The sequence below is a fragment of the Amycolatopsis acidicola genome, from assembly GCF_007713735.2.
Taxonomy (GTDB): domain Bacteria; phylum Actinomycetota; class Actinomycetes; order Mycobacteriales; family Pseudonocardiaceae; genus Amycolatopsis_E; species Amycolatopsis_E acidicola.
Map to the genome: position 1 here is coordinate 1 of NZ_VMNW02000010.1, position 57671 is coordinate 57671.

Annotated in this window: 50 protein-coding genes and 4 pseudogenes (1 of these 54 running past the window's edge); 28 read left to right on the forward strand and 26 right to left on the reverse strand. The window is 66.5% G+C overall.

From position 1 onward, the window contains the following. Window positions 1–279: 279 nt before the first annotated feature. Window positions 280–450 (forward strand): LysR family transcriptional regulator, encoded by a 171-nt coding sequence (locus FPZ12_RS09335; RefSeq protein ID WP_243769771.1) that lies wholly within the window; start codon window positions 280–282, stop codon window positions 448–450. A 310-nt stretch (window positions 451–760) separates the two neighbouring features. Continuing rightward, a complete protein-coding gene (locus FPZ12_RS09340; RefSeq protein WP_144761668.1) occupies window positions 761–2413 on the forward strand; it encodes a hypothetical protein in 1653 nt (550 codons plus the stop codon). Here FPZ12_RS09340 and FPZ12_RS09345 read toward each other — a convergent pair. Continuing rightward, entirely contained in the window at window positions 2355–4619 is a 2265-nt protein-coding gene (locus FPZ12_RS09345) for a hypothetical protein (protein ID WP_144761666.1), read from the reverse strand. The genes FPZ12_RS09340 and FPZ12_RS09345 overlap by 59 nt on opposite strands. Window positions 4620–4878: 259 nt before the next feature. Here FPZ12_RS09345 and FPZ12_RS09350 point away from each other — a divergent pair, with 259 nt between their 5' ends. The 7 genes and pseudogenes from FPZ12_RS09350 to FPZ12_RS09380 all read left to right on the forward strand — a co-directional run bounded on the left by FPZ12_RS09350 (window position 4879) and on the right by FPZ12_RS09380 (window position 11492). Beyond that, entirely contained in the window at window positions 4879–5682 is an 804-nt protein-coding gene (locus FPZ12_RS09350; RefSeq protein WP_144761664.1) for an SDR family oxidoreductase, read from the forward strand. A 64-nt stretch (window positions 5683–5746) separates the two neighbouring features. Then, the gene (locus tag FPZ12_RS09355; protein WP_144761662.1) at window positions 5747–6634 is read left to right on the forward strand and encodes a helix-turn-helix transcriptional regulator; all 888 of its coding nucleotides are present in this window, start codon (window positions 5747–5749) and stop codon (window positions 6632–6634) included. Window positions 6635–6997: 363 nt separating this feature from the next. Then, window positions 6998–7204 (forward strand): annotated as a pseudogene (locus tag FPZ12_RS47065) (DNA methyltransferase); the annotation flags it as partial. Between the two features lie 38 nt (window positions 7205–7242). After that, entirely contained in the window at window positions 7243–8382 is a 1140-nt protein-coding gene (locus FPZ12_RS09365; protein ID WP_150980247.1) for a DNA methyltransferase, read from the forward strand. A 93-nt stretch (window positions 8383–8475) separates the two neighbouring features. After that, a complete protein-coding gene (locus FPZ12_RS09370; RefSeq protein ID WP_144759258.1) occupies window positions 8476–8751 on the forward strand; it encodes a hypothetical protein in 276 nt (91 codons plus the stop codon). 19 nt (window positions 8752–8770) lie between these two features. Then, window positions 8771–10840 carry a recombinase family protein gene (locus FPZ12_RS09375; RefSeq protein ID WP_243769762.1) on the forward strand — a complete coding sequence of 690 codons (2070 nt, stop codon included), beginning with the start codon at window positions 8771–8773 and terminating at the stop codon, window positions 10838–10840. Further along, entirely contained in the window at window positions 10812–11492 is a 681-nt protein-coding gene (locus FPZ12_RS09380) for a hypothetical protein (RefSeq protein WP_144759255.1), read from the forward strand. Before FPZ12_RS09375 ends, FPZ12_RS09380 begins: the two co-directional genes overlap by 29 nt. A 559-nt stretch (window positions 11493–12051) precedes the next feature. On the opposite strand, the gene FPZ12_RS09385 is transcribed toward FPZ12_RS09380, so the two are convergent. The 5 genes from FPZ12_RS09385 to FPZ12_RS09400 form a co-directional block, all read right to left on the reverse strand. Next, entirely contained in the window at window positions 12052–12717 is a 666-nt protein-coding gene (locus FPZ12_RS09385; RefSeq protein WP_144759252.1) for a hypothetical protein, read from the reverse strand. A gap of 49 nt (window positions 12718–12766) precedes the next feature. Then, window positions 12767–13993, reverse strand: a complete 1227-nt coding sequence (locus FPZ12_RS09390; RefSeq protein ID WP_243769763.1) for a Shedu immune nuclease family protein — start codon at window positions 13991–13993, stop codon at window positions 12767–12769. Window positions 13994–14200: 207 nt separating this feature from the next. After that, window positions 14201–14344 carry a hypothetical protein gene (locus FPZ12_RS45510; protein WP_166462657.1) on the reverse strand — a complete coding sequence of 48 codons (144 nt, stop codon included), beginning with the start codon at window positions 14342–14344 and terminating at the stop codon, window positions 14201–14203. 120 nt (window positions 14345–14464) lie between these two features. Next, a complete protein-coding gene (locus FPZ12_RS09395) occupies window positions 14465–15979 on the reverse strand; it encodes a UvrD-helicase domain-containing protein (protein ID WP_144759245.1) in 1515 nt (504 codons plus the stop codon). Next, window positions 15976–17823, reverse strand: coding sequence for an AAA family ATPase (locus tag FPZ12_RS09400; RefSeq protein WP_166462658.1), 1848 nt, complete (start codon window positions 17821–17823; stop codon window positions 15976–15978). Before FPZ12_RS09400 ends, FPZ12_RS09395 begins: the two co-directional genes overlap by 4 nt. A gap of 287 nt (window positions 17824–18110) precedes the next feature. On the opposite strand from FPZ12_RS09400, the gene FPZ12_RS09405 reads away from it, so the two are divergent. Beyond that, the gene (locus tag FPZ12_RS09405) at window positions 18111–18488 is read left to right on the forward strand and encodes a hypothetical protein (RefSeq protein WP_144759197.1); all 378 of its coding nucleotides are present in this window, start codon (window positions 18111–18113) and stop codon (window positions 18486–18488) included. Between the two features lie 128 nt (window positions 18489–18616). Next, window positions 18617–22117: an SIR2 family protein gene (locus FPZ12_RS09410; protein WP_144759194.1), complete on the forward strand. Its 3501-nt coding sequence runs from the start codon at window positions 18617–18619 to the stop codon at window positions 22115–22117. A 224-nt stretch (window positions 22118–22341) separates the two neighbouring features. On the opposite strand, the gene FPZ12_RS09415 is transcribed toward FPZ12_RS09410, so the two are convergent. Both FPZ12_RS09415 and FPZ12_RS09420 read right to left on the reverse strand, forming a co-directional pair. Next, the gene (locus FPZ12_RS09415) at window positions 22342–23058 is read right to left on the reverse strand and encodes a GntR family transcriptional regulator (RefSeq protein WP_150980249.1); all 717 of its coding nucleotides are present in this window, start codon (window positions 23056–23058) and stop codon (window positions 22342–22344) included. 20 nt (window positions 23059–23078) lie between these two features. Next, window positions 23079–23609: a UTRA domain-containing protein gene (locus tag FPZ12_RS09420; protein ID WP_144757033.1), complete on the reverse strand. Its 531-nt coding sequence runs from the start codon at window positions 23607–23609 to the stop codon at window positions 23079–23081. 171 nt (window positions 23610–23780) lie between these two features. Here FPZ12_RS09420 and FPZ12_RS09425 point away from each other — a divergent pair, with 171 nt between their 5' ends. From FPZ12_RS09425 to fxlM, 5 genes and pseudogenes are all read left to right on the forward strand, one after another. Next, window positions 23781–23915, forward strand: coding sequence for an FxLD family lanthipeptide (locus FPZ12_RS09425; protein ID WP_166462659.1), 135 nt, complete (start codon window positions 23781–23783; stop codon window positions 23913–23915). Window positions 23916–24160: 245 nt separating this feature from the next. Further along, window positions 24161–25923 (forward strand): annotated as a pseudogene (locus tag FPZ12_RS46335) (lantibiotic dehydratase family protein); the annotation flags it as partial. Between the two features lie 204 nt (window positions 25924–26127). Beyond that, window positions 26128–26970, forward strand: a complete 843-nt coding sequence (locus FPZ12_RS46340) for a thiopeptide-type bacteriocin biosynthesis protein (protein WP_243769772.1) — start codon at window positions 26128–26130, stop codon at window positions 26968–26970. Further along, window positions 26967–28115, forward strand: coding sequence for a lanthionine synthetase C family protein (locus tag FPZ12_RS09435; protein WP_144757031.1), 1149 nt, complete (start codon window positions 26967–26969; stop codon window positions 28113–28115). The genes FPZ12_RS46340 and FPZ12_RS09435 overlap by 4 nt, the downstream gene beginning before the upstream one ends. Before the next feature lie 44 nt (window positions 28116–28159). Further along, window positions 28160–29362, forward strand: coding sequence for a methyltransferase, FxLD system (fxlM, locus tag FPZ12_RS09440; RefSeq protein WP_208025810.1), 1203 nt, complete (start codon window positions 28160–28162; stop codon window positions 29360–29362). Window positions 29363–29469: 107 nt separating this feature from the next. Here the strand turns inward: fxlM and FPZ12_RS09445 are convergent. The 4 genes and pseudogenes from FPZ12_RS09445 to FPZ12_RS09460 all read right to left on the reverse strand — a co-directional run. Continuing rightward, a pseudogene (locus FPZ12_RS09445) lies at window positions 29470–29898 on the reverse strand (integrase core domain-containing protein); the annotation flags it as partial. Between the two features lie 12 nt (window positions 29899–29910). Next, complete coding sequence (locus FPZ12_RS09450; protein WP_144757027.1) at window positions 29911–30354, reverse strand: IS3 family transposase; 444 nt, start codon at window positions 30352–30354, stop codon at window positions 29911–29913. Window positions 30355–30387: 33 nt separating this feature from the next. After that, window positions 30388–31548 (reverse strand): IS30 family transposase, encoded by a 1161-nt coding sequence (locus FPZ12_RS09455; RefSeq protein ID WP_424923585.1) that lies wholly within the window; start codon window positions 31546–31548, stop codon window positions 30388–30390. 31 nt (window positions 31549–31579) lie between these two features. Further along, window positions 31580–31873: a transposase gene (locus FPZ12_RS09460; protein ID WP_166462660.1), complete on the reverse strand. Its 294-nt coding sequence runs from the start codon at window positions 31871–31873 to the stop codon at window positions 31580–31582. Window positions 31874–32010: 137 nt separating this feature from the next. Here FPZ12_RS09460 and FPZ12_RS09465 point away from each other — a divergent pair, with 137 nt between their 5' ends. Together FPZ12_RS09465 and tcmP are read left to right on the forward strand one after the other, a co-directional pair. After that, window positions 32011–32541 (forward strand): hypothetical protein, encoded by a 531-nt coding sequence (locus FPZ12_RS09465; protein WP_144757021.1) that lies wholly within the window; start codon window positions 32011–32013, stop codon window positions 32539–32541. 83 nt (window positions 32542–32624) lie between these two features. Then, complete coding sequence (tcmP, locus tag FPZ12_RS09470) at window positions 32625–33713, forward strand: three-Cys-motif partner protein TcmP (protein WP_144757019.1); 1089 nt, start codon at window positions 32625–32627, stop codon at window positions 33711–33713. Window positions 33714–33716: 3 nt separating this feature from the next. On the opposite strand, the gene FPZ12_RS09475 is transcribed toward tcmP, so the two are convergent. Further along, on the reverse strand, window positions 33717–34481 hold the full coding sequence (locus tag FPZ12_RS09475) for a DUF5131 family protein (RefSeq protein WP_144757017.1): 765 nt from the start codon (window positions 34479–34481) through the stop codon (window positions 33717–33719). Window positions 34482–34796: 315 nt separating this feature from the next. Beyond that, window positions 34797–35100 (reverse strand): annotated as a pseudogene (locus tag FPZ12_RS47070) (YigZ family protein); the annotation flags it as partial. Between FPZ12_RS47070 and FPZ12_RS09480 the strand changes: the two are divergent. Then, window positions 35071–35655, forward strand: a complete 585-nt coding sequence (locus FPZ12_RS09480) for a LysR substrate-binding domain-containing protein (RefSeq protein ID WP_166462661.1) — start codon at window positions 35071–35073, stop codon at window positions 35653–35655. The pseudogene FPZ12_RS47070 and the gene FPZ12_RS09480 overlap by 30 nt on opposite strands. A 317-nt stretch (window positions 35656–35972) precedes the next feature. Here the strand turns inward: FPZ12_RS09480 and FPZ12_RS09485 are convergent, their stop codons facing one another. The 6 genes from FPZ12_RS09485 to FPZ12_RS09510 all read right to left on the reverse strand — a co-directional run bounded on the left by FPZ12_RS09485 (window position 35973) and on the right by FPZ12_RS09510 (window position 41828). Then, a complete protein-coding gene (locus tag FPZ12_RS09485) occupies window positions 35973–36866 on the reverse strand; it encodes a DUF6282 family protein (protein ID WP_144757013.1) in 894 nt (297 codons plus the stop codon). A gap of 39 nt (window positions 36867–36905) precedes the next feature. Then, a complete protein-coding gene (locus FPZ12_RS09490) occupies window positions 36906–38012 on the reverse strand; it encodes an NDMA-dependent alcohol dehydrogenase (RefSeq protein ID WP_144757011.1) in 1107 nt (368 codons plus the stop codon). Beyond that, on the reverse strand, window positions 38009–39157 hold the full coding sequence (locus FPZ12_RS09495; RefSeq protein ID WP_144757009.1) for a CaiB/BaiF CoA transferase family protein: 1149 nt from the start codon (window positions 39155–39157) through the stop codon (window positions 38009–38011). Before FPZ12_RS09495 ends, FPZ12_RS09490 begins: the two co-directional genes overlap by 4 nt. Window positions 39158–39184: 27 nt before the next feature. Further along, entirely contained in the window at window positions 39185–40072 is an 888-nt protein-coding gene (locus FPZ12_RS09500) for an HpcH/HpaI aldolase/citrate lyase family protein (protein WP_144757007.1), read from the reverse strand. An 83-nt stretch (window positions 40073–40155) separates the two neighbouring features. Then, window positions 40156–41316 (reverse strand): acyl-CoA dehydrogenase family protein, encoded by a 1161-nt coding sequence (locus FPZ12_RS09505; RefSeq protein ID WP_144757005.1) that lies wholly within the window; start codon window positions 41314–41316, stop codon window positions 40156–40158. Window positions 41317–41354: 38 nt separating this feature from the next. Then, window positions 41355–41828 (reverse strand): MaoC family dehydratase, encoded by a 474-nt coding sequence (locus tag FPZ12_RS09510; RefSeq protein WP_144757003.1) that lies wholly within the window; start codon window positions 41826–41828, stop codon window positions 41355–41357. A 594-nt stretch (window positions 41829–42422) separates the two neighbouring features. On the opposite strand from FPZ12_RS09510, the gene FPZ12_RS09515 reads away from it, so the two are divergent. Genes FPZ12_RS09515 through FPZ12_RS09525 form a run of 3 tightly spaced genes read left to right on the forward strand, consistent with a single transcriptional unit; the run spans window position 42423 to window position 45002 of the window. After that, window positions 42423–43352, forward strand: coding sequence for an NAD(P)-dependent oxidoreductase (locus FPZ12_RS09515; protein WP_341771211.1), 930 nt, complete (start codon window positions 42423–42425; stop codon window positions 43350–43352). Between the two features lie 22 nt (window positions 43353–43374). After that, window positions 43375–43776 (forward strand): cupin domain-containing protein, encoded by a 402-nt coding sequence (locus tag FPZ12_RS09520; protein WP_144756999.1) that lies wholly within the window; start codon window positions 43375–43377, stop codon window positions 43774–43776. A gap of 53 nt (window positions 43777–43829) precedes the next feature. Continuing rightward, entirely contained in the window at window positions 43830–45002 is a 1173-nt protein-coding gene (locus FPZ12_RS09525) for a CaiB/BaiF CoA transferase family protein (RefSeq protein ID WP_144756997.1), read from the forward strand. Window positions 45003–45056: 54 nt separating this feature from the next. On the opposite strand, the gene FPZ12_RS09530 is transcribed toward FPZ12_RS09525, so the two are convergent. Next, entirely contained in the window at window positions 45057–46475 is a 1419-nt protein-coding gene (locus FPZ12_RS09530; RefSeq protein ID WP_144756995.1) for an MmgE/PrpD family protein, read from the reverse strand. A gap of 457 nt (window positions 46476–46932) precedes the next feature. Beyond that, window positions 46933–48291: an MFS transporter gene (locus FPZ12_RS09535; RefSeq protein WP_150980251.1), complete on the reverse strand. Its 1359-nt coding sequence runs from the start codon at window positions 48289–48291 to the stop codon at window positions 46933–46935. Window positions 48292–48485: 194 nt separating this feature from the next. On the opposite strand from FPZ12_RS09535, the gene FPZ12_RS09540 reads away from it, so the two are divergent. Beyond that, window positions 48486–49340, forward strand: a complete 855-nt coding sequence (locus tag FPZ12_RS09540; RefSeq protein ID WP_144750825.1) for an SDR family oxidoreductase — start codon at window positions 48486–48488, stop codon at window positions 49338–49340. A gap of 4 nt (window positions 49341–49344) precedes the next feature. Here FPZ12_RS09540 and FPZ12_RS09545 read toward each other — a convergent pair whose 3' ends face one another. Beyond that, complete coding sequence (locus FPZ12_RS09545; protein WP_144750823.1) at window positions 49345–49674, reverse strand: hypothetical protein; 330 nt, start codon at window positions 49672–49674, stop codon at window positions 49345–49347. A gap of 118 nt (window positions 49675–49792) precedes the next feature. Here FPZ12_RS09545 and FPZ12_RS09550 point away from each other — a divergent pair, with 118 nt between their 5' ends. The 5 genes from FPZ12_RS09550 to FPZ12_RS09570 all read left to right on the forward strand — a co-directional run bounded on the left by FPZ12_RS09550 (window position 49793) and on the right by FPZ12_RS09570 (window position 54691). Next, window positions 49793–50968 (forward strand): acyl-CoA dehydrogenase family protein, encoded by a 1176-nt coding sequence (locus FPZ12_RS09550; protein ID WP_144750821.1) that lies wholly within the window; start codon window positions 49793–49795, stop codon window positions 50966–50968. Between the two features lie 26 nt (window positions 50969–50994). Further along, on the forward strand, window positions 50995–52209 hold the full coding sequence (locus FPZ12_RS09555) for an acetyl-CoA C-acetyltransferase (RefSeq protein WP_144750819.1): 1215 nt from the start codon (window positions 50995–50997) through the stop codon (window positions 52207–52209). Next, on the forward strand, window positions 52206–52661 hold the full coding sequence (locus FPZ12_RS09560; protein ID WP_144750817.1) for a MaoC family dehydratase: 456 nt from the start codon (window positions 52206–52208) through the stop codon (window positions 52659–52661). The genes FPZ12_RS09555 and FPZ12_RS09560 overlap by 4 nt, the downstream gene beginning before the upstream one ends. An 18-nt stretch (window positions 52662–52679) precedes the next feature. Continuing rightward, complete coding sequence (locus FPZ12_RS09565; RefSeq protein ID WP_144750815.1) at window positions 52680–53876, forward strand: acyl-CoA dehydrogenase family protein; 1197 nt, start codon at window positions 52680–52682, stop codon at window positions 53874–53876. A gap of 116 nt (window positions 53877–53992) precedes the next feature. Then, window positions 53993–54691, forward strand: a complete 699-nt coding sequence (locus tag FPZ12_RS09570; RefSeq protein WP_144750813.1) for a GntR family transcriptional regulator — start codon at window positions 53993–53995, stop codon at window positions 54689–54691. A gap of 60 nt (window positions 54692–54751) precedes the next feature. Here the strand turns inward: FPZ12_RS09570 and FPZ12_RS09575 are convergent, their stop codons facing one another. The 3 genes in view from FPZ12_RS09575 to FPZ12_RS09585 are tightly spaced (at most 9 nt apart) and all read right to left on the reverse strand, a layout consistent with a single transcriptional unit that may run on beyond the window. Then, on the reverse strand, window positions 54752–55684 hold the full coding sequence (locus FPZ12_RS09575) for a quinone oxidoreductase family protein (RefSeq protein WP_144750811.1): 933 nt from the start codon (window positions 55682–55684) through the stop codon (window positions 54752–54754). A gap of 9 nt (window positions 55685–55693) precedes the next feature. Next, window positions 55694–56455: an SDR family NAD(P)-dependent oxidoreductase gene (locus FPZ12_RS09580; protein ID WP_144750809.1), complete on the reverse strand. Its 762-nt coding sequence runs from the start codon at window positions 56453–56455 to the stop codon at window positions 55694–55696. Continuing rightward, window positions 56452–57671, reverse strand: partial view of an MFS transporter gene (locus tag FPZ12_RS09585; RefSeq protein ID WP_166462662.1) — the 3' portion only. It continues 118 nt past the right edge of the window; only the last 1220 of its 1338 coding nucleotides appear in the window; its start codon lies off the right edge, out of view; the stop codon is at window positions 56452–56454. The genes FPZ12_RS09580 and FPZ12_RS09585 overlap by 4 nt, the downstream gene beginning before the upstream one ends.

Genomic DNA, 57671 nt, shown 5'->3' on the forward strand with positions numbered 1-57671 from the left:
ACCACCGCCGGCGACCACCTCATGACCACCATCGACCGCACCATCAACGGCCGCCTCACCAGCGCCGAAGTCATGGGCCACCACGAATACGTCCTCACCCGCCTCTACGAAAGCGCCTGACCCGCGGATGCCCTTCCGGCAGGCGGTTTTCGCCTGCCGGAAGGTGGGGGTTTCCTTCGGTGTCAACGAAACCGGGCTGGACGACATTGACCGTGATACCCCGGTGCGCCAGATCGCGGGCCGCGCCGCGCCGGATCGATCACCCAGGCCGCGCTGCTGCTGCATTCCTCACAACCCGCTGTCTCCCACCAGCTCGCATCAACGAAACGCGAGACCCGGACGCCCCTGCTACGCCGAGAACCCAGAGGCGTCACGCTCACCCCCGCCGGACGTAGCGTTATCGCCCGCTCCCGCGCCCGGACGCTTCACGATCACCCTCGTCGCCGATGAAGAAATCGTGCTGACCGCGCTATTCCTCGACCACCTCCGCAGGCGCGGCCTGCGCGTGCCTCGCGGTGTCCGCGCCCAACTCGCGACATCCTGACCGGCACGTCCTTGACCAATACATAAAGGACGGTGTGGAGCGAGTCCCGCGGCAGCTGGACGAGCCTCCCTCGCCCCGGCAACACCCGGTGATCGTGAGCGGCATCTCCGTCAGCGCTGGCCGCTCGAATCCGCACCTACGACCGCACGTACGCTGAGTACATGCCGTTACCGCCACGTACCCGATCCGAGAGGCCTGGCACACCTCGGTCCGGTGATGTCGAATAGGGGCTCCCCCCCCCCGTCGTTTTGGCCGAAAGTTCCGGTTGACCGCCGGTTCGATCACTGGGTGACGGTGGGTTTCCAGCGCAGGGTTCTGGTCCTGGTCCGCACGGTCGCGACCCTGACCCGGCTCCTGGATGTCCTGTCGCTGTTCGAAGACGATCACCGGGTCCAGGTCGTGTTCACCTTCGACGAGACCAGGCCGGCGATACTCGGCTCCGGCGTCTCCGAAACCTTGCGGGCCCTCCGCGCCACGATATTGCCGTGGGAGCAGGCGATCGCGACCCGGTTCGATCTCGCGCTGGCGGCCAGCGAGAACGACGACCTGCACTTGATCCAGGCACCGCTCGTGCTTCTTCCGCATGGGTTCGGGTTTCAGAAGTTCTATCCCGGCACCGCGGTCGTGGCCGGGATGAATCCCGATCGCCTGATCCACGATGGCCAGGTGATCCCGGCCGTGCTCGGGTTGTCGCATGTCGCGCAACGCGAGCAGCTGCGCCGCCTGACCCCCGACGCCGCGAAGCGCTCGTTGGTCGTCGGCGATCCTTGCCTGGACCGGATCCTCGCCAGCCGCCACCGGCACGACGGCTACCGAACGGCGCTCGGCCGCCGCGGGCGGGCCGTGGTCACGCTGGCCTCCACCTGGGGACCGCATTCCCTGCTCGGGACGGACCCGGAACTGCCACTGCGGCTTGTCGCACAGCTTCCCCACGACGAAGTCGCGGTCTGCGCGATCATGCATCCAGGGATCACCGCGGCGCACAGTCCCTGGCAGCTCGACCACTGGCTTTCCCAGGCACGGCGAGCCGGACTGCGGGTCATCCCGCCGGAAGCAGGCTGGCAGGCCGCCGTCATGGGGGCGTCCTGCGTGATAACCGACGAAGGCTCCGTCGCCTTGTACGCCGCCGCGGCCGATCGTCCGCTGCTGCTGGCCGGTGAACCCGCGCCGACAACGGTTCCAGGGTCTCCCATGTCCACTTTGGTCAGTCGTTCCCCGCGCTTACGCCACGACGAGCCGCTGAACGCCCAGATCGAGAGAGCTGTGGCCGAGCACCACCCTGGCGAGTACAGCGACGTGATCGACGAGGCCGTGAGCGCACGGGGCCAGTCCGCAAGGATCCTGCGGTCAGCGCTCTATGAGTTGATGGCCTTGCCGGAACCGGCGGGATGGCCCGAATTTCCCCCGCATCCGGTGCCGCCTCAGGAAAAGCAAGAGATCGCGGCGTTCGTGGCGGGAACTGCCAGGCAGGGCGATGAACTCCGACTCGTGCGCCACCCTGTGACAACGCAGGAACACACCCTGGACCATCGGCATATCGTCGCGCACGCCACTCACGCGACACTGCGGCAAGTCTCGAGCGCGGCGGTCGTCTTCACGGATTTGCGAGTATCCGAGGAAAACCACTTCCGGGAATGGGCCACCACGACTTTGCGCCGCTGGCCGGAAGCGCGAGTGGCCGCGGCGCGCCTGGACGACGGACGGTGCCTGACCATGACGCGCGCCGGTGCGGTTCGTGAGTCCTCGCTCGCCTCGGCCGACCTGGATCCGCTGCTGGCGGCCTCATTGGTCTACCTCGGTGGCGCCGCGGCTACCAGGGAAATCGCCATCGGCGCCCGGACGGTGGCGGTAGCAAGCCGAATGCTTTGACGTAGTCATTGGCCCGGGGGTGACCGATCTTGAACGCGTCATCCGCAAGAGTTCCCCACGCGGTGCGGGCCGCCTCGACGTTCCCTTCTGCCACCAGCAACCGGGCCTCGATCTCGCGCAACTCCCACTCGTACTGCTGCGCCCGCGCGCTGGCCATCTCGCTCCGGGCATTTTGGAGCGATTCCCTGGCGTGAATAGTGTCGCCCAACGCGAGATATGCCTTCGCGAAAACGGTGTACACCCTGCCGCGATTGCGGCCCACGGCGAACTCCAGCGCACGGGTCGCGCACGCCAGTGCTTCCGCCAGATAGCCGACTTTGACCAGTGTCGCGGCGAGCATCCTCAGGTGAATGGCGAGAGCAGCGCGATCGCCAAGCTCGTCGTCGATCGACACCGCGCTACGGAACCAGTCGACAGCACCGGACAACATCACGCGTGGATCGCCACCGGACGCGGCGAGCACGTCGGCCTGTTCCTCCCGCAGCCGCCCCCAGAACTCGGCGACAGAGGCCTGCAAGCGCTTTCTTGGCCATTCCGGCGTCGTTGCTTCTCCGGCAAGCCGGTGCGCTTCGCTCAGATCCGCCTCCGCCAGTTCGAACCACCGGATCAAGAAACGCGCCCTGGCCCGCATTTGGTAGGTCCTGGCCAGCAACGCGGCCTTGTCATGCCCGTCCTGCCGCGCCTGCTCGTCAAGAGCCTTGGCCGCCTGCAAGGCCCAGTCACAGATTTCGGCGTACTCGCGCCAGCGCCAACGCTGGTTCACCAGTACCTCGACCGCACCGGCCAGCTGGCACACGTCCACGTGCCGTCGACGGAGGCAGCTTGCCTCGACCAGTGCGGCGATCAGCCCGAAATGCCGGTCGAGCCAGTCGAATCGATCACCACCCAGCGTCCAGCGCAACTCACCCGGCACGTCGTACTCACGCAGGCGCTGCAACCCGGTCTCGCGGTCTCCTTCCAGATCAGCGGCGACGACGTTGTCGCGGACGTACCGCAAGAGCCGCTCGAAGGCGGCATCGCGGTCCGCCGGAAGCGTTCTCGCATGGTCACGCGCCAGCCGGGTCAAGCTGTACCCGGCCCGCACGCGCCGCTCGACCAGCTGTGCCTCAATGAGCGCGGACAACGCGGCGTCCGCTCGCGTCCGATCCTCGCCGAGGTACACCAGGGCCGTGTCGCGAGTGAACCTGCCGCCGGGAAAATCCGCCAGTAAGGCACAGGCGGTCACTGCCTCGGGCGCCAAGGCGTCGAACGTGCGCCGGACCGCGTCCGCCACCACGGCCTCGGCACCGACCACGCCGGCGGCCTGGTACTCGGCCAGCAAGCCCGCCACCGGCCGTGCCTCGCCGGTCCGCAAGGCCAGCGTCAACCCGGCTTCCCGGATCGCCAGCGGCATCCTGTCGCACAGTGCCAGCAACTCGTGCACTTCGGGCAGTTCGTCGGCAAGGCGCACGTCACCGGCGAAGTCGGCGAGCATCTCGATAGCGCCCTCAGGATCGAGGCCCTGCAACAGGATCGGCCGAGGGTCCAGCACCCGCAGATCACGGGTCGCCACAGCCGTCGTGGCCAGCGTCAGATTCGCCTGGAACCGCGCGAACACCTCCAGTTCCCGCGCCGAAGTCACATTGTCGAGCACCACCACGCACAAGCGCGTCAAGAGGACCGACGAAAACTGGTCGTCGAGCCGGGCGTCGTCAACGGCGATCTCCCCTTCCGGGATGCCGCACCGCTTGAGGACTTCTTGTTTCAGACCGGCGATATCGGTCTCGTCCCCCACCCGGTACTCGCGCAGATCGAGCTCCACCCGGCCTGACGGGTACTGCTCCTGAACGCGGTCGGCCAGCTGCCGGGCCAGTTCGGTTCCCCCGTATCCGCTGGGCGCGACAATCAGCTTCACCCCGCCCGCCGGCGGATTCGTGACCTGATCGACGCGATCACGAAAGTCGCTGATCCCGCGAGGCGCCCCGGACACCACCTCGCCGGAGCCGACAGCCGCGAGTGCTGTCGCGAGATCCTTCGCCCACCCGGGATCGGCGAGGGCGAACGTCAACACGCCTTGACGCAGCTCGGCCGGATCCTGGGGGACGGCGGGGAACTTCGTTCGCAGCACGTCGAAGAGTTTCCGTGCCCCTTTGTCCAGACCTCCCAGTACCGCGGTCGCGGCGACCTTCGCGACCTCGCCCGAAACAGCCTCCAAAACCCCGGTCATGCACCAGCCCCCTGTCGCGACGCGGACCCAACACGCTAGCAGAGCGCGACGGACCGTTCACAGCCGATGAAGCCCTGTGGGCCAGCCGTCAACGATCGAGGCGCGCGTGACACCAACAGACCCGAATCAGCCTGCAGCACACCAGGCAAGGGTGGCTCTCACAGTACCTGTATCACCAGGATCTCCCGGGTGTCCGGGACGCCTGTCAACGTGTTCGAGTCCACTCCATGAATACGCACGGCAGAAGGAACGAAAACCGATGGCGGAAAGCCGGTTCACCGCTCACGCGGATCTTTTCGATCTGAGTGGGAAATACGCACTTGTCACTGGCGGCACCAGGGGCATCGGAATGATGATCGCGCGCGGCCTCCTGCAGGCTGGCGCCCGTGTCGTTGTCAGCTCGCGTCAGGCCGACGCGTGCGCGGAGGCACAGCATGTGCTGTCCGAATTCGGTGATGTGCAAGCAATCCCCGCCGACCTGTCCAGGCACGACGAGTGTCAGCGCCTGGCCGATCTCGTCCAGGCCGACTCGGAACGCCTGGACATCCTCGTCAACAACGCGGGAGCGATGTGGCGCGAGCCGCTGGAGACGTTCCCGGACGAGGCCTGGGACGCGGTGATCGACCTCAACCTCAAGTCGCCGTTCTGGCTGGTGCAGGCGCTGCTGCCCGCACTTCGCCGGGCGGGCACCGCCGATGATCCCGCGCGGATCATCAACATCGGCAGTATCGCCGCGATCCACGTCGCCGGGTCGCCCAACTATTCCTACGCCGGCAGCAAAGCGGCGCTCCATCAACTCACCAGGGTGCTGGCCAGGGAACTGGGACCACAGCACGTCACGGTGAACGCGGTAGCCCCGGGACCGTTCCCGTCGCGGATGATGGCGGCCACGCTCGATGCCATCGGCGACACGATCGCGGCGAAGGCCCCGCTGCGCCGGCTCGGCCGCGACGACGACATGGCGGGTGTCGCCGTGTTCCTCGCCAGCCAGGCCGGGGCTTACCTCACGGGCACCATCATCCCGGTCGACGGCGGCATCGCCACGACCGCGTCAGGTACCTAGGCGTCGCCGTCGGGGGTACCGGCAGGGCCTCCCTTCGTCTGTGGACAGGGCCTACGGTGAGGGGGTGGCCATGATCGATCCGCGTACTGAGATCAAGGAGTTCCTGAGCTCGCGTCGTGCGCGGATCACGCCGGAGCGGGCTGGGCTGCCCGCGTACGGCGGCAACCGCCGGGTCAAGGGTCTGCGTCGCGAAGAGGTAGCTCTCCTTGCAGGGGTGTCGGTCGACTACTACGTGCGTATGGAGCGCGGCAGCCTCGCCGGCGCCTCCGACGGGGTGCTCGACGCGTTGGCCTCTGCCCTGCACCTTGACGAGGCCGAGCGCGATCACCTGTTCCACCTTGCGCGGCAGTCCAGGGCGCCCGGCGGTCCACGCCGCCGGCGCCCCGCCGTGACGGTGCGTCCAGCGCTTCAGCGGGTGCTCGACGCCGTCACCGATGCGCCGGCGTGGATTTGCAATGGCCGTTATGACGTGCTGGCCATGAATCACCTTGCCCGCGCGCTGTATTCACCGGTGCTGGCCGACACGCGACGACCGGCGAACACCGCGCGGTTCGTGTATTTGGAGCCCGAAGCGGCGAAATCGTTCTTCGTCGACTATGACCGAATCGCCTCCGATGTGGCCGCGAAGCTACGCATGGAAGCCGGCCGCGATCCGCACGACGAGGGGCTGATCGCCCTGGTCGGCGAATTGTCGACGCGCAGCGAACTCTTCCGGCGGCGGTGGGCATCGCAAGACGTCCGGCTCCACCGGTCCGGACGCAAGCGTGTGCACCATCCGGTGGTGGGACGGCTCGACCTGGATGTCGAGTCGATGGAGATGCCCGCCGAACCCGGCCTGCTCCTGAACGTCTACACCGCACCCGTCGGCACGGCGACCGCGGACGGTCTAGCCGTATTGGCGTCGTGGGCGGCCGGCCAGGAGCTGGCGACCGAGAACCAGGCGCTCCGCTGATATTCCCTCTCCTTTCAGTCCGCCCGAGTCAGCGCCCACCACCGTTACTCATCGCTGGCCACCAACCTTCCCGCCATTACGCGGCGACCTGGGGATTACGGGATTACGGCCTGGCGGCGACGCCCAGGACCACGTCGATCGGCTCCGCGGCGTTTTCGCGCAACTGCACCGTGTCCTGGCCGATAGCGGAACCGTGTGGCTCAACCTCGGCGATTCGTATTCGGCCAGTCTGCCCGGCCGCACCGGCAGCCCCATGCGAGCAAGCACCTTGTCGGGCCGCGCTGCGGCGCTACCGCTGCGGGAATCCGTGCGTCGTGCTGGGGGTCGCGCACGGGGGTGCTGCCTGCGAAGAACCTCCTGGGCATGCCGTGGAGAGTCGCCTTCACGCTGCAGGCCGGCGGGTGGATCCTGCGCAACGCCATCGTGTGGCACAAGCCCAACGCCATGCCCGAGTCCGTCCGGGACCGACTGTCCACCCGGTACGAAATGCTGTTCCTGCTGACCAAACAGCAGCAGTACTACTTCAACCTCGACCCAATCCGCGAACCGACCGGCGAAACCGCGACGGACCGACAACAGCGTTCGCCGGAAAGCCCCACGGCGACGCGATGCTCCCCACCGGATCACGGCACTCCGCCTCACAGTCGAGGGGCAAGAACCCCGGCGACGTCTGGCCCATCGCGACGCGCCCCTTGCGCGAAGCACACTTCGCCGCCTTCCCCGTCGACATACCGTTGCGGTGCATCGCCGCCGGCTCCCCGCCCGGCGGCATCGTGCTCGACCGGCGAGAAGAACGCGGCATGACGCTCCAGGAGAACTCCCCGCAGGACAACGGTTTCACCCTGATCACCGCGGATGCGCAAGCCGGGATCGCGGAGCTACCGGACACGTCGGTGGACTGTCTTGTCACCAGCCCGCCCTACTGGCGCCTACGCAGCTACGCCCCCGATGCGACACAGGCACATCTCCAGATCGGGATGGAACCGACGGCCGCCGGATACCTCGATACCTTGCGCGCGGTGTTCTCCGCCGCACGCCGGGTGCTTACCCCGCGGGCGACGGTGTGGATCAACCTCGGCGACAGCTACTCCACCAATTCCGACGGCTACCGGTGCACCGAGCCGGGCCAAGCAGGACAACCGCGGTATCGACCTCGAGCCGATGTGCCGCACAAGAACCTCCTCGGCATGCCGTGGCGACTCGCCCTCGCGCTCCAAGGCGACGGATGGATCCTGCGTTCGGCAGTCATCTGGCACAAGCCACACACCAACCCCACACCGATCCACGACCGCCTCGCGACTCGCCACGAGACGATCTTCCTGTTCGTCACACAGCCGGACTACTACTTCGACCTCGATGCAATCCGACAGCCCTACACCGGCGACCGCGCACTGTCCCGCCGAGCCCACCGCGGCGGCAACAAGCCGAACACCGCACCAGGAAACTGGCCCCGCACCCCGGCGCACGGGCAGCGTGGGCGCAACCCGGGCAATGTGTGGACCATCCCGCCGGACCGGTCACGCACCGGACACCCAGCACCCTCGCCGGTGGAGATCCCGCGTCGCTGCATCGCCGCCGGATGCCCACCCGGCGGTCACGTCCTGGACCCGTTCAGCGGCAGCGGCACCACCGGCATCGCGGCCCGTGAACTCGGCCGCCGGTTCACCGGCATCGACACCAACCCCGGCTACCACGCCATCGCGCGACACCGGATCTCTGCGCTCGGGAGCGACCGGACGGCGGGATGAATCACGCTGATCCGAGCCGGCCACTCGTTTGGGGCCTCCTTTTTCCGACGATCGACGCTACGCTTTCGGGCCCACGCAAGGGAGGAGTGGCTGGTGAACAGCGAACGCGAGAACGCGGACACTACCGAAAACGCCGTAGTAATCCCGTTCCCCCGACGCTCCACAACCGACCCGGCCTGGACCTACCGGCAATCGGGCCACCGTACGCGCTCGCGTCGCTTTGTCGGCACCGCCATCCGCGTGGGTGGAGCCGAAGGACGCCGGTTACGCCGCGAACTCGCCTCGATCACTGCCGACCTCCTGCGGTGGGCTGCACAGCAGCAGCAAGTGGATAAAGCCACCGAAGAGAACCAGGAGCGCGCAGCGTGAATGCCCGCGGAGAAACACCATGAGCATCGAGGACGACCTCATCGTCAACCCGCCAGCCCCAGCCATCGAGCGGCGCGGCATGAACCCCATCCCGATCTCAGGTCCCTCCGGCCTCTCCGACTACGCGGTATCACCGCTCGGCGTCTCGACGACAGCCTTGATGCGCGATGAGGTCCGCGTGGCGTTCCTCGGACGAACGTCCACTGAGGACCAGCAAGACCCGCGCCAATCACTGGTGCGACAACTCGGGAACTGCAAGACGGCGCTGCCGGAGTCGTGGGTGATCGTCGCTCACTTCTACGACGTCGAGTCCGGCCGCATGGAACTCGACCAACGAGGACGCAAGGAAAACTACGAACGCTTCGACATCCCGATCGCCCGAGACGGCGGGATCGCGGATCTGTTGTCCGACGCGGAACAGCCCGCGCGCGGCTTCGACGTCGTTATCTGCGAAAGCATCTCCCGTGTCGCGCGCCGCGCCTTCGAGGGGTTGACGGTCGAGCGGGCGCTGGAACGTGCCGACGTTCCGCTATTCGCTTCCAACGAGCCGATCACCCTGTCCGGCAGCCGCGCGCAACGTGTGCTGCAGCGCCGGATCAACCAGTCCATCGCCGAATACGAAGTCCTCAACACGCTCGAACAGTCCTGGGGCGGACTGTGCACCCACGTGCGCGAGGGCTACAACATCGGCAAACCACCCTACGGCTACAAGGCAAAAGTCCTCCCACACCCCAACCCGACCAAGGCCGAGAAGGGGCACACCAAAAGCAGGCTCGAACCGGACGGGCTCCGTGCCGAGACGGTCACGCAAGCCGCGAACTGGCGCTATCACGAAGGACTCGGCTACGACACGATCGTCGATCGTCTCAACGCCGATCTGAAGCGGTACCCGCCGCCACAACCAACGGGCAGCACCCGAGCGCGCAACGCCTGGTCCAAGAGCAGCGTGGCCGACATCCTCCGCAACCCGAAGTACACCGGCTACCAAGTCTTCAACCGCCGCGCGATGCGCTCCAAACACGGCAAGGTCAACGACCCGATCAAGTGGGTCTGGTCAGCCAAGCCTGTTCACGAGCCGTTGATTCCGAAGTGGATGTACGACGAACTCAACGCCCGCCGCCAAGCCCGCCGCGGCTCGCGCCACGACAACGAACTCAACGTGCACCCCGAAACCCTGCGAACCTACGTGCTGCGCGGCATGTTCTTCTGCCGCTGCGGACGCCGCATGCTCGGCAACCACCGGCACAACATCGCCTACTACAAGTGCGGCCTCAAGAAAAACAACCGCGGCCGGCCCGACATCTACCAGACACACCCCAGAATGGCCCAACTTCGCGAGGCATCTCTCCTCGACGCGATCGCCCAATTCCTCTCCGACCGCGTCTTCGGACCCGAACGACACACCATCCTCGCCGCGGACCTGGAAGGAATCGACGACCACGCCGCCAAGCACCGCGCGGCAGAACGCGAACGCCTAGACCGCGTGATCACCGACCTCGGCCGCCGCCAGGCCTCGGTCCTCCGCCAAGCCCAGACCGGTGACCCCGACGATCCCTTCACCCAAGGACTTCGAACCACCTACAACGAACTCGAGGCACAGAAGAGGGCAGCGATCGCCGCCGCGGCAGACCTCGACGCCGCCGCCACGAACGAGCGCAGCAAGCCCGGCGAAGACGACATCGCCCTGCTTGACGCGCTCCCCTACCTGACGTTCAACCTCGCTGAGGCACCCCAGGAGCAGCTCAGGACGCTGTTCGAGACACTTCAGCTCCGCGTGCACCTCACCGACGTCACCGACCACAGTGACGAGGTGCACATCGAGATCCGGCTACCCGCCGACGATCTACCCCAGATCACCGCCCAAGCAGAAAGGACGGGCCAAGCCATGCCCACAACGAAAGAACGCCTGCTCGGCGAGCAGGCGTTCTTTGCGGGGTTGCTGTATGTACCCCCGACGAGGTTCATACAGCATCCTCACGAAGCGAAACCCCTTGTAAGCTGCGGTTTTCCGCCACCGCCCGGGGTCAGCGACCGCGTCGGCGGAGGAGAAGCGGCACGTCATGAACGCCAGCTCGCAGGGCGTCGCTAGGTTCGTCACGATCACGATGGGGCTGGTCATCGGGCTCACATTTTTGTTCGGGTTCGGGAACGTGCTGCACCTGGCGCTGAAGCTGCAGGTACCAGTGCTCGTGGCGCCGCTGGTCGCGCCAGCCGTCGACCTGACCGTGCTGGGGCTGCTCGTCGGAACTCGACACCTGGCCCTGTCCGGCGCAAGCAACGACGCGCTGCGATCAGCACGCCGCCTCTTGCTGGCGGCCAGTGCAGTGACACTGTTGTTGAACATCGCCGATCCGGTGTGCACTGGCCAGTGGGGCAAGGCGGCCTTCGACTCGGTCGGCCCACTCTTGTTGATCGGCTGGGCAGAGGCTGGCCCAGGTCTGCTTCGCGCGCTCAGCAGTGCAAGCAATGAGGCCGAACCCGTCAAGCTGCCGTCAACTCCGCCGTCTGTCCCGCCCACCGAGCCGTGGACGAAGCCAGCGACCCTCCATTCAGCTGGACTTGATCAACAACTGCTGGACCGCGCCCGGGCTGCGGATAGCGAGCACTGGCGGCGGGCCCAGAGGCCGATCTCGGCCGAGACGCTCCGGAAACGCCTTCGGGTCGGTGCGCAGACGTCAAGACTTCTGGTATCGGCCGTTCGCGCGGAAAGTACTCCGGCCCACGCAGGCCCGCCACAGTAAACTCGGCAACAGTCCTGCCGCCACGAACGCCTCGATGGTGATTCACTCGACGTGCCTCTGTGGTGCAACGCATAGACTGGCCGACACACGTCAGCGAGACAACTGGCGCCTTATCCCCAAGCAAAGTCGAACCGGCATGTTCGAGCTTCGGCATCCGTCCGGGTGCGATCGAGTGAAGCTCCATAGCGGGCGGTGCGTAGGCAAGCTCGGCCCGGTGGCCTTACTCGCGAGGTCTCCGGCGAGGCGGGTCACGGTCCGAATCTTGCCGCCTCTGAGAGACATCACCCGTGTGCAACAAGGTTAGTACGGTGAGTCCTATCGCCTGCTGCTCAACGGTTTTTCCGCACAGCGCCTGTTTCCGGGCTGCTTTTCGGTCCCGCGCGAGATACCAATCGTCGAGCGCGCTGATGATCGAGGCTGCGCGGTTCGCGATCGTCCGTATCGTGAGACCGAATGCCACCAGCACGACGGCTGCCGGGGCTCCCAGAACCGTCAGGTACGAAGGGAGAGACATCGATGCCGACTCCTACGAAATGAGCGGGAGCGGCATCGTGACGGATCACGTCAGATGCGCGCCTACCCGCATGGCCAGGGAAGTGGTCATGCGGGAAGAGTTAGGTCCGCGGGGCGGGCGGCGGGAAGATGCCACGACGCGTCCGGGCGGCCTGGCTGATCTTTCGCACGTACGCCCGCCAGCCAGTGCCATGAGCGCAGTACGTGAGCTGTGGGCGGAACTTGCGCGACGTCCGAGCGCCGCCACGCGCCGGAGAAAGTCGACGATGAGTTGCTGCGGGCTCCAGGCTGAGCCCCAGACCAGCCGACGAGCTTCCGCTGGCGGACTGAACGCCAGATATGCGGTTAGCTCACCGCTGGCCGGATCGCTGAAGAACACCTCCCAGTGCGTAAGCCCGCCCAACTCTGCCATCTGACGAGACAGCGCAAAACGCAAACTCGTTCTGCCAGACCCCGTAGCTGTGACCACGAGGCTCGTGATTTCCCGGCGCGACATCCCGGACGCCGCGACCGCGAGGCCGGAGTTCTTCCTGAGAACCCACCTGAGGTAGGCGAACGGATCAACCTGACCATCAGCCACAGCGCGGGGCTGAAGGTCAGGGATCTCGCCCTCCCACGTCAGCCAGCTGCCCTGCCGGCGGGCACACGACAGCACGATCAGGTCGGCCTCGCCGACCAGCGCAGCGCCGACAGCGCTCAGATCGTGCAACACGGCAGCAGTCTGCCACACGGCGCGCGAAGATCGCCTCAAGCCGCCCTCGTCACCGGTCGTCCTCGACGATGTTTTCCGCGGCGGTGACATGCCATTCGGCCCGCGCCAGAAGTTCGTCGAACGTGACGATCTCCGGCTCGTGTAACTGCCGCCGGTAGAGTTCGAAGGAACGGATCCGATCCCGGTGATCTCCGCCAGCTTGTCCACGAAGCTGATCAAGGTGGCCGATGATGAGGAAAGCCCTGGGCTGCAGCATGTAAGTGAACTCGCCGGGCACATCGGATCCATCGTCAGCCACGTCCGGGAGCCGCTCACTGATCTGGTTGACGGCACGGTGCACCGTTCCCTGCACCTGAGCGACCCCACCCGCCAACTCCGTGGACGGCGGAAAACAGCCCGACCGGTATTCCGCGCCGAGCAAGTCCGCGCGGTGTGTCTTGATCTCGGCGAAGACCATCGACTTGATCCGACCCGACGTGCGCAGCAGTGCGTCGGTGCGTTTTCCGGGTCCAGCAACCGATGTGCCGGCGACTACCTGTTCGAGCTTGCCGTTATTCCACGACGTCAGCAGCTGCCCGGTAAGCGGCACACCGAGGATCCACGGATTTTCCTCGAAGAACCGCTGCCACACCGCTTCCTTCCGCTGCCCAGGCGTCTCCGCAACGACGGAGTCGAAGTAGGAACCGTCGTTGAGGAAGCGCTTGAACCTGCGCAGTTGACCGCGCCTGTGGGACAACGCGATCACGTCGCGTGCGGACTCGTCATCCGAGATCAGTTGGCGCAGCTGTCCAGGACGCTTACGGTATAGCGTTTTCAGGGAGTTTGGGTCTGTGAACAATTCGTTGATCAGAGCATCGTCGATTCTGACCGTCTGCCCTCCGTCGACCGGGATGTAGTCGAGGTTACGGAGAAGCTCGATCAGACGGGCCGCTTCCCGCCCGCGCAGGTTCAGCAGCGTTTTGATTTTCCCCGGCTCACCGCTGCGCGGCACGCGCTGGATCCACAACTCACGAACCCGCCCGGCCTCGCGGGCAACCAGGAGCTTCACCTGGGACCGGCCCGCAGCGGTCTCCGACACCACCCACTGCTCGCCATCCAGACAAGCGACGGTCTCCTCGCGCGGGTCGAACACCTTCCATACAAAACGCGCCGGCTTCCCATGATCGGGCGAAGCAGCCCAAGGAATCGGGAAACTGGCCGACGCGTAGGTACGATCCGGCAAACGCCCCTGCGCATAAATCGTGTCGTCATCAACTTCGTCCGACCCCGTCGACACGCGACGCACCTCTTCTCACCCCGGCGCGCGTAGTTCCGTGATCACGCGCGGCGTCCACACACAACGGTCGGTCGCGCGTGCGAGACCGTTACACCGTAGCTGCGGATCAATCACGCGGAGAGAAGTTCGTGCACACCAGCTTGGTTTGAGAGCCGTCCGGCACGTTGTCGGCCAATGCCTTGAGGTTCTGAAGCGGAAGGCAGCGGGCTAGACAAGCCTCAAAACTGGACGCTCTTCGATGTCGCCCAGCAACAGGCGGAGACGAGGCAGCTTCCAGGTCAGCTCACGCGCGAGCCCCGTCAGCGTGACCAGGTCATGCTGTTCAGCCAGGTCAAACGCCTTCTTCAGCAAGCTGGCGATCTCCCCCGGGCGGCGATGTTGGAGCAGGACTCGTTCCAGCGACGCAACCCGTCTAGGCCAACCCTCGGCGAGTCTCGGAACGAACGAGCGACTGCTTGCTTGCACTGCCGGTCAGATCAGCTCGACAGTCTGACGACGAGCACGGGTGCAGGCGACGTACAGCTTGCGGTGAGTGTCCTCGGTCATCAAAAGGCCGCTCTCAAGAGCTTGGCGCTCGGATTCGGTAAGCCGCACGGCGACCACATCCCATTCTCCGCCTTTGGCCTGGTGCGTCGTCAGCCCTGGCGCAGGCCGACCGGGGTGGAGGAGGCGGGTCCGGATGAGATCGAGCCTGCCGGTGTAGCGGTAGTGCGCCGGGCGTAGCGCGCGGGGGGAAACCTCACCAATGACATTCTTGAGTGCGTCGTACGCAGTAGTCGATACCTTTGGCCCTGCCTGCCGCAGAATTTCGGTCACGGTCTGCAGCTTGGGCTCAAGCTGCCTGGGAACGTCGTGGTCGGTGATGGCGAGTGCAGTCAGGGCGTCGTTGAGGTACGTAGCATCGAGATTGAAGACGTTGCGGGTCACGTGGTTGAGCAAGAGCGTGGCGGCCGCTTCCTCCGCGCTGCCTCCGAAAGCCTTGAACGCCAACGGAAGCACGCCGCCCTTGAGCTCCCACAGTGACTTCCACGTCAACGCGAGTGCGACATCAACGCGGTCGAAACCGTGCGCCAGAATTTGAGTGTCAAGAGTCACTGACGCGCCCGACCGGAGGTTCTCGGCAAGCGTGCGCTGGGCTGGTTCAAGCCACCGAAAGGATTGCGTCAGCGGCAACGTGGGCACGCCGGTTCGCTGGAGCAGCAATGGCACGCGGTCCGGCCGCGCCCCGCGAAAGACATACAGGGCCTGCCAGGGATCACCGACGAGGGTGACAGCGACGTTGGCCTGGATGGCGGTTTCGATGATGTCGAGATCGAGATCGTTCGCGTCGAACACTTCGTCGACGATCAGCGCGCGGGTTGTAGCCTGGAGTCTTTCGCGAACAAAGTCGCGCAGCCGCGGCTCTTGCAGCGCTTGTTCGAGCACCGCTCGGACGTCCTCGTGTGTACACGTTCCCTGGCGCAGCAACGGCAGTGTCTCGGTTGCAGGGACGGTCGCACGGTTCGTGGCGACCCAGCCGGGCTCAATCGCGATCCTGTCGCCCTGCACAGTGATGGTGTAGGTCGTGCGGTTCCACGTCGTCCCGCTGAACGACGCCCAACTGTCGTGCACCGACAGCTCGGTGTGCCCGTTCGGCCACCGTAGGAGTGCCGAGCGGAGGAGGTCGTGCACGAGATCGGCGACGATCGTGTCCAAGGTGACCACCCTGTGCGGCCACTGCGCGACCGTTGGCCCCCAGACTCGTACTGCCCGCTGGGCAAGGGTTTTCGTCGCGGCCCGGGTGAAACTGACCGCGATCACGGCGCGATTGTCCTGCCGAAATTCCGATCCGAAACGCTGCACGCCCAGACGCTGTGCCGAAACGGTCGTCTTCCCTGTCCCCGGGCCAGCCTCGATGAAGAGGTTGCGGACTTCGCTCGCGGCCGCGATTCGCTGTTCCGACGTCAACCCTTCGACCGATGCGTCAGTACCTGCCGGGCGGCTCATGCAGGTTCCACCTCGAGGGCCGAATCGGGTTCTTCCGGCGCAGGCGGGGGCGCCGGGATTTCCAGCGACTTGTACAGAAAGTCGAACACGTTCCTCATCGGCTCGGGCACCTTCACGCCCGAGCTATCGACAGCGCGGGCTTCCCGCAGCCTCTGTGCGAGTGCGAGTGCGAACTCGGCCTTCTTCTTGGCGCCCGGCCCTGCCGCAACGGCGGAGCCGTTCTCCTGGTGCCTGCCACGAAACAGGGCGTGGATCGCGGGTGGATCGAGCGGGGTTGGGATGTCCAGGTCGACATCAGCAAGTGCTTGGACGACGAGCCCGTCGTTGCCAGGCGTGATCTGGGGTTCGAGTGTGGGGTGACAATGCTCGACGAGAAGGACAGCATCATCGTGGTCGAGCGCCCATTCCGGCTGTTCCGGAGTGTCGCCCAGCGCCAAGTCGCTGTCGCGGAGTACGGCGATCCGGCGGCAGAGTTCGTGGCCGCGGGTCGCAAGCAGGCGAACTGCCCAAGGGCCGACCTTGGTCATCATCGGCACAATGCTGAGGGCATCGACGAAGGCTTCCTTGTCCCTGTCACTACCCGCCCAGACCCAGCCGAACTCTCGGATGACAGCGGCTTCGGTGACGCCCTCGACAAGGAGTACCCGTTCGGCGAACAGAGAGGCCGAGCGGTTGGTATCGAGGTGCAACCGGGTCATTCGCAGCACCTCCGCACGCCTCTTCATCGGAATCGAGGCGATGGCGCGGCTGACTCGCCTGCCAGCGGCGTCGGACCGTAAAACGACGAGTTCCTCAGGGTCGCACGAGGTGATGATGTCCGTTGCATGGGTGGAAAGGATCACCTGCAGTTCCGGCCTCCGCTGAACTTCCCGCCGAAGGTAGCGCACCAGCGAGTGCTGCAGCTGGGGATGAAGGTGGGCTTCGGGCTCCTCGATCAGGACAGTCACGTGGAACGGGCTGGCGGGGAAGAACGAGTCCTCGATGCTCTCTCGCTCGGCTTGAGCCTGGCGGAGCCGCTCGGACGCCGCTTCCACGTCACCCATCTCCTCAGCGTGCGGGGCGTCCGCAACCACGTCAGCATCTGCCTGAGCCTGCAAGTCCGGAATGGCGGCCAAAGTGACCGCGATGTGCAGCAGGTTCACGTACCCGAGACCGGAGACTTCGAGCGGGCGGGCGTTCGAACGACCTTCGATGATCGCAAGCATCAGCTCCAGGACCCGCGCAAGGTAGCGATCATCCACGACCTGCCCGCCCACATATGGCCAGTTACGCGACACACCAGCGGAAAGGGCATAAAGGTGGTTCCCAACGCGCTCCTCGAGACCCACGAGCAGATCATCGGTAGCCAATGCTTCAAGTAAGTTCGACGCGCGTGCTCGCAGACTGGATAGATTGCGTCCCCGGCCGAGATTCTGTTGTTGGGCACGCAAGAGCTCAACGAGGACTCGAGTTTCCCGACGCGCAAGCTCGTCGAGGGGATTCCGCCACGCAGGCAAGTGCACAAGGCGAATCAGACGCTCGTGCTCACTGTGGACGAGCGTCTCCGTGCCGATCCGGCCCATCCTCCTCGTGAGGGTCTTGGACCAGGACGTGGCGACCGTTCCCGCCGCGTTCCGGCTGGACTGTGCTTGAAGCTGCCTGCCGAATGGCCCTTCGGTAGTGGTATCGGCATCAAACGAATACTCGACCTCGACTGTGCACGTACCATCGCCGAGCGCGGCCGAGGAAAGCTGCGGTAGCTGGGGAAAATGCTCCCGGTGGCCGAGGTAGATCGCATCAGAAACCGTCGTCTTGCCCACACCATTGGCGCCAACAAGGACAGAGAACCGGCCCGGCAGCGACACCTCAAGCCGCTCCCCGGCACTCGCTCGCAAGCCCTCAATAGACAGACGGCTCAAATACACGACGCTTACTCCTCCCACGCCACGCGACATACCGACGCAAGTGTGCCGCACCTGGGTCGCCGCACTTTTCAGGACCTGGGCTGTAACGCGCAACGAGGGTTCATGGGCGACCCGCGCACGCACCGTGTCGAGATGTGCTCGCCCAGCAATGGAACGCCGCGTACGGGTAGATCACGATCGTCCCCGATCCGAGTCGCTCCGGGACTCACCGGCCGCGAAGTGCGGATATGGCCTTCGTCGGCTTCGGCGTGTTCCGTGACCGGCGCAAAACCGCCCACGAGCTGCGTCGCGACTTCGACAGCGGACGGGAGAAGTTGCGCACCCGTAAGCGCGGTGTCCGCGAGCTCAGTGAGTGGCTTCCGGACCACATCACGGCTATCAAGACGCCGCGGGCCGGTAGCTATGGGGTCAAGCATGCGGTCGAGCAGGCTCTCGGCCGTTATGTCTCCAACGGGGAGCTGATCGTGGCGGCGATCATGGCCGGCTACCGGATCGGTCGCCCTCACGGGCCCAACGTGGGGATCGGGATGAGTAAACGGGACCTCGATCACCTACGAAGCCGGCCTCACAGGCCAGCTGGCAGCACCCAGCGTGCGAGCGGGTGAGGTCGCCGACTCGCTGAGTGCCCAGGGATACCGGTGGCCTCGTCGCGCGCACTGATCGGCGCGAGGGTGCAACAAATCTGCTCGCCGTCGCGATGTGATCATCGTCAGGTGGTCCGGGTGGGGATGGCATGTGGATTCGTAAGGTAGATTTCCCTGTCGAGCTGGTCGAGAAGCATCGCGAGGGCAAGCTCGTGCTCTTCGTCGGCGCTGGTGCATCCATCGATGCGCCGGCGAGCTTGCCAAGTTTTGCGAAGCTGACGGAGGACATCGCGTATGACGCGGTGTTCGAGTTCGAGCCCAGCGAGCTGGACCAGCCAGACGTGTTACTGGGTCGAATCGATGACACCCCTTTCGACGTGCATCGTTTCGTCGCTTCCAAGATCGACGTTGCAGGCTCCGCTCCTAACAAACTGCACGAAGCGATCGGACAGCTCGCGGTGGCCGGTGGGCCGGTGCGCATCGTCACGACGAACTACGACCTCCACCTGTCGACAGTCCTTCGGCAGCACCTGGACAGGGTCGACGAGTTCGTGGGTCCAGCTCTACCGACGGGCGACGACTTTACCGGAATCGTCTACCTGCACGGGAATCTCAACTCTGAACACCGGCATTTGATCGTGACCGACAGAGACTTCGGCAGAGCGTACCTGCGGGACGCTTGGGCGGCTCGGTTCCTTGAGCGCATGTTCTCGACGCACACGGTCTTATTCATCGGTTACAGCCACGGCGACGTGGTGATGCGGTATCTCGCCCGCGGCCTCACTTCGGACTGCGACAGATACATTCTTACCGATCAACCAGAGTCCCCAGGGTGGCGTGCCCTGGGCATCACTCCCATCGGCTACCACGTGACAGGGAACTCGCATCACGAACTCGTTAATGCACTCGATCGCTGGGGAACCCGGGCGTCGATGGGCTTGCTGGAACACCGGCAGCGAATCGCCGGCCTGGTAGCCGGGACACCACCCGAGGAACCCGAGGACGTCTCCTACTTAGAGGCCGCCCTTTCCGATCCCGTTCAGGTTCGGTTCTTCACTGAGTTCGCACGGGGCGAGGAGTGGCTTTCCTGGGCTGCGACTCAACCTGTCTTCCGTGAAATTTTCGAGCTCGTCTCGCAACCAACCGACCTTACTCACGACCTGTCTCACTGGTTTGCCGAAAATTTCGTGTTCTCAGAAGACCAGACCGGGCGAGCGCTCAGCGTGGTGCAGCAATTCGAGTCTCGGCTCGGACTGTCGTTGTGGACAGCCATCGGCCACCGCCTTCACATCGCAGGCTCACCGCGGCCCGTTTGGCTGACCCCTTGGGTACTCCTGCTGATGCAGCGGATTCCCGATAGCGCGAATATTGATTGGCTCGAATATGCCCTGCTCAACTCAGCCTGGCCCGCCGACCGCGCATTGATACTCGTCTTGTTTGACTACCTTTCCGCTCCCGTACTGGACCTCCAGCATTCGTTCGGAGCCCCGGACAGACCGCGGTTCGATGTTCGCCTGCGCGCCTCGTCGCACTCCCTCGACGAAGCGTGGGCGGCTCTACTTCGTCCAAATCTGCCCACTGTTGCTTCGGATGTCGCCGCGTTCATCGAACGACACCTCCGGCATGCTTTCCATCTCCTGACGTCGGCTGGCTCGGCCGACGGGAGCTGGGATCCCGTCTCGTTTCGCCGTTCGGCGATCGAGCCTCACGAACAAGACCGGCACCGAGAATCGGTCGATCCGCTCATCGATGCAGCCAGGGACTGCCTCCAAGCGATGCTCGACCACGGACGTCCAGCGGGCGGCCACTACGTGGATGCGTGGACCAGTTCAGGAATTCCAGTACTCCAGCGCATCGGCATCCACGGGCTCGCTCACCGTACCGACATGAATGCCACCGCCAAAATAATCTACCTTCGCGAACGAGACTGGCTGTACAACCATCGCCTTCGACATGAAGTTTTCAACCTCATCTCGGTAGCGCTCCGCCACACCGACGCACCGACCGCAGACGCCCTGGTAGGCGACGTACTGGCTTGGCCGGCCGAAGACGATGAGGAACAGCGAGCGTACGTCCAATTCAATGCGATGGCCTGGCTACACCGAGTCGCTCCGGACCTGCAATCGGCCGCAGAGGCCCTGAACAGGTTACGAGAGCAGCATCCCGAATTCGAGGAGCGAGAACACCCGGACTTCACGCACTGGAGTTCCTTCGGAATTGTCACTCCGCAGCCAGCGCTCACCGCTGACGAACTCCATGAAAAGATCTCTGCCGACCACGATGACGCCTTGCTCGAACTCCTTCAATGGCAGAACTCTCAGTCCCATTGGGACGGACCGAACTGGCACGACACCCTTGCAAGCTTGTCGCAGGCGGTACGGCAATACCCGGATGACGGCTTCGCCGTGCTGGATTCCCTACATGCCAACGATGACATCGCCCGCAGCGTCATCGCCGGATGGTCGACTGCCAACCTCAACCTTACGCAAGCCAACCAAGTCCTTGAGCGCCTCGTGGCCCGAAACCCAGAACCTCTGGCGAACGAACTCGCCGACCTCCTCGGAAGAGGTGGCCAAAACGAATCAAACCCGACCGAGTGGCACACCTTCACGGCGGCCCGCATCCTCGCGATCAAGGTCTGGGATGCACTGACAGCCGACGTGATCCCCACGGACGTCGAAGACTGGCTCACCAAAGCCATCAACGCTCCGGCTGGGAAGCTTGCCCAGTTCTGGACACACGCCGTCGCTGCCGACTGGCGCGCCGCGGGGCAAAGCTGGGCCGGGTTATCTCACGACGTCCGCGACCACCTGCAAACCATGCTCGCCGGCGATAACAAACCCAGCGCCTTGACCGAAACGGTATTGGCCGCGCAAGTGCTCTTCTTCTTCCGCGCCGACCAGCAATGGTGCGAATCCCACATCCTGCCGCTCCTGTCCTGGCACAACCCTGAACGCGCCTATCGGGCCTGGAACGGCTACCTCATCTGGGGTCGTTATGACGACGATCGGCTCCTCGAAGCCGGCATGCTCGACGACTACCTGGAGACCGCCAACCATCTCCCCACATTCCGCGGCGAACTGCAAAGGCAGTTCCTGTCCCACCTCGCCGGCATCGCACTCACCAGCGACCTCGAACCGCTTGGCTGGATCCGCAAGTTCACCAGCAAGGCCGAGCCGACCGACCGCGTCGCGTGGATCAACCAGATCTCCTGGACGATGGCGCAACTGCCGCCCGAAGCCGTCGAGCATCAGTGGAACCGCTGGATGCGCGAGTACTGGCTACAACGACTCGACGGCACCCCACTCGCGCTCACCATCGATGAAGCATCCGCCCTGGCGACCTGGACCAAGCACCTGACCGACTCGACAGCCGAGGCCATCGAACTCGTCCTCCGCCACCCAGCTCGCTTCACATCGCACTCGGACCTCCTGGCGGACTGGGAGAACGAGACCATCCTGCAAACTCCCGCGCTGTACGCCAGGCTGATCGCTCACCTGATGCAGGAAACCCGGCCGCCCTTCTGGGGAGGTTGCGAGGAACTCCGGCGAATCGTTCCGCTGCTGCGGCTGCACGCGGCCCCCGAAGACGTCCAGGCAATCCTCCAGGCGGCGGTCCGCCTCGGCTGCCAAGGCACCGACAACTGGTGATCATCCATCTCCAAAACAACCTCGCCAGAGAGGTTGAGCGACCCAAACGGTAGTAGCGGCAGCGCCGGGCTTGAGTCGCTCAACTGTCTTGCGTTTGGCGTCGCATTGCCATGACCCACCGGCCACGATTGAACCCGGCCGCGAGGAATCAGGCTGGAACACAGAGGCAGACTGATCGGTGATCGGACCGAAGACCGTTCGAAGAGGCGTGGACTAATGCAGTCTCAGTTGATGTCCTGCCGGTAGAGGAGTTCGTAGAGGTGCCCGCCCTTGATCAGGACGGAGGCTTCGACGGGGCGGTCGTTGTCGCTGTAGATGATGCGGAGTTGGCGGATGATGGGGGTGTCGCCGGGGAGGTCGAGGGTTTCGATTTCCTCGGTGGTGGGTGGGCGGGTGGAGTTGCGGTCGACGAAACTGCGTTGGGGGTAGCCGAGGTCGGCGAGGACCTGGGGCGCGCCGCCGCGGATCTTGCCGGACCGCGCGAGGGGTGTGCCGGCGGCGATGTCTGCCGGGTAGTAGGAGGCGGACAGTTCGACCGGCTGGTCTTGGTGCAGCAGCAGGCGGCGGCGCAGGATCGCCGGGGCGCCGGGGTCGAGTCGGAGTTCGTGGGCGACGTCGGCGGGCGGGACGGCGTCGATGACGTCGAGCAGGCGGTACTGGAACGCGCCAGGTGAGGGCGGAATGTAGGCGGCGGCGTCGATGACGAAGGGTTGGCGGGCGCGGACGTAGACGCCTTTGCCGACGTGGCTGTCGAGGAATCCCTCGTTTTTCAGCATGGTGAGGGCGCGCTGGATGGTGGCGTTCGCGGCGTCGTATTCGGCGACGAGGCGTGCGGTGGAGGGGAGTTGGGTGCCGGCGGGCAGGTCGCCGGACATGATGCGGGCGCGCAGTTCGGCGGCGATCTGCTGGTGTCGGGGTCTGTCGTCGCGCGCGGCGGGCACGCCGGCTCCTTTGCTGGGATCTAGAGGGTGAGCTGGTAGCGCAGGCGGCGCCCGGCGAGCATGGTCATGATGCTGGCCTCGACGCGGCGGTGGTCCTCGGTGGCGACGGTGCGCGCGAGCAGTTGCAAGCAGGCCGGGTCGTCGAGCTGCAGCGCGTCGCGTTCGTCAGGGGTGGCCAGGCGGGCGTGGACGTCTTCGCTGACGTGATGGGGCGTCAGGCCGAGCCCGATGAGGACGCCGACCGCACCACCTCGGATCTTGCGCGGCTCGGCCAGCGGGGTGCCGTGGGCGATGTCGGCGGGATAGTAGGAATCGGTGAGCTCGACCGGGCGATCATCGAGGAACATCGTCCGCCGCCGCACCACGACCCGCGCTCCCGCGGCGAGCTGCAGCATGGCCGCCACCTCGGGGGGTGGGTCGATCTCGGCGACCTCCCCCAAAGCCTGCGTGCCGCGCCCGCCATGAGCGGCGGCTTCGTTTTTCCACGGGTCCGGTTGCTCGCCGGTGAGGTAGGGCAGGGACACGCTGGTCCAGGTCGTGGCCTCGGACATGGCCGCTCCTCCCCGCGATCACTGGTCATCGCGCCGTTGTGTGCACCTTACCGGTAACGCAGCAAGCTTAGCCTTGATGCCTTACAGATATCACAGTAAGGTTGGTGGTGTTGGGCATCCGCCCGGCGCGGCCCGAGTGTCGCGATCCAGCATCAATCGAGGAGGAATCCGATGGCAGCGATGGCAGATCTGGTCGACCTGGACTTGGAGATCGTGACGGACACCGGCCCGCTGGTGTCGCGGGGCTGCGCGACCGATGACGGGTGTGACCCGACCTGCGCGTCCTCGTGCGTGAGCAACGCGTAGACGAATCCTTCCCGCTGGTGGCCGGGTGATCACGGGCTGCCCGGCCACCAGCCCGGCACGCGAAGGGAGCGCAACGGGTGGGTGCGTCGAGGGAATTGTCGTATCGGCACGACGGTGTGGGGCTTCTGCGTGCGGCGGTCGCGTCGCAGGCCCAGGCGCCCCGGGAATGGCCGGATCCTGACCGGCCAGACTCGGCACGACCATGGTTGGCCTGGGTCGCGCAGCAACCACGGCTGATGGACGCGATGACCCACGCCAGTCCCGGCTTGGCCGCGCGGATCCGCAAGGCCGTCGACGGGAAACCGTTGTCTGGTAAGCAACTTCGTCGGGTGACGCTGGCCACCATGCGGTACGCGCTGCGCGCCACGGGCCGGCACACGCCGTTCGGCCTGTTCGCGGGAACAGCACCCGTGCGCGTCGGATCAGTTGCCGAAGCGTGTGTCGAGGCCCGGCATCGTGTGGTGGCCCGAGTCGATAACCAGTGGCTCGTGGATGTGATCACCCGGCTCGAAGGCTGCCCGGCCCTATTACAGCACCTGCCGGTGATGTTCACCGATCTGGCCACCAAGCGCGGCGCACGGCTGGAGATTCCGCGAGGACTGGCGCGCGTCAGCATCCGGCACACCCCGTTGGTGCACGCGATCCGGGCCGCGGCGGCCACGAGCGTGCGGCTGCGCGATCTGGGGGCCGTGCTCGCTGAGGATTTCCCTGCCGTCGATCCGACACGGATTGATCAGCTGCTGGACACCTTGGTACAGCAAGGGTTTCTGGTCACGACGCTACGGGCGCCGACGACGGTCATCGACCCGCTCGGGCACGTACTGGCCCAGCTCGACGCCATCGACGCCGACTCGATCGCGCCGCAGCTCGTCGGTGACCTGCGCGCGATCGGGAGTCAGCTGGAACGCTGCAATCGGTCCACATCAGACTGGCCGGCCGCCCGCGACGCGCTCACGACACGAATGGAATCGTTGTCGGCGCAAGGCCGGGGCGCCTTGTCGTTGCACGTTGATTTGGACGCCCGGGTCACGATTCCCGCGATCGTCGCGCGGGAGATGGAGCATGCGGCCGATGCCTTGGTGCGCTTGTCGACACAGCCGACCGGCACGGCGGTGTGGCGGGAGTACTACACCGCCTTCTGCGAACGCTACGGCACCGCAACCCTGGTACCCCTGACCGAAGTCGTGGATCCCGTAGCCGGGCTCGGGCTGCCCGCAACCTACCCCGGCAGCCTCCTGCCGGCCCCCGCCACGGCTCGTCGGCCCGGGACGCGGCCTTGCTCGCGCTGGTTTTCGACGCCATCGCCGACGGGTCCGGTGAAATCGTGCTAACCGACGAGACCATCGCTTCACTCCAGGTCGGTGACGCGGGTGTGCGTCGTGTGCCGCCGCACGTCGAACTCGCCGGGCGGATCCACGCCCGCAGCACGGAAGCGTTGCAGTGTGGCGACTTCACGGTGACGGTCGCTCCGGGACGCGGCTGGGGAACCTTCACCGGCCGCTTCACCAACCCCGAGCTTCGTCACCTCTACCAGGACGTTCCGAGCGCGGTCGAGGGCGCGCGACCCGTGCAGCTGTCCTTCCCGCCGTTGTACCCGCACGCCGAGAACATCTGCCGGGTGCCACAACATCTGCCGGATGTCCTTTCCCTGGGCGAACACGGCGCCGATCACCGGCTGGACGATTTGGCTGTCACCGCTACGGGCGATGGCCTGCACTTGGTCAGCGTGTCGCGGCGCGAGGTGCTCGAGCCGCAGGTTTTCCATGCGCTGGCGTTGGATAAGCAGGCACCGCCGCTGGCCCGGTTCCTCGCCCACCTCCCACGTGCGCTCACCGCGGCGTGGCACGAGTTCGACTGGGGACAACCCGCCGGGCAGCTCCCGTTCCTGCCCCGCGTGCGCTACCGCAAGGCCATCCTCAGCCCGGCCCGTTGGCGCCTGACCGCCGCCGACGGCCGAGACCTTCGACAGTGGCGGGACCGCGTCCGCTGTCCTCCGCTGGTCGAACTGCGGGACGCGGACCGCTCGCTGCGCCTCGACCTGTGCGAGGCGGCACATCAAGCCGTGCTGCGCGCGCATCTCGCCCGGCACGGCCACGGCGAGCTCAGCGAAACGGCCCCGGGCCCCGAATCCTGGGGATGGATCGAGGGCCACGCCCACGACATCGTGCTTCCCCTCGCCACCACCCGGCCCCCAGCACCGGCGCCCGTCCTGATGACCGCGCCGGTGATCACCAACGAGCACGGCCAACTCCCCAACCCCGCCACGGCACGCTGGCTCAACGCCCACTTGTTCACCCACGCCGACACCGTCACCGAGCTCATCGCTCACCGCCTCCCCGAACTCCTCGCAGCGATCGATCCGGCACCCGAGGTGTGGTTCGTGCGCTACCGAAGCCCGACCGAGCCCGATCACCTCCGGATCCGGCTGCGCACCCGCGACCCTGGCCACTACCACGCCTGTTTGACCGCGCTCGGCCATTGGGCCGACCGGCTGCGCCACGATCGCCTCGCCTCACGGCTCACCCTCACCACCTACCTGCCCGAAGTCGGCCGCTACGGAACCGGCCCGGCCCTGCACGCCGCTGAAAACGTCTTCGTCGCCGACACAGCGGTGGTCGCCGCCCAGTTCCGCCATGTTTCTCCGTCCACTGTGGATCCGGTCGTGCTGGCCGCGGTGAACATGATCGCTCTCGCCTGCGGATTGCTCGGCAGCCATGACCGCGTGCTCGAATGGTTGCGGACTCGTCGGGTCACGGCGAGCTCGCCGCTCCACCAGGGATTCGCGCGTACCGTCGCGGACTTCACGGCCGATCTGAATCGCCTGCCGGGATGGGCGCACGTCGCCGATGCCTGGCATGAACGCGATGCCGCCCTCGCGCACTACCGGGAGCACCTGAGTTCCCTGCAGGCCGACGCGGTGCTGGAGTCGCTGATGCACATGCACCACAACCGGGCCCAAGGTATCGACCGCGAACGGGAAAGCTCCTGTCGCCGCCTCGCTCGAGCCGCCGCACTGACCTGGCACGCGCGACATCATCAGGCGGTACGCCCATGAGCCCGATCCACGATGACCATTGGCACCAGTCCCTGGCCGTCGGCGCCGTCGGCATCGCCCTGGAGCACACCGCGAAAGCTCGCACCGATCCCGACGGGTGGCTGCGCGCGCACTGCTGGATCCGTGAAATGACCAGGAAACCGATCACCGCCGCGCCCGCCACGGCGACCCTCTTCCTCGGCGCCCCGGCCATCGCCTACACCCTGCACACCACCGGACACCCCGGCTACCTGCCCGCAGTACGCGTACTCGACGACCACATCAGCGCACTCACCCAAGACCGGCTCGCCCGCGCCCATCGCCGAATCGACCAACGACACTTGCCCGAGCCCCGCGAGTTCGATCTGATCAGCGGGCTCACCGGGCTCGGCGCCGGTCTCCTCCAACGAGGCCACACCCGCCTCCTCCGCGACGTACTGACCTACCTCGTGCGGCTGACCCAACCGATGCGCCACCGCGGCGACCTGTTTCCCGGATGGTGGTGCCGGTCCGGGCCACAGGGACAACGAACCGGCCGGTGGCAGGGCGGGCACGGCAACCTCGGCATCGCCCACGGCATCGCCGGCCCCCTGGCTCTGCTGGCACTCGCTCACCGCCGCCACGTCACCGTGCCGGGCCAGATCGCCGCGATCCGCACCATCCTCGACTGGCTCGACGACTGGCGCCGAGACACCGAACACCCGTGGTGGCCCGCCACTCTGACCCGCGCGGAATGGCGCACCGGCACCCTCCGCCAGCACGGCCCGCAACGCCCCTCCTGGTGCTACGGCACACCAGGCCTGGTCCGCGCCCAGCAACTGGCCGCGCTCGCCCTCCACGACCCCGTTCGCCAGCGCCGCGTCGAGCACGTCCTCGCGGACTGCATCCACGACCCTGCCCAACTGTCGCAGCTGCGCGACGCGACGCTGTGCCACGGCTGGGCAGGCCTCATCCACACCACCGCCCGCGTCGCCGCCGACGCCGCGCCCGACAGCCCCCTCACCACTGTGCTGCCCGCCCTCCGGCGACGCTTCGCCACATACCTGCGCCAACACCCATCGCCCTCGGCCCCAGGGCTTTTGGAAGGGCGGGCCGGGATCGCACTCGCCCAGCACAACAACTCGCTCATCACCCGATGGGACGCCTGCTTACTGCTGACCACATGAACCCGTCGCCACTAACCTCACGCCACAACGCACGGAAGGACCCGATGAACACCACCGCCGACCTCACCCCCGACACCGCGCGCGCCCGCATGGTCGATCACGTCCGCCACGCCGGATTCGCCGAAAACCCCGCCGTCGAAGAGGCCCTGCGCACCGTGCCCCGCCACCAGTTCGTGCCCGCGGCCACCATCGCCGACGCCTACGCCAACGCCGCCGTGATCACCAAACGCGCCGCGGACGGCTCCGCCCTCAGCTGCGCCTCCGTGCCCACCGTCGTCGCCATGATGCTCGACCAACTCGACGTCCACCCCGGCCACACCATCCTCGAAATCGGCGCCGGCACCGGCTACAACGCCGCTCTCCTCGCCCACCTGACCGGCCCCACCGGGCACGTCACCAGCATCGACATCGACCCCGACGTCACCGCAGGCGCCCGCCACAACCTCGACACCACCGGAAACACTCACGTCACCGTCCTCACCCGCGACGGCACCCTCGGCGCCCCCGAACACGCGCCCTACGACCGCATCATCGTCACCGTCGGTGCCTTCGACATCCCCAAAACCTGGACCCAGCAAATCGCCCCCGACGGCCGCCTCGTCGTCCCCCTGCGCTGGCGCGGACAAACCCGCAGCCTCGCCCTCACCCACCACGGCAACGAACTACGGTCCGACTCCGCCCGGCTCTGCGGATTCGTCCCCATGATCGGCCACGACACCGAACACTCCACCCACCTCGACCCCGACGGCCACGTCACCCTCCACTGGGACCCCGACCAAACCCTCAACCCCGACACACTCCACGGCGTCCTCGCCACCCCGAAAACCGAAGCATGGTCCGGAATCACCATCACCGGCACCGAATCCTACGACGGGATCTGGCTCCGCCTCACCGGAACCGAACCCGGCACCTGCCGACTCACCACCCACCCCACGACCGTCCACACCGGACTCTGCACGCCAGCCAACCCCTCCCGCACACCAGCCCTCGCCGAACACGACTCCCTCGCCTACCTCACCCACCGCCGCATCAACCACGGACCACAAACAGGACGCTACGAACTCGGCGCCACCGGACACGGAACCCGCGGACCCGCACTCGCACAACGATTAAGTGCTGCCGTCAAGGCGTGGGGCACCACACGGAATGACACCCCGACCATCACCATCTCCCCCAAGACCAACCGCGCCGGGAAACCCCTATCCATCACCAAAAACTGGACCTACCTCACAGTGAACACGGATTGAGTGCGGTCCGCCGCCATGAACTCCTTTCACCGCAAACAAGGCCACAGCTCCGACCACAGGCCGGCTTTGAGCTGCCGGGAAGATTTCGGACAGTGAGTTTTGGTTTCTCAGGCTGCCTGGTGTTGGTTGATCCAGTCGGATTCCACTTCATTCGGTGTGCGGTATCCGAGTGCTGAGTGAAGTCGGATCTGATTGTAGCGTAGTTCGATGTAGCGGGTGATATCGCGTCGGGCATCTTCTCTGGTGGGATACTGCACGCGGTGGACGCGCTCATTCTTCAGGGTTCCGTTGAATGATTCCGCCCAGGCGTTATCGTAGCAAATCCCCGTGCGCCCGGCCGAGCGGCGAATCCGCAGGTTCGCGGCCACTGCCGCGAATTCCGCGGACACATATTGCGCGCCGCGGTCGGCATGGAAGACGGTGATGCCGGCTACCGTACTGACGTTGCGTGCCGCCCGCTGTAGCGCTTCGATGACGAGCGTGGCACGCATATGGTCGGCCATCGTGTATCCGACGACTTTCTTGGAATAACAGTCGAGAACCGTCGCTCAATACAACCAGCCCTCACCGGTACGGATGTATGTGATGTCGCCGATCAGTTTCACGCCAGGCCGGTCGGCGGTGAAGTCACCGCCCACAAGGTCCGGCAGGCCGCCAGCGTCACCAGCGATAGTGGTGACGGGCCGGAACGGGCGTGGCTGGCAGGCCACCAGGTCCAGCTGGCGCATGAGCGAGCGGACGGTCTCCGGGGCCACTCGGGTGCCCCAGCGCGCCAGCTGCGCGTGGATGCGGCGATAACCGTAGGTGCCGTCGGAATACTCGAACGCGAACGTCACCTGCGCTGCGAGAATGTCCCGCCGTGCGGCGGTATCCGACCGTGGCCGCGTCTTCCAATGGTAGTAACCCGACCGGGAGACCTTCGCCCACCGGCACATGGACATGACCGGGTAGTTGCCTTCCTCGGATTCGATGAACGCGTACTTGACGGTCACCGGAACTTCTTCGCGAAGAAGGCCGCGGCGGGTTCAACCGGTCGACGCAACGGTTGCATTGAGTCTATCAGAAGGCGTTTCGTAGCCGAGGGTTTTCCGTGGGCGGGTGTTGAGTTTCCGGGCGATGACGTCGAGGGCGGTCTGGGTGTAGCTGGAGAGGTCGGCTCCTTTGGGGAAGTACTGCCGTAGCAGGCCGTTGGTGTTCTCGTTCGATCCGCGCTGCCATGGGCTTTTCGGGTCGCAGAAGAAGACCTTGACGTTGGTGGCGATGGTGAAACGGTTGTGGTCAGCCATTTCGGTGCCCCGGTCCCAGGTCAGTGAGGTCATCAGCTCGGTGGGGAGGCGTTTGACTTGGCGGGTCAGACAGGTCACCACGCTGGTGGTGTCCTTGCCCGGTACGCGGACCAGGACGACGTAGCGGGAGTGCCGTTCCACGAGCGTGGCGATATGGCTGTTATTCGCGCCCGTGATCAAATCCCCCTCCCACGCACCAGGAATCGCGCGGTCAGCGACCTCGGCGGGACGCTGACGAATGGATACCGCGTCGCGGATCTGACCTCGCTGCTGTCCCGCGGTGCTGGCCTTTTTCGCTCGCCTCATGGTGCGTCGCCGCCGCAGGTGGTGCGCGAGTTCCTTCTTCAGCACACCCCGGGCCTGAATGAAGAGGCTGCGGTAGATGGTCTCGTGCGACACGTACATAGCCTCTCCGGGCGAGTAGCGGCGCGCAAGCCAACCGGCGATCTGCTCCGGAGACCAGTCCTCGGCGAGCTTGCCGGCGACGACATCACGCAACCGCGGGTTGCGCTGCAGCAGACAGGGTTTCGGCCGTCTCGCGGTGCCCCAGGCCCGCTCATCAGCGCGCGCCGCGCGGTAGTGTTCCCGGCCACCGTTGCGGCCCACCTCCCGGCTGATCGTCGACGGCGCCCGCGTCAACCTGGCCGCGATCTGCCGGAACGACTCGTCGCGCGCCAGACCCCGCGAGATTTCCTCCCGCTCTCTCAACGACAGCGTCGTATCGGCCCGTTTCCGTTGCGAGGGAACGAAACCTCCGTTCGCTGCCACGACACCATGAATCGAACCCGGGACCTTGCCCAGCGCCCGCCCGATCTCACTGAGCGACTGCCCCTCCTTCCACCGCCGCCAGACCTCCCGCTTCTGCGCGTCCGACATCCCCGGTCGCCCGATCCTCGCCACCCCTGCAACACCTCCGAAGTGCCTTTCTACCTCAGGTGTTGCACCGACCGGTTGAGACCACCGCCGATTTTCCCAGGAACTCGTTCTCCTGCCCCAACTCACGAACACGCCGCTCCAGCTCTTTCAACCGGGCACGGTCCGAAACCGGCAATTCCTCATCCTCGGCAGGATGAGTCTCACGATACTTCTTCACCCAGTTCCCGAGAGTCTGCTCCAGCACCCCCAACTCGCGCGCCACCTCAGTGGTCGAGCGTGACCGCTCGACCACTTCCTTCGCGGCCACCTCCCGGAACTCCGGCGAATACCGCGAACGTTTCTGCCCCACAATGACTCCCGTCAGTCAACCCCAATTCTACGTTGGGGCCACTGTCCGAGAACCTCCCGGCACCTCAGCTGGATGCCGTACTGGGCGGAGAGTGGTGGCGGGAGATCTATCTGTCATCGACATCTACGTCACCGGCCGTGGCGGATATCGCGCACGGCTATGCCCAGCGAATTCAGGAGCGAACTGGTTGTGCAGCGACTCTCATCCCGGTTCGGGATCGCGCTCACAAGCAGCCGCTGTATTGGCTCGTACACTTCACCCGCCATCCAGATGGCCTTTGGTGGATACGTGACGCCGCGGCGAGGGCCGCCGCAGAGTGGCGCCGATACTGCAGCCCTCCGCCCGACACCGAACAGGACGGCTTGTTCTCTCTCGAGGACCCTTTTCCGGCAGAAGAGGAAGAACGCCAGGCAACCTGGGTCGACATCATCGAGGGTCACGCGCGCGACGTACTTGGTGCACGCGGCCGGATCAGCCTACCCGAGGATGCGTACGAACTGTTCGGCTACGAGACGTTCGGACAGGCATGGGATAAGCATCTGAGGCAAGCGCTGTTCCGACTCTTCCAGGAAGGCATCCTGGAACCCAGGCCATACGCACGAGGCATCGAGAAATACAACGGCATCCGGCCCCAACCGTCGACAGCAGATGCGCCTGATGAACGTTGAGCTGGAAGCTCGTGCCCGGTAACGTGATGGACAAATACTCACTGGTGTGCCAGCGTCACAGACGGTGACATGAGGGGGTTGGAGTGCCCGTCGACGGCCCGGTGCCTTGGGAACGGCCAGACCACACAGCGGCAAAGCACGATATCTACCGCCGCTACCTCGAACGCTGGTTCCCGATCCTGCTAGGCGGCTCCAAGGCCTACAAGTCGGCCACCTACGCCGAAGGCTTTGCCGGCCCCGGCGTTTACGTGGGCGGATATCCCGGTTCTCCGATCATCGCGATCGAGGCACTTCTCAAGCAGGTACCGAATCCCGAGCCTGTCGTGAAGATGATCTTCGTGGACGACGACCCCAGATGTACAAAGATGCTTCGCGAGCAACTGAACAGCAAGTTTCCGACACGCCCGCGCAGCCGGGAGAAGCTGCCGATCAGCATCGAACTCGGGACCTGCGTCGACAAGCTCGAGCCCCAACTCGACGCGATGGATGCCTGGGAACAACCGATTCTCGCTGTACTCGATTCCTGGGGCAACGTCCCGGTCACTTACCGGCTTTTGCAACGCCTCGCCCGTAACCAGTCGTCGGAAGTCATCATCACCCTCGGTACGCAGCACTTCATCCGCTTTGTCTCCAAGATGGGACCGGGCGCGGATGAAGTCTTCGGGGGTGACCCGAACTGGCGCCGGATCGACACTATGGCTACGGGCCAGGCGAAGCGTCAGCACATCCTCACCTGTTACCGGCAAACTCTGTCCAAGGCGGGCTTCAAATACCTGCTCGATTTCGAGCTGGTCGACAGACGTGGCGAGTCCCTTTACCTTGTCTTCGGAACAAACCACCGCCGCGGCCTGGAGAAGATGAAGGACTCGGCGTGGGAGGTCGATCGGGTCTACGGTGTCGGTTTCCGCGACCCTCGCGACGAGCAAGCCGAGACACTGTTCGAGCTGACAGACCCTGCCTTGGCACCGCTAGGCCGGTTGCTACTCGCGCGCCTGAAGAACGAGCCCAAAGCCAGCGTCAGGGTGGAGACCCTGCGTGATTTCGCCTTGTTCGACACGGTTTACCGGCCGGAGCACGTTATCCGCACCCTGAAGGGTTTAAGAGACAACGGGTTGGTCGAGAGTGATCGATCGGGCCTGTATCGCAGTAGTTTTGTACGCCTGGCCCGCTAGCTCTCACTCGCCAGCCATCGCAACTTCTGTCTGACGAACTGGCATTTCGTCATGCGTGCGTCCATCCAGCTCGCGCCCCAGCGACTTAGGCCGGATTCCACCCCACTGCTTGTGGAAGAACGGAACCCCGGCATCGGCACAGGCGTCTCGGACACCACGTACCCATTCGGCATTGCAGGGTCGCGCCCGCGAGCCCGACTCGCCCCCGGTGATGACCCAGCCGATACCCGACAGCGACAGACCCGGCAGAGGAGCAAGCAACGGCTCAGCGGAGATGAACCTGACTGCGGCAGGAACCTCACGCAGATGCTCCACCCGGACCAACTGCGCCTCGTTCTCAACCGAGACACCCATCCACAGGTTGTCCGGCCAGTCCAACTTGTTTGCCAGGCGACGTAACTTCAGCGAGCGCTTCGTAAGCATCTGATACGTATGCTGTGGCGTCTCAGCGATGACTGCGAAAACGTCCCTGATGAACCCAACAGGCACCTTGGCATGGAACAAGTCCGACATCGAATTGACGAACACCAGCCGCGGCTGCCGCCATCGGTACGGAAGCGCCAACGCTTCCCGATGCAACGCGACACCGAATCCCGGACCTGACGTCCTCGGATTGCCGTCCGTTTGATACTTCGCCGCACCCATACCCTTCAAGCGCTTAGCAAGAGCCAGGGCATAACAATTATCGCACCCGTCCGACACCCGGTCGCAACCTGTCGTCGGGTTCCAGGTCGCCTCTGTCCACTCGATCGAACTACGGTCGGCCACGTCCAACCACTCCTCACGCAGATCAGACCCGAACACTAGACGTCACAACACCGACACCCATCAAGCGGCCCCCAAGCATCGGCCGGACCCATATCTGACCCCCTCCAAGGACGCCATTAGAGTAGAACACGCGTTCGACAGAAACAAGATGTCGCAGCTCGGAGTCCTGCAGCCGCAAACCTAAGCACAATGGCCAGACCGCGGGCGGGCCCGCCACGGTGAACCGGACCGCCACCCCGCAGTCGGCGTGCTGCAGCAGCTACGGGGAGGCGCGCAATTCGTACTCCAGCCAGCTCGCGCCGAGCCTGGGCACCAGAACCACCGGAACACGACGGCGATGACATTGGTCAGCTTGCCGCGGGTCAGCACTTCCAGCATCAGCGCCAGGGCCGTTCCGTCAGGTTCCCGCCGTCGTTGCCGCGCGACGTGAAACCACCACTCCCGGCGCCGCCCAGCCGGAGCGCGGTGCAGTCGTGGCTCGCGTCCGGGCCCGGCCTTCCGGACCCGCACGATCACCGCGGCTCCGGCGTCGACATTGACGACGCGCCACTGTGCACAAGAATCGGGAACGCCGGATCTCCGTCTCGTGGTGTCCCGCCTCCTCGCCGGCTACCGGCAAACCCACCCGGGCACGCGGTGGTCGCTGGTCACCTCGCTGCGCGGTGCCATGATCGACGGTCTGCGCGATGGCCAGTTCGACCTGGCCATCTGCGAGGCACAGAACGAGGACGACATCACCAATACACCCCTGATGCGCGAACCACTTCACCTCGCCCTGCCCAGCGGCCACCCGCGCGCCGACAAGGCTCCCATGCGTCCAGCCGACCTGGCCGGAATCCCGTACATCGGCCTGCACCGCAGCATGGGCACTTCAGCCGAAGCGCAACGATTCTTCGCCGCCGGCGAGGCACACCCCGCGCCGGTCGTCGAAGTGAACGACACACACCTGGTCCCGCACCTGGTCTCGACACTGACCGGCTTCGGCATCACCCCCGCGTCCGTCACCCCGGCGGGCGCCCCCGTCGTCACCGTCGACACCGAGCCCGGCCTAACCCGGCAGATTTCCCTCGCCCACCTGACAACCAGGACGTTGCCGCCCGCCACGGATTCATTCGTGGCTTTCCTCACCGAGCGATGGCAAGCAGCGCGTGATGGTCGAAGCGGCACGTCATGAACGCCAAGCTCGCAGGGCGTCGCCAGGTTCGTCACAATGACGATGGGGCTGGTCATCGGGCTCACGTTTTTGTTCGGGCTTTCCCGACGAGCCACCGGACCCAAGGACTGCGGCTCCATGTCCATGCCTTCGATACCTGTCCCACCAGCGCTCGTCGTTGTGGAAGGCGGGTTCCACGTGTCGAGCGCGGCTGGTGTCGCGTCGGGACGGTTCAAGTCGAGTCTTCGGCTGCGCCCGCCCGCCTCCTTGTAACGCTCGATACGGCTGAGCAAACGTCTCGAAGGACGGCGCCCCAAGGCCCCCTTCGTCCAGCGCGGTCAGACGGAGATGCCGAGCAGCTCCGCGGGTTTGCGGCTCGCCATGTGGACGAGGTCCTTTTCCGCGACCTCGCCTTCCGACCACAGGCGTTCGAGGAAGTTCGCGAAGCCGGGGACCGGGTCCGGGATTCCTTTCATGAACCCGTAATCGGTCGCGAGCACGCAGCGTCCGGCGCCCACGGCGTAGATCATCTCGGCGGCCTGCAGGGGTGATTTCGCCGTGGCGCCGGCGACGCCGTCGTGGCAGAGCATGGCGGTGAACTCGATGGTGGCGCCGAGATCGGCGAGTTCCACGCATTGGGCGGCGGTGAGCTTCGGTCCCGCGGCGGGTTCACCGGCGTGGGTCACGAGTACCTTGCCCCGCCGGGCGAACTCGCGGATGACGCCGTAGTGCTCGGCGGCCGAAGTGTGTCCCGTGGCGAGGATCGCGTCGTGCTGGCGGACCAGCTCGAAGATCTGGTGGACGTCGTCAACGGGTTTCCCGGCCTCGTCGATCACCGCGATCCCCGGGCCGGGGTGGCCGGTGATGTTCCCGCCCTCGATGTCGTTCACGCTGTGCAGGGTGGGCAGCCAGACGATCTTCGCCCCCATCCGGAGCGCGGCGTCGACCGCGTCGATGTTCAGGCCACCCGAGATGTAATCGGTGCAGATCCCCGAAAACAGCCTCAGCTCGGGGAAAATCTCGTTCAGCGCGGAGACGAGTGCCGTCGAGGCGAAGCTGTGGGACTTCAGCACCGCTCCGGCCTGACCGCTCGCGATGGCGGCCTTCGCCGATTCGATGGGCGACGTGCCCGTCCGGCAGTCGACCCCGTTCTCGATGGCCTGGCCGCCGAGGTGATCGGGCCGGAAGTGGCAATGCAGGTCGATCGAGTTTTCGATCTGGAATCCAGTCATCTCACACATCTCCGTTGAAGTGAAGGCCGGCTGGGGGTTTCAGTGAACGATGACGCCGCGGATGATCGTGCCGTCGCGCATGTCCTGGTAGCCCTCGTTGATCTGGTCCAATGTGTACTTCTTCGTGATCAGCTCATCGAGCTTGAGCTGACCGTTGTCGTAGAGGCGCAGCAGTTTGACGATGTCGTACTGCGGGTTGCTGGAGCCGAACTGCGAGCCCCGGATCACCTTCTCGTTGCGGACCAGCAGCGCGCTGGGGATCTGGATGGTGACCTTCTCCGGATGGGACTGCCCGGTGATCACGAGCGTGCCCGTCTTGCCGGTGATGTCGAAAGCGTTCCGCACGACCTCCTCGTCGACGACACCGACCGTCACGATGGCCTGGTCGGCACCCTGACCCCAGGTCAGTTCGTTCACCTTCGCCGCGGCCTCGGCCGGGTCCGCGAAGGCATGCGTCGCCCCGAGTTTCAGCGCGGTCTCCCGTTTGAACTCGACGGGATCCACGGCCACCACGAACTTCGCGCCGGCATACGCGGACGCCTGGATCGCGTTGATCCCGATCCCGCCGATGCCGTAGACCACCACGGTGTCACCGACTCGCACGCCGCCGGTGTTGATGGCGCTGCCCCAGCCCGTGGGCACGGCGCACCCCACGATCGCGGCCACTTCGAGCGGAAGCCAGTCGTCGACCTTCACCACCGAATGCTGCGAGAGCGTAGCCCGTTCGGAAAACGCGCCGATCATGGAAAGGCTGCCGTAATCGCGGCCCTCGCCGTGATACCGGAAAGTCCCGTCGGCGAACTCGCCCTTCATCAGGTGGGCGCCGAGGTCGCACAGGTTCTGGTGGCCCGTAGCGCAGTAGCGGCACGTCCCGCAGCTCGGGATGAAGCTGCAGACGACATGGTCACCGGGCGCGAGCCGGGTCACGCCGGGCCCCACGGACTCGATGATCCCCGCGCCCTCGTGCCCGGCGACGATCGGGAACCGCGGCACGATGTCGCCGTCGATCAGGTGCAGATCGGAATGGCACAGTCCCGATGCGACGAACTTGACGTGCACCTCGCCCACGCGGGGTTCGTCGACGTCGAGTTCACGGATTTCGAAGGCCTTGCCGCCTTCCTCGACGACCGCGGCTCTGGTTTTCATCCCGCTCCTTCCGTTTCCCCTGGCTTCCACTCCGCGAGCACCCCGGCCAGGGCCCGCGTGCCCGGCGGAGGCGACGACGGTTCCCGCGCCGGTGTGCCGGACAGCCGGGGTGCCGGCGACGGATGCAGCACCCCGTCCACCACGCGATACAGCTCGCGTTGCGCGTTGTGCGGATGTTCCGCGGCCTCGTCGAACGTCAGCACCGGCGTGACACAGGCGTCGGTGCCCGCGTAGACGGCGGCCCATTCATCGCGGGTGCGCGCGGCGAACGCCTTGGCGATCAATTCGCGCAAGCGCGGCCAGCTCGCCCGGTCGTTCTGCTCGGGCCAGGCGCTCGCGTCGACGCCGAGCCTCGAAACGAACTCCGCGTAGAAGTCGGGCTCCAGCGCGCCGACTGCCACATAACGGCCGTCCGCGCACCGGTACGTGTCGTAGAAGGGGGCTCCGGAGTCAAGGAAGTTGGTGCCGGGGTCGTCGCTGTGCCGTCCCGCCGCGCGGAGCCCCTGGATCTTGGCGGTCAGCAGGGCCACCCCGTCGACCATCGCGGCGTCGACGACCTGCCCGCAGCCCGACGACCGGGCCTCCAGCACCGCGCACACGATGCCGAACGCCGCCACCATCCCGCCGCCCGCGTAGTCGCCGAGGAGGTTCAACGGCGGGCGCGGTGGTTCACCTGCTCTGGCCATCGCGTGCAGAGCGCCACTCTGTGCCACGTAATTGATGTCGTGACCCGCGTGCTGCGCGAGCGGCCCGCTTTGGCCGTAACCGGTGAGCCTGGCGTACACGAGCCGAGGATTGCGCCGGCGTAGCTCCGCGGGCCCTAAGCCGAGACGCTCGGCGACGCCGGGCCGATAGCCTTCGATGAAGACGTCCGCTGCCTCGGCGAGGCGCAGCACCGATTCGACGCCCGCCGGGTCCTTCAGATCGGCCTCGACGGACACGACCCCCCGGTTGGCGAGATCGTGCTCGGGCCCCATGCCTTCGGTCTGGCTCAACGCGCGCGCCCGCCGCTTCGGCGGCCGGACCACGCGGACGACTTCGGCCCCCATGTCCGCCAGCACCATCCCGGTGAACGGGGTGGGTCCCATCCCGGCGAGCGCGACGACCCGGACACCGGCGAGCGGGCCGGAATTGTGCACTGGCATAGCCTTTTCCCTCACCTCGGGCCCGGGTCAGACGCCGATCGCGTCGGCCAGTTCGAGGACACCCTCGGCGGTCCTGGCATGGGCGAGGTCGATGTGCATCCCCTCGAAATCCACGGCCCCATGGCCTTCCGCGGCCGCCTTGTGGAAGGCCTCGACCATCCGGCGGTAGAAGGCGACGGTCTCGGGCGAGGGGGTGAAGATCTCGTTCGACGGCCCGACGTGCGAAGGGTGGATGCACATCATGCCGCGGAAACCGAGGCGCCTGCTGTCCTCGGCGAACCGGCGGAATCCCGCCAAGTCCGTCAGGTCCTGCCACACGCCGGTAAGCGGGTGGTGCAGGCCGGAAGCGCGCGCCGCCAGGATGATCCGGCTGCGCACGTACAGCGACTCGAGTCCCTCCACGGTGAACTCGAAACCGAGGGAACGCCCCACATCGGCGTTCGGCCCAGTGCCACCGAGCAGACTGGCGATCCGCGGGCTCGCGGCGGCGATCTCCTCGCAGCGCGCCATCGATTCCGCGGTCTCGTACGTGATGATCAGGCCGACGCTGCCCGGCGCGAGTCCTTCCCGCTCCTCGATGTGGGACACGATCGCGTCGATCCGCACGACCTCCTCCGCCGAGAACACCTTCGGCAGGACAAGGCCGGCGAGACCGGCGGTAACCACGGACTCGACGTCGGCGCCGAACAGCGCGCTGTCGAAACTGTTGGGCCGCACCCACAAATCGGCACGCGTGTCCTCGCCGCCGAGCCTGCCGATGGTCTCCCGGACCAGGTTCCGGGCCTCCGCCTTCTGCGCGGCGGGCACCGCGTCCTCCAGGTCCAGGATCAACGCGTCGGCGCCCGCGGCCACCCCCTTTTCAGCCCAGGACGACTTGTGGCCGGGAACGAACAGCATCGATCGGTACGGCTTCAACGGACCCGCTCTCCTCTATTACGCATGGCCCGTGCTTCGTCCCGGACGCCGCCGGTGGTTCACGCGGCGCCCGGGATCGGGGGTCAGTAGGACTTCGGCAGGCCGAGCACCTTGGTCGAGATGTAGTTCATGACCATTTGCTGCGAGATCGGGGCGATCTTCAGCAGCCGGGACTCACGCCAGAACCGCTCGATGTGGTACTCCTTCGCGAACGAGTACCCGCCGAACGTCTGCATCGCCCGGTCGCAGGCCTCGAACCCGGCCTCCCCGCCGAGGAACTTCGCGGTGTTGGCCTCGGGGCCGCACGGCTGCCGGGCGTCGAACAGCCCCGCCGCCTTCATCGCCACCATTTCCGCCGCTTCGAGGCGCATCCACGAGTCGGCGAGCGGGTGCGCGATGCCCTGGTTCTTGCCGATGGGCCGGTCGAACACCACGCGCTCGTTGGCGTATTTGACCGCCATGTCGAGCGCCGTGCGGCCGAGCCCGATCATCTCCATCGCGACCACGATGCGTTCGGGGTTGAGCCCGTCCAGCAGGTAGGTGAACCCGCGGTCGACCTCGCCGACGACCTCGTCGTCCCGCACTTCGAGGTTGTCGATGAACAGCTCGTTGGAGTCCACCGCCGAGCGCGCCATCTTCTCGATCTCGCGCACCGTGATCCGCTCGCGGTTCAGGTCCGTGAAGAACAACGTCATGCCGCGCATGGGATTGGCGTCGTCGCGCGGGGAGGTCCTGGCGAGCAGGAGGATCTTCTTGGCGTTCTGGGCGTTGGTGATCCACACCTTCTGCCCGTTGATGACCCACCCACCGTCCGTCTTCTTCGCGCGCGTGGTGATCCGCGAGGTGTCCACGCCCGCGCCAGGCTCGGTGACGCCGAAGGCCATCAGGGATTCACCCGCGGCGAGCTTGGGCAGGAACTTGCGCTTCATCTCCTCCGAACCGTGCCGCAGCACCGGCCCCGGCGGGAAGATGTAGAAGTGGATGGCGGACGCGCCGGCCGCGCCGCCCGAAGCGGCGACCTCGTGCAGCATGACCGCAGCCTCGGTGAGGCCCAGCCCCAGGCCGCCGTATTCCTCGGGGATCATCACGCCGAGCCAGCCGCCGTCGGCGAACGCCTTGACGAACTCCCAGGGGTATTCGCCCTTCTTGTCCTTGTCCCGCCAGTAGTCGAGGTCGAACTTCCGAGCGAGTTCCCTGGTCGTCTTGCGAATGAGCTCGAGGTCGTCCGCGTTGGGGGTACTCATGACTTGTCTCCTGGATTTCTCGTGGATCGGTGGACGCCTCAGCTCGCCGCGGCTGCCTTTTCGGCGGGGAGCTTCAGCATCAGCCCGGCACGACGGCAGTCGCAGACGATCTCGTCGCGCTGGTTGATCGCCTGGTGGCGGAAGAAGACGATGCCCGAGTCGTCCCGGCTCTTGGACAGGCGTTTGCCGATGACTTCGGTCCGCACCCGGATGGTGTCCCCGTGGAACACCGGCTTGGGGAACTTGACCTCTTCGAAGCCCAGGTTGCCCAGCGTCGTGCCGTGCGTGGTGTCCTGCATGCAGATGCCGCCCACCAGGCCGAGGATGAACAGGCTGTTCACCAGCCGCTGCCCGTAGATGGTGCCCTTCGAGTACTCCGCGTCCAGGTGCAGCGGCGCGAGGTTCAGCGTCATGTTGCTGAACAACATGTTGTCCGCCTCGGTCACGGTGCGGCGCGTGGCATGTTCGAAGACGGCACCCTCTTCGAACTCTTCAAAGTACAGCCCAGGCATGGGTTCCTCCTGCTTTGCCGAGCGAATCCTCGTGGGGGCCTTGCGGTCTCCAGGCGACGAGAGATTGCTGTTCCGATGTGTCACCGGCGGCGCGTTGGGGCCACTGGGACGCCCTGACGGGGCGCCCGCCGGCGACCAAGCTTCTCTTCCTACCGACCGGCTGAGCATACTTCATATATAATGTTCTCACAAGCTCGCCGATCAAACTCGCCTCACCAGCGGTTTCCCCTGGCCCCCATCGAGGAGATGCGGCCAGGTGGCGATCCGGAGGCCGGGCGCGCGCGAGACTGAAGAACACCGGAACCGCATCATATATCGTGCTTTGAACACTGTTTCAGCGCGAGACCGGCACAGCGGGTCCGCCGGATGCCGATCACGACAAGAACCCTCGCCGGGATCGACCCGCCGTCTCCCACGCGCCCGGCCCCAGTCAAGCCAGCGCGCCAAATCCGACCTTTCATCGGACAGAGCATTCAAGGACGTTCTTTCCGATACGGCACTACGGTCGGTCGCAAAACCCCACTCCGCCGGACCTTCCACGAGCGGTGTACAAAAACCATACTTCATATATAATACTGAGAATTCCGTCGCGCACTGACATTTCCCGCTCATCGTCGAACCGAGGAGGCTGTCCGCATGACGATCGGCTACGTGGGTCTGGGCGCTATGGGCGGTGCACTGGCCGCCAGGCTGCTCCGGAAACACCCGCTACTGGTGCACGACAAGGACCGTGACACGACCGCCCACTTCGAAGAGCTCGGTGCCGTCGTCGCACGGAGCGCGGCCGAAGTCGCGAGCGGGTGCGACACGATCTTCCTCTGCCTGCCGACTTCGGACCACGTCCGCTCGGTCGTATTCGGCCGGGACGGACTGCTCGGCTCGGCGCGGCCGGGCACGACGATCATCGACCAGACGACCGGGGACCCGCACGCCACCCGGGAAATGGCCGAAGAGCTCGCCCGCCATGAGGTGACTCTCGTGGACGCGCCGGTCAGCGGGGGCAGGGCAGGGGCGGCCGCGGGCACGATCGCGATCATGATCGGCGCGAGCGCGACGGGGTTCGCGCGGGTCCGGCCCGTGCTCGGCGCGATCAGCCCGAACGTCTTCCACGCCGGGCCGGTCGGCGCCGGGCACACCATCAAACTCGTCAACAACCTCCTGTCCGGAGCGCAGCGGTTTCTCGCCTTCGAGGGCGTGGCGCTCGCGGCCAAGAACGGCATCGACCCCCGCACGGCCGTGGAGATCCTGCAGGCGAGCGGGGGCCGTAACGCCTACCTGGAGCGGGTCATGATCCCGCAGGTCGTCGAGGGCAGGCTCGACATCGGCTTCACCCTCGGCCTGGCGCACAAGGATGTCCGGCTCGCGTGCGAGCTCGGCGGGGACTCGGGTGTCCCCACGCCCTACGGCGATCTGACGCTGTCGCTGCTGCAGAACGCTCTGGACGAGAACGGCGCCGGCGCGCAGGTCGACACCGCCGCGCGGATCGTCGACCGGCTGGCCGGTACGCGGGTCGTGCCCTCTTGAACACCGGAAAAGGAGAAAACGCATGCTGATCGTGGTCAGGCAGGGAGCAAACGCCTGCTCGGCGCGCTCGGAAGGGCCCTACACCGGCGAACTGTGGCGCGACCTGCTGCACCAGGACGAGCAGGGAAACGCCTTCGGGAACGTCTTCTTCACCCCGTGCGGGCGAACCTACTGGCACAGCCACCCAGGCGGCCAGCTCCTCGTGGTGCAGCACGGCGAAGGGCTCATCGGAGACGAACAGGAGACCATCCGGATTGCCGCGGGCGATCTCGTGTGGACTCCGGCCGGTACCCGCCATTGGCACGGCGCCACCTCGGCGCGCACGATGATGCACCTGGCCATCACCTTCGGCGGGGTGGACTGGCAGGAGGAGCTGTCGGACGAGGAATACGCGGAAGCCGAAGCGCGCGCGCGGCCGTCATAGCCCGCGACCGGAGACCAGCGCAACGGACACCACCAGAGAGTGCGAGACCAGCAATGACCGAAAAACCCCTGGCCGGAATCCGAGTTCTCGAAATCGGCGGGTACATCTCCCTCCCCTACGCGACCGCGCTGCTGTGCAGCCTCGGGGCCGAGGTCGTCAAGGTGGAGAAGCCCGGCACCGGCGAGGACTTCCGGCGCCAGATGGACGACAAGAGCCCGTACTTCGTCCAGTTCAACACCGGGAAACGCAGTCTCGCGGTCGATCTCAAGAACCCCGTCGGCGTGGAGTTCGTGAAGTCCCTCGTACCGCACTTCGACGTAGTCCTCGAGAACCTCCGGCCGGGCAAGACGGCCGCGCTCGGCCTCGGCCCGGAGGTCTGCCGGGCGTTGAAGCCGGATCTCGTCTACGGCTCCGTTTCCGGCTTCGGCAGCGGCGGGCCCCTCGAACAGCGCCCGGCCTACGACTCCATCGGCCAGTCCTACGGCGGCCTGTATTCGCTGCTGTCCGACGCCGGGTCGAACCAGCTGGCCGGGGGCGCGTCGGCCGATCTGGTCACGGCCCTGTGCACCGTCACGGGTGTGCTGGCGGCGCTCTGCGGGCGGGCCGCCACAGGGCGCGGGAGCCACGTGGAAACGTCGATGATGGAATCGATCAGCGCCCTCACCATCGACGCCATCACCCTGTACTGCGACTCCGGGGTCACCCCCACCCGCCAGAGCCGGCATCCGCAAGGACAGGTCTTCTGTCTCAAGACCTCCTCCGGCGTCTACGTCACAGTGCACCTCTCGTCCTCCCAGAAGTTCTTCGAGGCGCTCTGCGAAGCGGTCGGCAGGCCGGACCTGGCGACCGACCCGCGCTTCGCCCGGTACAACGCCCGGCAGGAGCACTACTTCGAGCTCGTCGGCATCCTCGAAACCGAGTTCGTCAAGGAACCCGCGGAGTATTGGGAAGCCCGGCTCACCGAGTACGACGTCCCGTTCGCGCCGGTGCTGAGCATCGCGGAGTACGTGAACCACCCGCAGACCGAATGGCTCGACCTCATCGCCAAGGACCGCGAGGACACGGTCCTGGTCCGGCCGCCCTGGAAGTTCGACGGCGAACGGCCGCACCGCGTCCCCGACGCGCCCCGGGTCGGCGAGGACACCCGCGATCTCGCCGAGGAGGTCCTGGACGCCGACCGGATCGAGCACCTGCTCGAGACCGGCGTCCTGTACAGCGACAAATAAGCGACGGAAGAGGGGCGGGCCACGTGGCCCGCCCCTCTTGTGCACTGTGGACAGTCAGGCGACGCTGACGAATCCCATGAGCTTGCCGACGTCGTCCAGCCGTTCCAGATTGAGCAGCGCGTCGACGGCGTCCTCGGCTTGTTGCGGCGAAAGGACTTCCGCGGCGTTGACGCGGAACTTTTCGGCCAGTTCCTCGGTGGTCATGTACGTCTCCGGCTCCGGGGAGGGCGTGCCCTTGGGGTAGCGGCGTTCGGCGGCGAAGGTCGTTCCGCGCGCATCGACCTCGATCCGCGTCGGCCGGCTACGGGGGTCGCGGTTGAGTGCCGAGATCGCGTCGGGATGCCCCTGGAAGGTGACCTTCTCCATCAGGCCCAGCACCTGCTCGCTGTGCACGACCTCAGGGGACTGCCAGGCAGGCCCCGGCCGGATGCGCTGCGCGGCCACGGCCAAGCCGTGGTCGATGCTGAACTGGCCGTCGTGGATCTGCTCGATCCGGTCGTTCAGCCACACCGGCAGCTGGACCCAGCCCTCGCCCCAGGCACGGATGCCCTCGATCTCCCCTGGGCGGATGTCGTTGCTCTCCAGAATCTCGGTCAGCGCGTCGAACGGAGCGTGCATGACACGGCAGTGCGGGTACGGCTTGTGCGTGCTCTCCGCCGGGAACCGCCACGTGGAACCGAGTTCACCGACGAGGTTCTCCGGGGCCCACCGCCGCGCCCCGATGAACCGGCGGTAGCCGTACTCGGCGTCGTCCAGGATCAGCTGGTCGCCGGTGTGCCCGTATTCGGCCGAGAAGGAAGCAGTCAGCGCGGCCTGGACGATCGGGCCCGCCATCGTGTACTTGATGGTCGAGGTGGGCGCGTGCATCAGCCAGGAGCGGTGCGAGTTGACCGGCGAGATGCTGCCCGCGATCCCCAGCGCGTCGGCCACCGTTTCCCCCGGGAGGCCACGCACACTGCCCACCGCAGCGGTCGCGCCGAACACGGTGCTCGCGAAACCGAGCACGCCGGGAGTGTCGGCCTTCTCCCCGCTCGTGTCCCGGTGGTAGTCCATCGACTTGCCGAAGCGGTAGGACATCTCGTGCGCCACCGCGGTCGCGGTGATGAGCTCGCGGCCTGCCGTATGTCCTTCTTCGGCGACCGCGAGCGCGCCCGGGATGACGTAGGGCGCGACGTGGCCCGGTGGCAGGATCGCGTCGAAATCCAGCGCGTTGATGAGCTCGCCGTTCGCGAAGGCGGCACCGAACACCGACGCGCGCCTGCCACGCCCGATGATCGTCGCGGAACCGCCCTCCCCCATCAGGTGCGCCAGGCGGCCGCCGATAGCGCCTTTCGGAGCACTGACTCCCCCGAGTGCGCAGCCGATCGAGTCGAGCAGGATGCGTTTGGTCTCTTCGACGACTTCGGGTGGCAGGTCTTCGAACCGCGCGCCACTGGCGAAATCGGCCAGGACCCGCACCACGGTGTCACTCAAGGTAACTCCTACGTAAAATATATTGTGTTCTGAACACTACTCTCGCGAGCGGGGGTCCTCAAGGAAAGCCGGTTTCACAGGCGCCTGCGGAACTGCGTCGGATCCACGGCATTCGCTCCGTTGGCGAGCCCACTCGCGACGACGATGCCCAGCGTTCCCGTGCGATCGAAGACGAGGGCACTTCCGACAGCACGAGTCCCAGCTCACCCGCGGGCAACGGGCCAGCGACAGGGTGACGTCGGCGTTGATGAATTCGAGACCGGTCTCGTCCCCGTTGCCAGGTCGCTGCGCGGGCGGCCGTGGCACGAGGATCAGGCGAACCGGTCCACCCGGCGCCGTCGCTGTAGTACTTTGGTCGTGGACGGTGCGAACGCGGCCGCCCGTGCCGCCCCACTGACTGTTGGCGGCCGGGTGGGGAACCAGCGATTCCTGTCCTGGCGCGAAGAACGCGCTCTGCTCAGCGCTGGTCCGGGTCATTCCAGTCCATGCTCTCGTTCGCCCTGTCCTTCAACGAGAAGGTGCAGACCGCGGCGAGGGCGCACAGCACGCCCAGTACCACTCCGAAGGTCGTTGTCCCGTAAGAGGAAATGATGACCGGTGCGAGCAGGGGCGCGAGCCCGCCGCCGAGCACGCCGGTGAGCTGGTACGAGAAACCCGCCGCCGTGTACCGGTACCTGGTGGGGAACTGCTCGGGGAGGAACGCGCCGACGGCTCCGTAGGCCAGTCCGGCGATCGCCATCGTCACACACAGAGCAGCCGCGTAGACGGGAAACGTGCCGAGGTTCAGGACGGGGAACAGCAGCACGCCCCAGACCACCCCCAGCACGTGCGCGCCCCCGATCACCCTCCGCCTCCCGGCACGGTCGGAGAGAAACGCGCTCAGCACGGTGAACGCCGCGTAGAAAAGCCCGGACAGCGCGCTCACGGCCAGCACCTGGTTGCGTGACAGCGCGAGGTGCTCGACGCCGTAGTTCGAGACGAACGACTGCGCGACGTAGACGAAGGTGATCGTGGTGAGCGGAACGCCGATCCCGCGCAGCATCGTCCACGACTGGTGTTTGAACGCCTCGAGCATCGGGACCCCGGTCTGGCCGCGCTGCTTGCTTTTCGCGAAGACCGGTGTCTCTTCCACCTTGAGCCTGATGTACAGCCCGACGATGACCAGGACAGCACCGGCGAGGAACGGCACGCGCCATCCCCAGGCGATGAAGGATTCCGGCGTCGAGAGGACACCGACGAGCAGCAGGATCGCCGGGGACAGCGCCGTCGGCAGGGAATGGCCCAGTTGCGGGAACATCGAATACAGGCCGCGTCGCTGCTGGGGCGCGTGCTCCGTGACGAACAGGACCGAGCCGGCCCACTCACCCCCGACCGCCAGGCCCTGCACCGCACGCAGGACCACGATGAGGATGGGCGCGGCCACCCCGATGGTGTTCGCGGACGGGATGAGCCCCATCAGTGTCGTGCCGATCCCCATCCCGAGGATGGCCCAGATCAGCGTCCTTTTCCGGCCGAGCCGGTCACCGAAATGCCCGAACAGGAGCGCGCCGATCGGCCGGGCGACGAACGCGACACCGAGCGTGGCCAGGGAGGCGATCGTCCCGGCCGCGCCGCCCAAGGAGGGGAAGAACACCTTGGGAAACACCAGAGCGGCGGCCACGCTGTACAGCACGAAGTCATAGCCGTCGATCAATGTCCCGATGAGACTCGCGAAGGCGATGCGGCGGAACGACCGTCCGCCCGCGCCATGGGCCGCGGGATCTTCCCGCGCCGGGTCCACCTGCCGGGTGGAACCGCCGTTTTCCGAGATCGGCATTGAACTCAGATCCTGTCTCTCGACTTTGAGCCGCCCGGAAGAACGCGGGCGGGAGGGCCAGGCTGCCCGGGACGGCCGTCGCCGACCGGAACCCCGAAAACCAAGCTTAATATATAATACTGAAGATTGCAGTCAAGGCCCGTGGCCCGACCGTCCCCGCGGGCGAAGAGACCGAACCGGATACTGGAGTGCTAGTGAGCGACAACCCGAACCCGGACCGGCTGCCCGTCGCGGTGATCGTGGGCGCGACGTCCAAATGGCAGGCCAAAGGCAGGAACACGGTCTTCATCCACGGCCACGACCTCGACGAAAGCGCCCTGCCCGCGATGACCCGGTGGGGACTCGGCGGCGCGCTGGCCCAGACGTTCGCCTCGTCCGGCCATTTGGTGGTACTCACCAGCCGCCATCCCGACAACACCAAGGAATTGTCGGACGCGATCGCCGAAGCGGGCGGGAGTTCGCTCGCGGTGCAGCTCGACGTCGGTTCGCCGGAGTCGGTGTCGCAAGCGTTCGCCACCATCCGCGAACAGGCCGGCGATCCGGAGGTGCTGATCTACAACGCCGGCTACATGGCTGGCCGCGAACTGCCGCCGGAGCAGGAACTGCTCGAACACTTCCCCGACGAACTCTTCGACATCGCGCTCGCGACCGCGTGCAAGGGGCCGTTCCTGGTCGCCAAGCAGGTCCTGCCCGCGATGCGCGAGCGAGGCCACGGCTCGGTTTTCTTCTCCAACAACCAGTATTCGCTCCGCGGCAGGCGCCGCGCGACCGGCGAATCGCTCTACTACCCCAGGACGATGATGCGGGCACTGGCCCAGGCGCTCACCGAAGAGTATTCACCGCTCGGCGTGCACGTCGCGAACGTGGTCGTAGACGGCTTCATCGACTCCCCCGGAACCCGGGCCCTTGACCAGTTCGCCCAGCACCCCGAGCTGCTGATCGACCCCGGAGCCATCGCGGACGCCTTCCACTACCTGCACCGCCAGGACCGTTCGTGCTGGACGCACGAACTGCAGCTCACCCCCGCCGCCGCGATCCCGAACCACTGAGACGTCAGGAGTTCGTGCCCGGCCTGCCACCCCGCGCCAGGCCGGGCACGCGCCACGTGTCGGGACAGGCCAGATAGGCCGCCAGCACGAACGACCGCACCAGCTCGAACTCCTCAGGGCTGGTGTCCCGAAGGCCGCGCAAGTGTTCTCGCACATGGAGAAGCGGAACGGCGCCGAGGGCCGTTTCCACCGCCCGCGGCTCCGCCGAGCGCGCCAGGGCCGCTGCCACCGCATCCGTACCGGGCGTGCCCACGTCGAGGTCCGGCAACACCACGGCCCCGACCCTCGCCAGCGCGGCGTTCAACATCGCCAGCCGGGGCATTACGTGGTCCACCTCATCGCCGTCTCCCTACTCGGCAGGCGGGTTCTCCGCCACAGCGTCGTTGTAGATATATTATCCATCTTATATCGTCAGTCGGACACTGACACGCAGCTGAAGGGGGCCCGGTTCGATGGCCATGAGCGACAAGGTCGGCGAGGAGGACTTCGCGCAGATCCTCGCCCAGGTGAGGCGTTTCGTCCGGGAGGACGTGGTGCCGCGGGAGAACGAGATCATGGCGGCGGATCGGATGCCGGACGACCTGCGGGCCGCCGCCGCCGGGATGGGGCTGTTCGGGTACGCGATCCCCGGCGAGTGGGGAGGGCTGGGACTGGACCTGCGTCAGGACGTCGAGCTCGCGATGGAGTTCGGCTACACCACCCTGGCGCTGCGCTCGATGTTCGGCACCAACAACGGAATCGCCGGCCAGGTGCTGGTGAACTTCGGTACCGACGAGCAGAAGAAGCAGTGGCTCGAACGCATCGCCTCGGGCGAGGTGGTGGCCTCCTTCGCACTCACCGAGCCCGGTGCCGGATCGAGCCCGGCCGGACTACGCACCCGCGCCCGCCGGGACGGCGACGAGTGGGTGCTCGACGGGCAGAAGCGGTTCATCACCAACGCCCCGGTCGCGGACCTGTTCATCGCGTTCGCGCGCACCAGGGAGCCCGCGGGTAAGGACCCGGGGATCGCGGTGTTCCTCGTGCCGGCCGACACTCCGGGTGTCAGCGTCGGCCCGAAGGACGCGAAAATGGGCCAGGAAGGCGCCTGGACCGCCGACGTCCACTTCGACTCGGTACGCGTTCCGGCCGCCGCGCTCGTGGGCGGCTCCGAAGAAGTCGGCTACCGCGCGGCGATGACCTCACTGGCCCGAGGCCGGGTGCACATCGCCGCGCTGGCCGTCGGCTCGGCCCAGCGCGCGCTCGACGAGTCCGTCGCGTACGCCGCTGCCAACACTCAAGCCGGGGTCCCGGTCGGGAACCACCAGCTCGTCCAGGCCATGCTCGCCGACCAGTACACCGGCGTGGCCGCGGGGCGCGCGCTCGTCCGCGACGCGGCCATCGCCTACGACAGCGGCGCCGACCGCCGGGTCGCGCCCTCCGCCGCGAAGCTGTACTGCACCGAAATGGCGGGCCGGGTCGCCGATCTGGCGGTCCAGATCCACGGCGGCACCGGCTACATGCGCGAAGTCCCCGTCGAACGCATCTACCGCGAAGTCCGCCTCCTCCGCCTGTACGAGGGCACCAGTGAAATCCAGCGCCTCATCATCGGCGGCTCGCTGGTCAAGTCCTCCACGGCCGCAGGCCGCTGAGCACGAATACGAAAAGGACTGAAGACATGCGTGAAGTCGTGATCTGCGAACCGATCCGCACCCCGATCGGCCGGTACGGCGGCAGCCTCAAGGCGTTGACCGCCGCCGAACTCGGCGAAGTCGCGCTGCGGGGTCTGCTCCAGCGCACCGGGCTCGACCCGGCCGCCGTCGAAGACGTCGTGCTCGGCCACTGCTACCCCAACAGCGACGCACCGGCGATCGGCCGGGTGGTCGCGCTCAACGCCGGCCTGCCGGTGACCGTTCCCGGAATGCAGGTCGACCGCCGGTGCGGCTCGGGTCTGCAGGCCGTGCTGCAGGCAGGGCTTCAAGTTGCCGCCGGCGTCAACGAAGTCGTCGTCGCCGGCGGCGCCGAAAGCATGAGCAACGTCGCGTTCTACTCGACCAGCATGCGTTGGGGCGTCAAGGGAAACGGAGTGCAGCTGCACGACGGACTCGCACGCGGGCGCGTCACCGCCGGCGGGCGGGACTACCCCGTGCCGGGCGGCATGCTGGAGACCGCCGAAAACCTTCGCCGCGAGTACTCGATCACCCGCGAGGAACAAGACGAGCTGGCTCTCACCTCTCACCGCCGTGCGGTCGCGGCACAACGGTCCGGCGTGTTCGCCGACGAGATCGTCCCCGTCACCATCAAGACCCGCAAAGGCGAAACCGTCGTCGACACCGACGAGCACCCGCGTGCCGACGCTTCTCTCGAATCACTGTCGAAGCTCTCGCCCGTGCTCGGCAAGCAGGACCCTGATGCCACAGTGACCGCGGGCAACGCCAGCGGCCAGAACGACGCTGCCGCACTGTGCGTGGTCACCCATCGCGAGCGCGCCGAACAGCTGGGTCTGCGCCCGCTCGTCCGGTTGGTCTCCTGGGCGGTGGCCGGGGTGCAGCCGAAGGTCATGGGCATCGGCCCCGTCCCGTCTTCGCAGGCAGCGCTGGAACGGGCCGGGCTGAAGATGTCCGATGTGGACCTGATCGAGCTCAACGAGGCGTTCGCGGCGCAGGCACTCGCTTGCACCAGGGAATGGGGCTTCGGCGAGGCCGACTTCGAGCGCTTGAACGTGCACGGCTCGGGTATCTCCCTCGGCCACCCGGTCGGCGCGACCGGAACCCGCATCCTGACCACCCTCGCGCGCGAAATGCACCGCCGGGAAGCCCGCTACGGCCTGGAAACCATGTGCATCGGCGGCGGCCAGGGCCTCACGGCCATCTTCGAGCGGGTCGCCGGATGACGACGGTGTTCCCTGCCCGTGGCGATCTCGAAGCCGCGCTCGGCACCACACTCGGGCCCACCCCCTGGTTCCCCATCCGCCAGGACCACATCGACGCGTTCGCCGAAGCCACCGGGGACCACCAGTGGATCCACGTCGATCCGGGGCGCGCGGCCGACGGTCCTTACGGCCGCACCATCGCGCATGGATACCTGACACTGTCGCTCATCCCACGTTTCGGCGGCGAGTTATTCCGCTTCGATTTCGGCGGCGCCAGGGTGAACTACGGGCTCGACAAGGTGCGCTTCCCCTCCCCAGTACCGGTGGACGCGCAGGTTCGCGCCAGCGCGCAGTTCCTCGAACTCCGCCCGGTCGCGGCCGGTACGCAACTGCGGACCCGCTACACCATCGAATCCGACACCGGCGGCAAACCGGCCTGTGTGGCCGAGACGCTCACGCTGCTGCTGCCCTGACCCCGTGGAGAACCCAACGTGACCCGACTCGCCCGCACCGCCGGGCTCACCGACGTCCAGCAGGAAATCCTGTCGACCGTGCGCGTGTTCGTGGACAAGGAGATCATCCCGCACGCGCAAGAGCTCGAACACGCCGACGCCTATCCGGCGGACATCGTCGACGGGATGAAGGAAATGGGCCTGTTCGGCCTGATGATCCCGGAGGACTACGGCGGGCTCGGCGAATCGCTGCTGACGTACGCGCTCGTGGTCGAAGAGATCGCGCGCGGCTGGATGAGCGTCTCCGGCGTGATCAACACCCATTTCATCGTGGCCTACCTGCTGCGCCAGCACGGCACCGAACCCCAGAAGCAGAAGTACCTGCCTCGCATGGCGGCCGGTGAGGTTCGCGGCGCCTTCTCGATGTCGGAGCCGGACCTGGGCTCCGATGTCGCCGCCATCAAGACGCGCGCGAAACGCGACGGCGACGACTACGTCATCGACGGCGCGAAGATGTGGCTGACCAACGGCGGGACGTCGAACCTGATCGCGCTGCTGGCCCGGACCGACGAGGGGGCGGAGAAGTCCCACCAGAACCTCACGACGTTCCTCGTGGAAAAGCCCGAGGGCTACGGGGAGGTCGTGCCGGGGCTCACCATTCCCGGCAAGATCGACAAGATGGGCTACAAGGGTGTCGACACCACCGAGGCGGTGTTCGACGGGTTTCGTATCCCGGCCACACAGGTCCTCGGCGAAGCGCCCGGCAAAGGCTTCTCGTACATGATGGACGGCGTGGAAGTGGGCCGCGTCAACGTTTCCGCGCGCGCGTGCGGGATCGCGATCCGCTCCTTCGAACTGGCCATCGAGTACGCCCAGCAGCGCAGGAGCTTCGGCAAGCCGATCGCCGGGCACCAGGCCATCGCGTTCAAACTCGCCGAAATGGCGACCAAGGTGGAGGCCGCGCACCTGATGATGGTCAACGCCGCCCGGCTCAAGGACGCCGGACGGCGCAACGACGTCGAAGCAGGCATGGCCAAGCTGCTCGCCTCGGAGTACTGCGCCGAGGTGACCCAGGAGGCGTTCCGCATCCACGGCGGCTACGGCTATTCCAAGGAATACGAAATCGAGCGCCTCATGCGTGAGGCACCGTTCCTGCTGATCGGCGAGGGCACCAGCGAAATCCAGAAGACCATCATCAGCAAGGGCCTGCTGCGCGAATACCGGTCACGGTCCTGAACCCGCTCGCCATGGGTGCCCCGGCACCCATGGCGACAATATTCCGTATGATGCACTGTCTTCGGTAAGGTGGGAACGCGGGATCTTCGCTACATCCACGCGGAGCGGGAGGAACGATGACCGACGCGGTGGCGGTTCGGGGCCGCGGGCCGAGGCACCAGCAGCTTCCCGAGGAGGTGGCGTCCTACGTCCGCGAGCGGATCATTTCGGGCGAGGTGAAGCCGGGCGAGTTCCTTCGCGTGGAACCGATCGCCGAAGCCGTCGGGGTCAGCAACACCCCGGTGCGCGAAGGTCTGCTCGCGTTGCGCAGCGAAGGATTCGTCCAGCTCGTTCCCCGGCGCGGGTTCGTCGTGGCGGTCTTCACCCCACAGGACATCCGCGACTTGTTCTGGGTGCAGGCCCAGCTGGCGGGAGAACTCGCCGCCCGCGCGGCCAGGAACATCACCGGTGACCAGCTCGCGAACCTCGAACAGTACGTCGAGGACTACCGGAACGCCGTCGCCGCGGGCGACGAGGAGCGCATCGGGAGCGCCGGGCACCAGTTCCACCGGCAGATCAACCTGGCCGCCCAGTCGCGCCGGCTCGCGCTGCTGCTCGGCGGGGTGGTCAGCCAGCTGCCGAATCGCTTCTACGCGAGTTTCGAGGGACGCACGGCCCACACCGGCGAGCTGCATCTGCAGATCCTCGAAGCGACAAGGAAACGCGCCGCGCGCAAGGCGCAAACCCTGATGGCCGACCACATGCTGCAAGGCGCGGACGCGCTCATCGGCCTGCTCGACGAGCGCGGTATCTGGGCCGACGCGGCATCCGCCTGACGTCGGGGCATCCTGGAAGCCTCGCTCGCGCGCCCATCGACCAGACGCCGAGGACACCCCTCAGGCGAAGTCCAGCACCAGGCGCCCGCGCACGCCGCCGGCCTCGAGCAGCCGGTGCGCCTCCGCGGCCTGCTCGGCCGGGAACACCTTGGCCACGCGCAAGCTCAGCGCGCCCTCCTCCGCCTGCTTGACCAGCCTTGCCAGGCCTGCGGTATCGCCGACCGCGGTCCGAACCGAGACCGGGAACACCTTGATGCCACGCCCGGCCGGGCCCTGCCAGCCGCGCACCGTCGCCAGTGTGCCGCCGTCGGCCACGGCCTCGGCCGCGCGCTCGTTGAGCAACGCGCCATCGGCCAGGCCGGGTACCCCGCCGGGTATCAGTTCCCGGATCCGGGCCGCCACGCCGTCGCCGCGCTCGACCACCTCGTCGGCGCCCAGCTCACGGACCAGTTCGCGGTCGCCGTCCTTGGCGTCGGCGATCACACGGAGGCCGTCCGCTTTGGCCAGCTGAACCACGGAACCACCGAACGCCCCGGCGGCGCCGGTGACCGCGAGAGTGTCCCCTGTGGACAGTCCCATCGCGTCCAGTGCCAGCCGCGCGGTCATGCTGTTCATCAGAAAAGTGGCCGCCCGCACGAAATCGACACCCGCCGGGACGGGAACCACCGACTCGGCCGGGACGACGATCCGCTCGGAGTAAGCACCGTATGCTCCCTGCGGCGCGATCAGCGCCACCACGGCCTCACCGAGTTCGAACCTGCTCTCCGCGCCAGGGCCGATCTGGTCGATGACACCCGCGGCGTCCATCCCCGGGACGTACGGCGGCGGGTCCGCCTGGGGCCGCGTCCCCCCGCGGGTCATCGTGTCCGTGGGATTCACTGCCGCGGCGTGGACGCGGATCCGGACCTGCCCGGCTCCCGCCCGCGGTTCGGGCAACTCCAGTGGCTCCAGGACTTCCGGTCCGCCGAAGCGGGTCAAACCGATCGCTCTCATGAATTCCTTTCACTGTGGCGCGAGCTGGGCACCGCCGCAGACGTGCAGCACTTCCCCGGTGATGAAACCGGCACGGGGCGAGGCGAGAAAGGCCACCGCTTCGGCGACATCTTCGGCCGTGGCCAACCGCGGCAGCAGGGTCCGCGCCCGGCCTCGAGCGAGATGTACTTCCAGCTCTTCGTCCGTCTTCCCGCCTCGCACCATCGGCGTCACCACCGTGCTCGGAGCGACGGCGTTCACCGTGACCCCGTACGGCGCGAGTTCGACGGCGAGCGCCCGGGTCAGGCCGACCACGCCCGCCTTCGACGACGCGTAGGCCGCCGGTCCGCCGGCCAGCCACGTCCGCGACGACATGTTGACGACTTGAGCACCGTCCCCGGACTCCCGCCACAGCCCGGCAGCGGCCTGGCACAGCGACGCGGCACCCCAGACGTTGACCGCCATGACATCGTGCCAGTCCCGCGCGCCGATCTCGCCGAACCGACCGCGCTGAGCCCGCCCGGCATTGTTGACCAACTGGTCGAGCCGACCATACGTCTCACCGATTCTCCCGATGAGGGCACGGTTTTCCGCATCCGACGACACATCGCAGGCCCATCCGGTGACCGGGGCGCCCGTGCGCCGGGACACCTCCTCAGCTTGGCGGGTGACGCCGTCGCGGTCGAGATCGGCCAGCACCACGGTACTTCCCTGCCGCGCCAGGCATTCCGCGATCGCCACGCCGAGGCCACCCGCCCCGCCCGTCACCAATGCCACGCGATCATCGGTCATCCGGCGCTCTCCGTGGTGGTGACGGCCACTTCCGGCTTCGGTACCCGGATGAAGGAAACGGCGATCACGCTGACGAGCGACGCGGCGGCGACGTAGATCGACACCGAAGCGGTCATGTGGGTACCCGCGAGCAGCGCGACCATGATGAACGGGGCGAGCCCGCCGCCCAGGACGTTGGCGAACTGGTAGCCCATGGACGCGCCCGAGTACCGGGTACCGGACGGGAACATCTCGTTGAACATCGCGGTACCCGGCCCGAACATCGCCCCGACCCCGATCTGGCCCACCGCGGCGGCCAGCAGGATGAGCGGGAAACTGCGGGTTTCCACCAAAGGGAAGAGGGCGAAGGACCAGGCTCCGGAGAAGACGACACCGGCCGCGAAGATCGCCCGCCGCCCCACGATGTCCGACAGCCAGGCGAACACGAGCGTGCTGATCGCCCACGCGATCATCGACAGCATCACCGCGGTGAGCACCGTGCTCTTGGGGATGTGCAGATCCCGGGTGGCGTAGTCCAGCATCCCGGTGACGATCACGTAGAAACTGATCGTGGCCGACACGTAGGTGAACGCGACCAGCAGCACCTGCTTCGGGTGCCGCAGCACGGTCGTGACGGACGACCGCTTCTTCGTGCCCTCTTTCGCCACCGCTTCGGCCCGGCGGAACTCGGGCGTCTCCTCGATGTAGCGGTGGATGTAGTACGCGAGCGGGAACATCACGATGGTGAGCAGGAACGGCACCCGCCACCCCCAGCTCGAAAACTGTTCGGCGGTGGTGACGGTCGTCATCAACAGGAACACCAGGGTGCCGCTGATCATCCCGACGAACACCCCCAGTTGCGGGATGGCGCCGAACAGACCGCGCCGGTTCGCGGGCGCGTGCTCCAGCGACAGCAACGTGGAGCCACCCCACTGCCCGCCCACCGCGACGCCTTGGAGGACCCGCAGGAACACCAGAAGGATCGGGGCGGCCACGCCCAGGGTGGCGAACGTCGGCAGCAGCCCGATCAGCGTCGACGACACCGCCATCAGGATCAGCGCGGCCAGCAACGCGGGCTTGCGGCCGACCTTGTCCCCGAAGTGGCCGAAGATCGCCGCGCCGGCCGGGCGGCCCGCGAACCCGACCGCGAACGTCGCGAAGGACGCGAGCACACCGGCGACCGGATCGGCCGACGGGAAGAAATGACTGTTGAGGATGAGGGAAGCGGCAGTGCCGT

What these genes read in the sequence shown, in the direction of transcription:
- FPZ12_RS09340 (WP_144761668.1), top strand. Translation starts at nt 761, where the DNA reads ATGTCGAATAGGGGCTCCCCCCCCCCGTCGTTTTGGCCGAAAGTTCCG.
- FPZ12_RS09345 (WP_144761666.1), bottom strand. Translation starts at nt 4,619, where the DNA reads ATGACCGGGGTTTTGGAGGCTGTTTCGGGCGAGGTCGCGAAGGTCGCC.
- FPZ12_RS09350 (WP_144761664.1), top strand. Translation starts at nt 4,879, where the DNA reads ATGGCGGAAAGCCGGTTCACCGCTCACGCGGATCTTTTCGATCTGAGT.
- FPZ12_RS09365 (WP_150980247.1), top strand. Translation starts at nt 7,243, where the DNA reads ATGCTCCCCACCGGATCACGGCACTCCGCCTCACAGTCGAGGGGCAAG.
- FPZ12_RS09375 (WP_243769762.1), top strand. Translation starts at nt 8,771, where the DNA reads ATGAGCATCGAGGACGACCTCATCGTCAACCCGCCAGCCCCAGCCATC.
- FPZ12_RS09380 (WP_144759255.1), top strand. Translation starts at nt 10,812, where the DNA reads ATGAACGCCAGCTCGCAGGGCGTCGCTAGGTTCGTCACGATCACGATG.
- FPZ12_RS09395 (WP_144759245.1), bottom strand. Translation starts at nt 15,979, where the DNA reads ATGAGCCGCCCGGCAGGTACTGACGCATCGGTCGAAGGGTTGACGTCG.
- FPZ12_RS09405 (WP_144759197.1), top strand. Translation starts at nt 18,111, where the DNA reads ATGGCCTTCGTCGGCTTCGGCGTGTTCCGTGACCGGCGCAAAACCGCC.
- FPZ12_RS09410 (WP_144759194.1), top strand. Translation starts at nt 18,617, where the DNA reads ATGTGGATTCGTAAGGTAGATTTCCCTGTCGAGCTGGTCGAGAAGCAT.
- FPZ12_RS09420 (WP_144757033.1), bottom strand. Translation starts at nt 23,609, where the DNA reads ATGTCCGAGGCCACGACCTGGACCAGCGTGTCCCTGCCCTACCTCACC.
- FPZ12_RS09425 (WP_166462659.1), top strand. Translation starts at nt 23,781, where the DNA reads ATGGCAGCGATGGCAGATCTGGTCGACCTGGACTTGGAGATCGTGACG.
- FPZ12_RS46340 (WP_243769772.1), top strand. Translation starts at nt 26,128, where the DNA reads ATGACCGCGCCGGTGATCACCAACGAGCACGGCCAACTCCCCAACCCC.
- FPZ12_RS09435 (WP_144757031.1), top strand. Translation starts at nt 26,967, where the DNA reads ATGAGCCCGATCCACGATGACCATTGGCACCAGTCCCTGGCCGTCGGC.
- fxlM (WP_208025810.1), top strand. Translation starts at nt 28,160, where the DNA reads ATGAACACCACCGCCGACCTCACCCCCGACACCGCGCGCGCCCGCATG.
- FPZ12_RS09485 (WP_144757013.1), bottom strand. Translation starts at nt 36,866, where the DNA reads ATGACTGGATTCCAGATCGAAAACTCGATCGACCTGCATTGCCACTTC.
- FPZ12_RS09490 (WP_144757011.1), bottom strand. Translation starts at nt 38,012, where the DNA reads ATGAAAACCAGAGCCGCGGTCGTCGAGGAAGGCGGCAAGGCCTTCGAA.
- FPZ12_RS09495 (WP_144757009.1), bottom strand. Translation starts at nt 39,157, where the DNA reads ATGCCAGTGCACAATTCCGGCCCGCTCGCCGGTGTCCGGGTCGTCGCG.
- FPZ12_RS09505 (WP_144757005.1), bottom strand. Translation starts at nt 41,316, where the DNA reads ATGAGTACCCCCAACGCGGACGACCTCGAGCTCATTCGCAAGACGACC.
- FPZ12_RS09510 (WP_144757003.1), bottom strand. Translation starts at nt 41,828, where the DNA reads ATGCCTGGGCTGTACTTTGAAGAGTTCGAAGAGGGTGCCGTCTTCGAA.
- FPZ12_RS09520 (WP_144756999.1), top strand. Translation starts at nt 43,375, where the DNA reads ATGCTGATCGTGGTCAGGCAGGGAGCAAACGCCTGCTCGGCGCGCTCG.
- FPZ12_RS09525 (WP_144756997.1), top strand. Translation starts at nt 43,830, where the DNA reads ATGACCGAAAAACCCCTGGCCGGAATCCGAGTTCTCGAAATCGGCGGG.
- FPZ12_RS09535 (WP_150980251.1), bottom strand. Translation starts at nt 48,291, where the DNA reads ATGCCGATCTCGGAAAACGGCGGTTCCACCCGGCAGGTGGACCCGGCG.
- FPZ12_RS09550 (WP_144750821.1), top strand. Translation starts at nt 49,793, where the DNA reads ATGGCCATGAGCGACAAGGTCGGCGAGGAGGACTTCGCGCAGATCCTC.
- FPZ12_RS09555 (WP_144750819.1), top strand. Translation starts at nt 50,995, where the DNA reads ATGCGTGAAGTCGTGATCTGCGAACCGATCCGCACCCCGATCGGCCGG.
- FPZ12_RS09560 (WP_144750817.1), top strand. Translation starts at nt 52,206, where the DNA reads ATGACGACGGTGTTCCCTGCCCGTGGCGATCTCGAAGCCGCGCTCGGC.
- FPZ12_RS09570 (WP_144750813.1), top strand. Translation starts at nt 53,993, where the DNA reads ATGACCGACGCGGTGGCGGTTCGGGGCCGCGGGCCGAGGCACCAGCAG.
- FPZ12_RS09575 (WP_144750811.1), bottom strand. Translation starts at nt 55,684, where the DNA reads ATGAGAGCGATCGGTTTGACCCGCTTCGGCGGACCGGAAGTCCTGGAG.
- FPZ12_RS09580 (WP_144750809.1), bottom strand. Translation starts at nt 56,455, where the DNA reads ATGACCGATGATCGCGTGGCATTGGTGACGGGCGGGGCGGGTGGCCTC.